Source organism: Stutzerimonas kunmingensis, from assembly GCF_021432085.1.
Taxonomy (GTDB): domain Bacteria; phylum Pseudomonadota; class Gammaproteobacteria; order Pseudomonadales; family Pseudomonadaceae; genus Stutzerimonas.
In genome coordinates, this window is record NZ_CP090366.1 from 4,205,880 (window position 1) to 4,261,657 (window position 55,778).

At 65.2% G+C, this 55,778-nt stretch carries 57 protein-coding genes and 1 pseudogene (2 of these 58 cut by a window edge); 24 read left to right on the plus strand and 34 right to left on the minus strand.

All coding sequences use genetic code 11. The features are described 5' to 3' along the window. The 6 genes from LW136_RS20065 to glcD all read right to left on the minus strand — a co-directional run. Positions 1-715 carry the start of an L-lactate permease gene (locus LW136_RS20065; protein ID WP_041015220.1) on the minus strand. Its footprint begins 989 nt before the window's first position, so 715 of the gene's 1,704 nt are visible here — the first part of the coding sequence; it begins with the start codon at positions 713-715; the stop codon falls past the left edge of the window. Between the two features lie 215 nt (positions 716-930). After that, the gene (locus tag LW136_RS20070) at positions 931-3,111 is read right to left on the minus strand and encodes a malate synthase G (protein WP_234173847.1); all 2,181 of its coding nucleotides are present in this window, start codon (positions 3,109-3,111) and stop codon (positions 931-933) included. A 20-nt stretch (positions 3,112-3,131) separates the two neighbouring features. Then, positions 3,132-3,536 carry a heme-binding protein gene (locus LW136_RS20075; RefSeq protein WP_003283314.1) on the minus strand — a complete coding sequence of 135 codons (405 nt, stop codon included), beginning with the start codon at positions 3,534-3,536 and terminating at the stop codon, positions 3,132-3,134. Between the two features lie 73 nt (positions 3,537-3,609). Then, entirely contained in the window at positions 3,610-4,827 is a 1,218-nt protein-coding gene (glcF, locus tag LW136_RS20080) for a glycolate oxidase subunit GlcF (RefSeq protein WP_234173848.1), read from the minus strand. Positions 4,828-4,833: 6 nt separating this feature from the next. Further along, positions 4,834-5,895, minus strand: coding sequence for a glycolate oxidase subunit GlcE (glcE, locus tag LW136_RS20085; RefSeq protein WP_234173850.1), 1,062 nt, complete (start codon positions 5,893-5,895; stop codon positions 4,834-4,836). Beyond that, the gene (glcD, locus tag LW136_RS20090; RefSeq protein ID WP_234173851.1) at positions 5,895-7,394 is read right to left on the minus strand and encodes a glycolate oxidase subunit GlcD; all 1,500 of its coding nucleotides are present in this window, start codon (positions 7,392-7,394) and stop codon (positions 5,895-5,897) included. The genes glcE and glcD overlap by 1 nt, the downstream gene beginning before the upstream one ends. 237 nt (positions 7,395-7,631) lie before the next feature. Here glcD and glcC point away from each other — a divergent pair, with 237 nt between their 5' ends. From glcC to LW136_RS20125, 7 genes are all read left to right on the plus strand, one after another. Further along, entirely contained in the window at positions 7,632-8,405 is a 774-nt protein-coding gene (gene glcC, locus LW136_RS20095; protein ID WP_041015224.1) for a transcriptional regulator GlcC, read from the plus strand. 114 nt (positions 8,406-8,519) lie between these two features. Beyond that, positions 8,520-9,059 (plus strand): chorismate--pyruvate lyase family protein, encoded by a 540-nt coding sequence (locus LW136_RS20100; protein WP_234173856.1) that lies wholly within the window; start codon positions 8,520-8,522, stop codon positions 9,057-9,059. Positions 9,060-9,102: 43 nt separating this feature from the next. Continuing rightward, positions 9,103-9,996 carry a 4-hydroxybenzoate octaprenyltransferase gene (gene ubiA / locus LW136_RS20105; protein ID WP_090521878.1) on the plus strand — a complete coding sequence of 298 codons (894 nt, stop codon included), beginning with the start codon at positions 9,103-9,105 and terminating at the stop codon, positions 9,994-9,996. 120 nt (positions 9,997-10,116) lie between these two features. Then, positions 10,117-10,806: a phosphate regulon transcriptional regulator PhoB gene (gene phoB / locus LW136_RS20110; protein WP_003283304.1), complete on the plus strand. Its 690-nt coding sequence runs from the start codon at positions 10,117-10,119 to the stop codon at positions 10,804-10,806. Between the two features lie 68 nt (positions 10,807-10,874). Continuing rightward, positions 10,875-12,176 (plus strand): phosphate regulon sensor histidine kinase PhoR, encoded by a 1,302-nt coding sequence (phoR, locus tag LW136_RS20115; protein WP_014821831.1) that lies wholly within the window; start codon positions 10,875-10,877, stop codon positions 12,174-12,176. A 98-nt stretch (positions 12,177-12,274) separates the two neighbouring features. After that, on the plus strand, positions 12,275-13,618 hold the full coding sequence (locus LW136_RS20120) for a hemolysin family protein (RefSeq protein WP_023444552.1): 1,344 nt from the start codon (positions 12,275-12,277) through the stop codon (positions 13,616-13,618). 191 nt (positions 13,619-13,809) lie between these two features. Next, positions 13,810-14,571, plus strand: coding sequence for an outer membrane beta-barrel protein (locus tag LW136_RS20125; protein WP_042927857.1), 762 nt, complete (start codon positions 13,810-13,812; stop codon positions 14,569-14,571). Positions 14,572-14,623: 52 nt separating this feature from the next. On the opposite strand, the gene LW136_RS20130 is transcribed toward LW136_RS20125, so the two are convergent. Both LW136_RS20130 and LW136_RS20135 read right to left on the minus strand, forming a co-directional pair. Further along, entirely contained in the window at positions 14,624-15,520 is an 897-nt protein-coding gene (locus tag LW136_RS20130) for a peptidoglycan DD-metalloendopeptidase family protein (protein WP_014821834.1), read from the minus strand. 144 nt (positions 15,521-15,664) lie between these two features. After that, positions 15,665-16,573, minus strand: coding sequence for a response regulator (locus LW136_RS20135; RefSeq protein ID WP_044314422.1), 909 nt, complete (start codon positions 16,571-16,573; stop codon positions 15,665-15,667). Positions 16,574-16,752: 179 nt separating this feature from the next. Between LW136_RS20135 and LW136_RS20140 the strand changes: the two genes are divergently transcribed. From LW136_RS20140 to LW136_RS20165, 6 genes are all read left to right on the plus strand, one after another. Continuing rightward, positions 16,753-17,565 carry a universal stress protein gene (locus LW136_RS20140; protein ID WP_023444548.1) on the plus strand — a complete coding sequence of 271 codons (813 nt, stop codon included), beginning with the start codon at positions 16,753-16,755 and terminating at the stop codon, positions 17,563-17,565. Positions 17,566-17,959: 394 nt separating this feature from the next. Continuing rightward, complete coding sequence (locus LW136_RS20145) at positions 17,960-19,165, plus strand: ABC transporter substrate-binding protein (RefSeq protein ID WP_044314421.1); 1,206 nt, start codon at positions 17,960-17,962, stop codon at positions 19,163-19,165. A 2-nt stretch (positions 19,166-19,167) separates the two neighbouring features. Beyond that, a complete protein-coding gene (locus LW136_RS20150) occupies positions 19,168-19,974 on the plus strand; it encodes an ABC transporter ATP-binding protein (protein WP_044314420.1) in 807 nt (268 codons plus the stop codon). Further along, positions 19,967-20,671, plus strand: a complete 705-nt coding sequence (locus LW136_RS20155; protein WP_044314419.1) for an ABC transporter ATP-binding protein — start codon at positions 19,967-19,969, stop codon at positions 20,669-20,671. The genes LW136_RS20150 and LW136_RS20155 overlap by 8 nt, the downstream gene beginning before the upstream one ends. Further along, positions 20,671-21,558 carry a branched-chain amino acid ABC transporter permease gene (locus LW136_RS20160; RefSeq protein WP_013981555.1) on the plus strand — a complete coding sequence of 296 codons (888 nt, stop codon included), beginning with the start codon at positions 20,671-20,673 and terminating at the stop codon, positions 21,556-21,558. The genes LW136_RS20155 and LW136_RS20160 overlap by 1 nt, the downstream gene beginning before the upstream one ends. Further along, on the plus strand, positions 21,558-22,544 hold the full coding sequence (locus tag LW136_RS20165) for a branched-chain amino acid ABC transporter permease (RefSeq protein WP_044314418.1): 987 nt from the start codon (positions 21,558-21,560) through the stop codon (positions 22,542-22,544). Before LW136_RS20160 ends, LW136_RS20165 begins: the two co-directional genes overlap by 1 nt. 5 nt (positions 22,545-22,549) lie before the next feature. On the opposite strand, the gene LW136_RS20170 is transcribed toward LW136_RS20165, so the two are convergent. The 4 genes from LW136_RS20170 to LW136_RS20185 form a co-directional block, all read right to left on the minus strand. Beyond that, positions 22,550-23,323 carry a ParA family protein gene (locus LW136_RS20170; protein ID WP_044314417.1) on the minus strand — a complete coding sequence of 258 codons (774 nt, stop codon included), beginning with the start codon at positions 23,321-23,323 and terminating at the stop codon, positions 22,550-22,552. 88 nt (positions 23,324-23,411) lie between these two features. Further along, positions 23,412-24,206 carry a thymidylate synthase gene (locus tag LW136_RS20175; RefSeq protein ID WP_044314416.1) on the minus strand — a complete coding sequence of 265 codons (795 nt, stop codon included), beginning with the start codon at positions 24,204-24,206 and terminating at the stop codon, positions 23,412-23,414. Between the two features lie 105 nt (positions 24,207-24,311). Beyond that, complete coding sequence (gene lgt, locus LW136_RS20180) at positions 24,312-25,112, minus strand: prolipoprotein diacylglyceryl transferase (protein ID WP_044314415.1); 801 nt, start codon at positions 25,110-25,112, stop codon at positions 24,312-24,314. A 10-nt stretch (positions 25,113-25,122) separates the two neighbouring features. Beyond that, positions 25,123-25,905 carry a sulfite exporter TauE/SafE family protein gene (locus LW136_RS20185; RefSeq protein ID WP_014821844.1) on the minus strand — a complete coding sequence of 261 codons (783 nt, stop codon included), beginning with the start codon at positions 25,903-25,905 and terminating at the stop codon, positions 25,123-25,125. Positions 25,906-26,051: 146 nt separating this feature from the next. Here LW136_RS20185 and LW136_RS20190 point away from each other — a divergent pair, with 146 nt between their 5' ends. Continuing rightward, positions 26,052-26,807 carry an NRDE family protein gene (locus LW136_RS20190; protein WP_041015238.1) on the plus strand — a complete coding sequence of 252 codons (756 nt, stop codon included), beginning with the start codon at positions 26,052-26,054 and terminating at the stop codon, positions 26,805-26,807. Between the two features lie 19 nt (positions 26,808-26,826). Here LW136_RS20190 and ptsP read toward each other — a convergent pair whose 3' ends face one another. Beyond that, positions 26,827-29,100 carry a phosphoenolpyruvate--protein phosphotransferase gene (gene ptsP / locus LW136_RS20195; RefSeq protein ID WP_014821846.1) on the minus strand — a complete coding sequence of 758 codons (2,274 nt, stop codon included), beginning with the start codon at positions 29,098-29,100 and terminating at the stop codon, positions 26,827-26,829. A gap of 24 nt (positions 29,101-29,124) precedes the next feature. Then, entirely contained in the window at positions 29,125-29,604 is a 480-nt protein-coding gene (locus tag LW136_RS20200) for an RNA pyrophosphohydrolase (RefSeq protein ID WP_015278517.1), read from the minus strand. A 183-nt stretch (positions 29,605-29,787) separates the two neighbouring features. On the opposite strand from LW136_RS20200, the gene LW136_RS20205 reads away from it, so the two are divergent. Further along, positions 29,788-30,441: a histidinol-phosphatase gene (locus LW136_RS20205; RefSeq protein WP_234173858.1), complete on the plus strand. Its 654-nt coding sequence runs from the start codon at positions 29,788-29,790 to the stop codon at positions 30,439-30,441. 33 nt (positions 30,442-30,474) lie between these two features. On the opposite strand, the gene LW136_RS20210 is transcribed toward LW136_RS20205, so the two are convergent. Further along, positions 30,475-30,903, minus strand: coding sequence for a DUF2269 family protein (locus LW136_RS20210; RefSeq protein ID WP_234173859.1), 429 nt, complete (start codon positions 30,901-30,903; stop codon positions 30,475-30,477). Between the two features lie 20 nt (positions 30,904-30,923). Next, positions 30,924-32,438 (minus strand): threonine ammonia-lyase, biosynthetic, encoded by a 1,515-nt coding sequence (gene ilvA / locus LW136_RS20215; RefSeq protein WP_023444536.1) that lies wholly within the window; start codon positions 32,436-32,438, stop codon positions 30,924-30,926. 158 nt (positions 32,439-32,596) lie between these two features. Here ilvA and rpiA point away from each other — a divergent pair, with 158 nt between their 5' ends. Further along, entirely contained in the window at positions 32,597-33,268 is a 672-nt protein-coding gene (rpiA, locus tag LW136_RS20220; RefSeq protein ID WP_044315508.1) for a ribose-5-phosphate isomerase RpiA, read from the plus strand. A 100-nt stretch (positions 33,269-33,368) separates the two neighbouring features. Beyond that, on the plus strand, positions 33,369-33,716 hold the full coding sequence (locus tag LW136_RS20225) for a YegP family protein (protein WP_234173860.1): 348 nt from the start codon (positions 33,369-33,371) through the stop codon (positions 33,714-33,716). Between the two features lie 35 nt (positions 33,717-33,751). Here LW136_RS20225 and LW136_RS20230 read toward each other — a convergent pair whose 3' ends face one another. The 4 genes from LW136_RS20230 to LW136_RS20245 all read right to left on the minus strand — a co-directional run bounded on the left by LW136_RS20230 (position 33,752) and on the right by LW136_RS20245 (position 37,804). Continuing rightward, positions 33,752-34,648 (minus strand): SdiA-regulated domain-containing protein, encoded by an 897-nt coding sequence (locus tag LW136_RS20230; protein ID WP_234173861.1) that lies wholly within the window; start codon positions 34,646-34,648, stop codon positions 33,752-33,754. A 77-nt stretch (positions 34,649-34,725) separates the two neighbouring features. Then, positions 34,726-35,622 carry an SdiA-regulated domain-containing protein gene (locus LW136_RS20235; protein ID WP_234173862.1) on the minus strand — a complete coding sequence of 299 codons (897 nt, stop codon included), beginning with the start codon at positions 35,620-35,622 and terminating at the stop codon, positions 34,726-34,728. Between the two features lie 93 nt (positions 35,623-35,715). Continuing rightward, positions 35,716-36,381, minus strand: coding sequence for a fumarylacetoacetate hydrolase family protein (locus LW136_RS20240; protein WP_041015243.1), 666 nt, complete (start codon positions 36,379-36,381; stop codon positions 35,716-35,718). A 28-nt stretch (positions 36,382-36,409) separates the two neighbouring features. Further along, complete coding sequence (locus tag LW136_RS20245) at positions 36,410-37,804, minus strand: FAD-binding oxidoreductase (protein WP_125861110.1); 1,395 nt, start codon at positions 37,802-37,804, stop codon at positions 36,410-36,412. Positions 37,805-38,003: 199 nt separating this feature from the next. Between LW136_RS20245 and serA the strand changes: the two genes are divergently transcribed. Continuing rightward, the gene (gene serA / locus LW136_RS20250; protein WP_014821857.1) at positions 38,004-39,233 is read left to right on the plus strand and encodes a phosphoglycerate dehydrogenase; all 1,230 of its coding nucleotides are present in this window, start codon (positions 38,004-38,006) and stop codon (positions 39,231-39,233) included. 82 nt (positions 39,234-39,315) lie between these two features. Here serA and LW136_RS20255 read toward each other — a convergent pair whose 3' ends face one another. The 4 genes from LW136_RS20255 to LW136_RS20270 all read right to left on the minus strand — a co-directional run bounded on the left by LW136_RS20255 (position 39,316) and on the right by LW136_RS20270 (position 43,051). Then, a complete protein-coding gene (locus LW136_RS20255) occupies positions 39,316-39,609 on the minus strand; it encodes a hypothetical protein (protein ID WP_234173863.1) in 294 nt (97 codons plus the stop codon). 151 nt (positions 39,610-39,760) lie between these two features. Beyond that, complete coding sequence (locus LW136_RS20260) at positions 39,761-40,075, minus strand: hypothetical protein (protein WP_090521838.1); 315 nt, start codon at positions 40,073-40,075, stop codon at positions 39,761-39,763. A 116-nt stretch (positions 40,076-40,191) separates the two neighbouring features. Next, on the minus strand, positions 40,192-41,265 hold the full coding sequence (locus tag LW136_RS20265) for an AI-2E family transporter (protein ID WP_234173869.1): 1,074 nt from the start codon (positions 41,263-41,265) through the stop codon (positions 40,192-40,194). A gap of 70 nt (positions 41,266-41,335) precedes the next feature. Further along, entirely contained in the window at positions 41,336-43,051 is a 1,716-nt protein-coding gene (locus LW136_RS20270) for an OPT family oligopeptide transporter (protein ID WP_234173870.1), read from the minus strand. Positions 43,052-43,313: 262 nt separating this feature from the next. On the opposite strand from LW136_RS20270, the gene LW136_RS20275 reads away from it, so the two are divergent. From LW136_RS20275 to LW136_RS20295, 5 genes are all read left to right on the plus strand, one after another. Beyond that, on the plus strand, positions 43,314-43,898 hold the full coding sequence (locus tag LW136_RS20275) for a helix-turn-helix transcriptional regulator (protein WP_041015247.1): 585 nt from the start codon (positions 43,314-43,316) through the stop codon (positions 43,896-43,898). A 198-nt stretch (positions 43,899-44,096) separates the two neighbouring features. Further along, complete coding sequence (locus tag LW136_RS20280) at positions 44,097-44,579, plus strand: curli production assembly protein CsgB (protein WP_125896656.1); 483 nt, start codon at positions 44,097-44,099, stop codon at positions 44,577-44,579. Positions 44,580-44,594: 15 nt separating this feature from the next. Next, the gene (locus LW136_RS20285) at positions 44,595-45,476 is read left to right on the plus strand and encodes a hypothetical protein (protein ID WP_234173872.1); all 882 of its coding nucleotides are present in this window, start codon (positions 44,595-44,597) and stop codon (positions 45,474-45,476) included. A 47-nt stretch (positions 45,477-45,523) separates the two neighbouring features. Then, complete coding sequence (locus LW136_RS20290; protein ID WP_234173874.1) at positions 45,524-45,919, plus strand: hypothetical protein; 396 nt, start codon at positions 45,524-45,526, stop codon at positions 45,917-45,919. A 151-nt stretch (positions 45,920-46,070) separates the two neighbouring features. Continuing rightward, the gene (locus LW136_RS20295; RefSeq protein WP_221104187.1) at positions 46,071-46,514 is read left to right on the plus strand and encodes a ketosteroid isomerase-related protein; all 444 of its coding nucleotides are present in this window, start codon (positions 46,071-46,073) and stop codon (positions 46,512-46,514) included. A 9-nt stretch (positions 46,515-46,523) separates the two neighbouring features. Here the strand turns inward: LW136_RS20295 and LW136_RS20300 are convergent, their stop codons facing one another. The 10 genes and pseudogenes from LW136_RS20300 to LW136_RS20345 form a co-directional block, all read right to left on the minus strand. Beyond that, the gene (locus LW136_RS20300) at positions 46,524-48,173 is read right to left on the minus strand and encodes a complex I subunit 5 family protein (protein ID WP_234173875.1); all 1,650 of its coding nucleotides are present in this window, start codon (positions 48,171-48,173) and stop codon (positions 46,524-46,526) included. Then, a pseudogene (locus LW136_RS20305) lies at positions 48,170-49,663 on the minus strand (complex I subunit 5 family protein). Before LW136_RS20305 ends, LW136_RS20300 begins: the two are co-directional and overlap by 4 nt. Next, on the minus strand, positions 49,660-51,084 hold the full coding sequence (locus LW136_RS20310; protein WP_234173877.1) for a complex I subunit 5 family protein: 1,425 nt from the start codon (positions 51,082-51,084) through the stop codon (positions 49,660-49,662). The pseudogene LW136_RS20305 and the gene LW136_RS20310 overlap by 4 nt, the downstream one beginning before the upstream one ends. Then, a complete protein-coding gene (locus LW136_RS20315) occupies positions 51,081-51,362 on the minus strand; it encodes an NADH-quinone oxidoreductase subunit K (RefSeq protein ID WP_234173879.1) in 282 nt (93 codons plus the stop codon). The genes LW136_RS20310 and LW136_RS20315 overlap by 4 nt, the downstream gene beginning before the upstream one ends. Next, on the minus strand, positions 51,359-52,267 hold the full coding sequence (locus tag LW136_RS20320; RefSeq protein WP_023444517.1) for a hydrogenase subunit MbhD domain-containing protein: 909 nt from the start codon (positions 52,265-52,267) through the stop codon (positions 51,359-51,361). The genes LW136_RS20315 and LW136_RS20320 overlap by 4 nt, the downstream gene beginning before the upstream one ends. After that, a complete protein-coding gene (locus LW136_RS20325; RefSeq protein ID WP_014821872.1) occupies positions 52,260-52,553 on the minus strand; it encodes a cation:proton antiporter in 294 nt (97 codons plus the stop codon). The genes LW136_RS20320 and LW136_RS20325 overlap by 8 nt, the downstream gene beginning before the upstream one ends. Beyond that, the gene (locus tag LW136_RS20330; RefSeq protein ID WP_044314691.1) at positions 52,546-52,797 is read right to left on the minus strand and encodes a monovalent cation/H+ antiporter complex subunit F; all 252 of its coding nucleotides are present in this window, start codon (positions 52,795-52,797) and stop codon (positions 52,546-52,548) included. Before LW136_RS20330 ends, LW136_RS20325 begins: the two co-directional genes overlap by 8 nt. After that, positions 52,797-53,288 carry a Na+/H+ antiporter subunit E gene (locus tag LW136_RS20335; protein WP_234173881.1) on the minus strand — a complete coding sequence of 164 codons (492 nt, stop codon included), beginning with the start codon at positions 53,286-53,288 and terminating at the stop codon, positions 52,797-52,799. The genes LW136_RS20330 and LW136_RS20335 overlap by 1 nt, the downstream gene beginning before the upstream one ends. 159 nt (positions 53,289-53,447) lie before the next feature. Next, a complete protein-coding gene (locus tag LW136_RS20340) occupies positions 53,448-54,101 on the minus strand; it encodes a dienelactone hydrolase family protein (RefSeq protein WP_234173882.1) in 654 nt (217 codons plus the stop codon). Next, positions 54,098-54,766: a phosphoribosyltransferase gene (locus tag LW136_RS20345; protein WP_234173884.1), complete on the minus strand. Its 669-nt coding sequence runs from the start codon at positions 54,764-54,766 to the stop codon at positions 54,098-54,100. Before LW136_RS20345 ends, LW136_RS20340 begins: the two co-directional genes overlap by 4 nt. Positions 54,767-55,026: 260 nt before the next feature. On the opposite strand from LW136_RS20345, the gene LW136_RS20350 reads away from it, so the two are divergent. Beyond that, positions 55,027-55,778 carry the 5' portion of an ABC transporter substrate-binding protein gene (locus LW136_RS20350; protein ID WP_234173885.1) on the plus strand. The gene runs 334 nt beyond the window's last position, so the window shows 752 of its 1,086 coding nt (coding positions 1-752); its start codon is at positions 55,027-55,029; its stop codon lies off the right edge, out of view.

Here is a 55,778-nt window from a genome sequence, read left to right on the forward strand (position 1 = left end):
CGAACGGCGCAATCGCCAGACCTTCGGTCCAGGATTTGTTGCGACCGAAGTAGCGGGTCATGATGCTGACCATGATCAGCGGCATGAGAATCCCGCACAGCGCATGGATGATCGCGACGCGCGAGAAGATCAGGTGGAAGAACACCTCCCAGTTACTGCCCACCGCTGCCAGCTGCTCGCTGATGCCGGTCTTGTCCAGGCCCGCACCGACGCCGACCAGAATCGGCGTGCCCACCGCGCCGAAGGATACCGGCGTGGACTGCACCATCATCCCCATGACCACTGCCGCCAGCGCCGGGAAGCCCAGCGCGACCATCAGCGGCGCCGCCACCGCGGCCGGGGTACCGAAGCCCGAGGCCCCCTCGATGAAGCAGCCGAACAGCCAGGCGACGATCAGCACCTGTACCCGACGGTCAGGGCTGACGTTGGAGAAGCCGCGCCGAATCGAACTGATTCCCCCGGAGTGTTTCAACGTGTTGAGCAGCAGAATCGCACCGAAGATGATCCAGAGGATCGCCGCGGTAAGGATCAGGCCCTGCAAGGTCGAGGCAATGACCCGGTTGAGGGTCATGTCCCAGGCCAGCAGACCGATCAGCGCAGTGAGGACGAATACCAGCGGCATGGCGTACTTGGCCGGCCAGCGAAAGCCGATCAGCAGCACACCCGCCAGCACCAGCGGCACGAAGGCCAGGATGGACAGTAGTGTTTGACTCATTTGTTGGGTCCCTGTGTTTTTGTTGTGAACCGCTTCTAATGTGTCCGGGCGTGCCCGGTGCTTCGCATGAAACGCCCCCACGCGGTGCGTCTCGCGGTGCCGAGGCCGTAACCTCGACGCCAATGCTCGAAAGCCCCGGACGCCGTGGGGCGTCTGGGGCTGTTTCCCAGCACCGCGTGCGCCAAGCCTCTGGCAGCACGCGGCCTCCTAGCCGGTCAGGCCTGGCTTGCCTTGTAACGCTGGCGCCAGGCATGCAGCAGCGGCTCGGTGTAGCCGGCCGGCTGCTCGCGCCCCTTGAACACCAGATCACAGGCCGCCTGGAAGGCCGCCGACTGAGTGTAGTCGGCGGACATGGCGCGATAGAGCGGATCACCGGCATTCTGCTGGTCGACCACCTTGGCCATACGTTCCAGGGTTTCCTGCACCTGCTCGCGAGTCACCACGCCATGGTGCAGCCAATTGGCCACGTGCTGGCTGGAGATACGCAGGGTGGCGCGATCTTCCATCAGGCCGACGTTGTGGATGTCCGGCACCTTGGAACAGCCGACGCCCTGCTCGACCCAGCGCACCACGTAGCCGAGGATGCCCTGGCAGTTGTTGTCCAGCTCCTGCTGCTTCTCCTCGGCGCTCCACTTGTCCTCGGCGACCACCGGGATGGTCAGCAGATCGTTGAGCAGCTGCTCGCGCTCGGCGGCCAGATCGACCTTTTCCAGCTCGCTCTGCACGGCCTGCACATTCACCTGGTGGTAATGCAGCGCGTGCAGGGTGGCGCCGGTCGGCGACGGTACCCAGGCGGTGTTGGCGCCGGATTTCGGATGGCCGATTTTCTGCTCGAGCATGGCCGCCATCAGGTCCGGCATGGCCCACATGCCCTTGCCGATCTGCGCCTTGCCGCGCAGGCCGCAGGCCAGGCCGACCAGCACGTTGTTGCGCTCGTAGGACTGGATCCATGGGGTGGATTTCATGTCGCCCTTGCGCAGCACCGGGCCGGCTTCCATGCAGGTGTGCATCTCGTCGCCGGTACGGTCGAGGAAGCCGGTATTGATGAAGGCCACGCGGTGCTTGGCCGCCGCGATGCAGGCCTTGAGGTTGGCGCTGGTACGGCGCTCCTCGTCCATGATGCCCATTTTCAGGGTATAGCGCGGCACACCGATCAGGTCCTCGACTCGACCGAACAGCTCGTCGGCGAAGGCGACTTCCTTCGGCCCGTGCATCTTCGGCTTGACGATGTAGACGCTGCCGGTGCGCGAGTTGCCCTTGCGCTTGAGGTCATGCTTGGCGATCAGGCTGGTGAGCACGCCGTCCATGATGCCTTCCGGGATCTCGCGGCCGTCTTCCAACAGGATCGCCGGGTTGGTCATCAGGTGACCGACATTGCGGATGAACAACAGCGAGCGACCGTGCAGCTTCAGCTCACCACCATTGGGCGCGCTGTATTCGCGGTCCGGGTTCAGGCGGCGGACGAAGCTCGAGCCACCCTTGGCCACTTCTTCGCTGAGGGTGCCCTGGGCGATACCCAGCCAGTTGCGATAGGCCAGCACCTTGTCTTCGGCGTCAACTGCGGCGACCGAGTCTTCGCAATCGAGGATGGTGGAAACCGCGGACTCGACCAACAGGTCCTTCACGCCGGCGGGATCAGTCTGGCCGATCGGGCTGTTCGGGTCGATCTGGATTTCGACGTGCAGGCCGTTGTTCTTCAGCAGCACGGCCTTCGGCTCGACCGCTTCACCCTGGAAGCCGACGAACTTCTCCGGCTGCTTGAGCCCGGTGACGCTGCCGTTCTCCAGGGTGACCTTCAGCTGACCGTCCTGCACGCGGTAGGCGGTGGCGTCGGCATGGCTGCCCTGCGCCAGCGGCGCGGCCTGATCGAGGAAATTGCGCGCGTAGGCAATGACCTTGGCGCCACGGACTTCGTTGTAGCCCGGCCCCTTCTGCGCACCGCCCTCTTCGGAGATGGCGTCGGTGCCGTAGAGCGCGTCATACAGCGAGCCCCAGCGGGCGTTGGCGGCGTTCAGCGCATAGCGGGCGTTCATGATCGGCACCACCAGCTGCGGACCGGCCTGGGTGGCGATCTCGCTGTCAACGTTGGCGGTTTCGATCTTCACCTCGCCCGGCACCGGCAGCAGGTAGCCGATGGATTCAAGGAAGGCACGGTAGGCGGCCATGTCTTTGATCGGGCCTGGGTTGGCCTTGAGCCAGCTGTCCAGCTCGACCTGCATACGGTCACGTTCGGCGAGCAGCTCACGGTTCTTCGGCGCCAGGTCGTGGACCAGGGCGTCCAGGCCCTGCCAGAAGGCGGCGGCTTCGATACCGGTGCCCGGCAGGACTTCGTCTTCGATGAAACGCTGCAGATTGGCCGCGACTTGCAGGCGGCCCAGGGTTACACGCTCGGTCATCAGTCGTTCTCCTTGTCTGTTCAGTTGGCCAGGGCAGCAACGCCGGCCTTGGCGATCTGGGCATCCTGCGCGGCGGTCACGCCGGAGACGCCGACCGAGCCGATCACCTGGCCGTCGACGACCAGCGGCACGCCGCCTTCCAGCGAGCAGACCACCGGCGCGGAGAGGAAGGCGCTGCGGCCGCCGTTGACCATGTCTTCATAGCCCTTGGTTTCGCGACGGCCGAGGGCCGAGCTGCGGGCCTTCTCGGTGGCGATGTAGGAGGCGATCGGCGCACAGCCGTCCAGACGCTCAAGCGCCAGCGGATGGCCGCCGTCGTCGGCGACGACGATGGTCACGGCCCAGCCGTTGGCCTGCGCTTCGGCACGGGCGGCGGCGAGGATGGTGGCGACTTCGGTCTGGCTCAGTACGGCTTTGCTTTTCATCTCGATTCTCCTGTCTTCGTGTTTCGGTTGTTCGCTGGCCGCCCTGGCGGGGCGACCGAACCATGAGGCGTTGCTACTGCATCGATTCCTCGACCACTTCGATCCAGTGCTTGACCGGCGTGCGACCGGCACCGTCGAGGTGGGTCTGGCAGCCGATGTTGGCGGTGACGATCACTTCCGGCTTGCCGCTCTCCAGCGCGTTGAGCTTGTTGTCGCGCAGCTGGTGGGAAATCTCCGGCTGGGTGATCGAGTAGCTGCCGGCCGAGCCGCAGCACAGGTGCGCATCCGGCACCGCAGTGAGCTGGTAGCCCAGACGGGTGAGCACGTCTTCGACCGCGCCGCCGAGCTTCTGTGCGTGCTGCAGGGTGCATGGGCAATGGAAGGCCATGCGCTTGTCGGCGCGCACATTGAGCTTTTCCAGCTCGGCGCTGCGCAGCACCTCGACCAGATCCTTGGCCAGCTCGCTGACCCGCGCGGCCTTGGCGGCGTAGGCCGGGTCATCCTTGAGCAGATGACCGTATTCCTTGACGAAGGCACCGCAGCCGCTGGCGGTCTGCACGATGGCTTCGGCACCGGCTTCGATGGCCGGCCACCAGGCGTCGATGTTGCGCCGTGCACGATCAAGGCCGGCATCCTGGGCATTGAGGTGGTAGTCCACCGCGCCACAGCAGCCGGCCTCGCGCGCCGGACTGACGCTTATGCCGAGCCGGTCGAGTACCCGCGCGGCGGCGGCGTTGGTGCTCGGCGACAGGCTCGGTTGCACGCAGCCTTCGAGCATCAGCACGCGACGGCTGTGCATCACCTGAGGGCGCGGCTTGGCCGGGCGGATCTCGCGCGGCAGATGATCCTTGAGCGAGGCCGGCATCAGCGGCTTCAGCGCGTTGCCTGCGCCCAGCAGTGCCTTGAACAGGCCGGGACGCGGGATCACTGTGCGCAGGCCGCCGCGCACCAGGCGCTCGCCCAGCGGGCGCTGCACCTGCTGCTCGATGAAATCGCGGCCGATGTCCAGCAGGTTGTGGTACTTCACCCCGGACGGGCAGGTGGTTTCGCAGTTGCGGCAGGTCAGGCAGCGGTCCAGGTGCAGCTGGGTGCTCTCGGTCACCTCGCCGCCTTCGAACATCTGCTTCATCAGGTAGATGCGCCCGCGCGGGCCGTCCAGCTCGTCGCCCAGCAGCTGGTACGTCGGGCACGTGGCATTGCAGAAGCCGCAATGCACGCACGAGCGCAGGATGCTTTCGGCTTCTTCGGCGCGCGGCAGCTTTTTCGCCGCTTCGCTCAGATTGGTTTGCATACGTCGTCAGACCTCGGAATACATGCGGCCGGGGTTGAAGATCCCCTGCGGATCCAGCGCGGCCTTGAGCTGGCGGTGATAGCGCAGCAGCGGTGCCGACAGCGGCTGGAACGGATTGGTCGTGGCACCTGCGGTAAAGCAGGTGGCATGGCCGCCGACCTCGATGGCGATGCCGCGGATGGTCACCGCGTCGGCATCGGACTTCAGCCAGCGCTGGGCACCGGCCCAGTCCAACAGCTGATCGCCGGGCAGACCCAACGCCGGCGTATTGTTCGGCAGCGACAGGCGCCACAGCGGGCGCGGGTCGGCAAAGAACGCCAGGCGCTGCTCGCGCAGCTCGTTCCAGTAGCCGGGGTCGAGATCCTCGCCACCGATGCGCTCGCGCGCCGCACCAACAGAGCCTTCGCCGCCTTCCAGACGCAGGTGCAGCGCCTGGCCATCATGGCTGGCGGCGCTGATCGGGATCGGTTGCTGGCCCCACTCGGCGAGCTTCATCAGCGCGCGGTCGAGGTCGATTTCCAGACGCAGGCTGGTGCACAGGCGTGGCTTGGGCAGGACCTTGAGCGAGACTTCGGTGAGTACGCCGAGGCAACCGAAGCTGCCGGCCATCAGGCGCGACAGGTCGTAGCCGGCGACGTTCTTCATCACCTCGCCACCGAAACGCAGGTGCTTGCCCTGGCCGGTGATGACCCGCGAGCCGAGCACGAAATCGCGCACCGAACCGCTCCACGGGCGACGCGGGCCGGACAGCCCGGCGGCGATCATGCCGCCGACGGTGGTGCCCTCGCCGAAGTGGGGCGGCTCGCAAGGCAGCATCTGCCCAGCTTCATCCAGCGCGGTTTCCAGCTCCGTCAGCGGCGTGCCGGCGCGAACGGTGACCACCAGTTCGGTAGGGTCATAGCTGACGATGCCGCGGTGCTCGCGGGTATCAAGCAGTACACCGTCGGCCTGCCGCCCGAGAAAGCTCTTGCTGCCGCTGCCCTGAATGCGCAGCGGCGTGTTGGCGGCGAGCGCCTGGTTGACCTGCTCCAGCAACTGCGCGCTGGCGTCGTTGGCGATTACGGACATCAGAAACGCTCCAGTTCGGGGAAAGGCAGCTGGCCGTTGTGGATGTGCATGCGGCCGAATTCGGCGCAGCGATGCAGGGTCGGAATGTTCTTGCCGGGGTTGAGCAGGCCACGCGGGTCGAAGGCCGCCTTCACCGCGTGGAACAGCGTCAGCTCGTCGGCGTTGAACTGCGAGCACATCTGATTGATCTTCTCGCGGCCGACGCCGTGTTCGCCGGTAATGCTGCCACCCACCTTCACGCAGAGTTCGAGGATCTTGCCGCCCAGGTCTTCGGCGCGCTCCAGCTCACCGGGCTGGTTGGCATCGAAGAGGATCAGCGGGTGCATGTTGCCGTCGCCGGCATGGAACACGTTGGCCACGCGCAGGCCGAACTGCTCGGACAGATCAGAAATACCCTTGAGCACACCCGGCAGCTCGCGCCGCGGAATGGTGCCGTCCATGCAGTAGTAGTCCGGCGAGATGCGCCCGACCGCCGGGAAGGCGTTCTTGCGCCCGGCCCAGAAACGCACGCGCTCGGCTTCGTCTTTGGCCAGGCGCACTTCGGTGGCACCGGCCAGCTTCAGCACTTCGCTGACTCGCGCGCAGTCGTCGTGAACGTCTGCTTCAACGCCGTCGAGTTCGCAGAGCAGAATCGCCTCGGCATCCACCGGATAACCGGCGTGGATGAAGTCTTCGGCAGCGCGGATCGACAGGTTGTCCATCATTTCCAGGCCACCGGGGATGATGCCGGCGGCGATGATGTCGCCGACCGCACGACCGGCCTTCTCCACCGAGTCGAAGGCAGCGAGCAGCACCTTGGCCACCTGCGGCTTGGGCAGCAGCTTGACCGTCACCTCGGTGACGATGCCGAGCATGCCTTCGGAGCCGGTGAACAGCGCCAGCAGGTCGAAGCCCGGCGAATCCAGTGCGTCGGAGCCGAGCGTCATGCGCTCGCCTTCGACGGTGAGGATGTCCACCTTGAGCAGGTTGTGCACGGTCAGGCCGTACTTCAGGCAGTGCACGCCGCCGGCGTTCTCCGCGACGTTACCGCCAATCGAACAGGCGATCTGCGACGAAGGGTCCGGCGCGTAGTACAGCTCATAGGGTGCGGCAGCCTGGGAAATCGCCAGGTTGCGCACGCCGGGCTGAACGCGGGCGAAGCGCCCAGCCGGGTCGACTTCGAGAATCTTGTTGAAACGCGCCATGACCAGCAGGATGCCCTGCTCCAGTGGCAGCGCGCCGCCAGACAGGCCGGTACCGGCGCCACGGGCAACCACCGGCACGCCGCGCTGATGGCAGAGCTTGAGCAGCGTCTCGACCTGCTCAATGCGCTCGGGCAGCACCACCAGCAGCGGCGTGGTGCGGTAGGCGGAAAGCCCGTCGCACTCGTAGGGCTTGAGGTCCTCGCTGCGGTGGAGGATGTCCAGATCGGGCAACTGCGCCTGCAGCTCGGCCAGCAGGGCGGCCTTGTCGACCTTGGGCAACGCACCATCGACGCGTTCGTCGTAGAGAATGTTCATGGCAGGTTCCGGTTCTCGTGGGTTGCAGCCAGCGCGAACGACTGCGGTGGAATGACGCATCTTTAACGTCGAAGATGGTCCCCAGTCCATGACCTAGACAACTGGTCCTACCAGTTTTTTGTAGTCGCCCGATGAAAGGCACTACCGAATAGTCCTCCAGACGGCGCTGTTACTGGTATTCAGGCATTCAGGGTAAACTCCCGCCAAACTGGTCCTACCAGTGGGAGAACGAAGAACATGCAGAACGAAAACCACAATGACCGTCGTCAAGTCGCCGATGTCGTCGCCGAGCGTATCGAACGGCTGATCGTCGACGGTGTATTGAAGGTCGGCCAGGCGCTGCCATCGGAACGCCGCCTGTGCGAGAAGCTGGGCATTTCCCGCTCGGCGTTGCGCGAGGGCCTGCGCGTATTGCGTGGACGCGGCATCATCGAGACGTCCCAGGGCCGTGGCTCTTTCGTCGCCGAACTGTCCGGCAACCACGATGCCAGCCCGCTGATGCACCTGTTCAACTCGCAACCGCGCACGCTCTACGACCTGCTGGAAGTACGCGCGCTGCTGGAAAGCGAGTCGGCGCGGCTGGCCGCCCTGCGCGGCACCGATGCGGATTTCGTGCTGCTCGGCCGCCGTTACGAGGAAATGCTCGCCGCCCACGCCAGCGAGGACGGCGCCGACCCCCGCGAGCACGCCCGCCTCGACCACGCGTTTCATCTGGCGATCTGCGAGGCCTCGCACAACCCGGTGCTGGTGCACACGCTGCAGTCGCTGACCGACCTGATGCTCAGCACGGTTTTCGCCTCGGTGAACAACCTCTACCACCGACCGGCGCAGAAGAGGCAGATCGACCGCCAGCACTCGCGTCTCTATCACGCGGTGATCGAGCGTCTGCCGGAACAGGCCCAGCGCGCCGCGCGCGACCATATCCACGGCATTCGCGACAATCTCAAGGAGATCGAGCAGGAAGAGCAGCGCCTGGTGCGCGCCACCATGCGCCTTGAAGGCTGGACCTGAGGCGTATGTAGCGTTTACCGAGCGCGGCTACAGCCCTGGCCGGAGAGCCGCACCCGTGCCGCGCCCAAGTCGCATGCTAGACTCGCCGCTCTTTTCCGCTAGCTCTGACGCACCGTGTCCGAAATTCATGACTGGCTAAGTGCCGACTGCCTCCCCTCCCCCCTCGATCCCGCCCTGCACGACTGGCTCTACGTCGACAAGGGCTCGCTCACCCGCCGCCTGACCGAGCTGGCCGATGGCGCCTTCAGCGTGACGCCGCTACACGAAGCCTGGCAGCCCCTGCGCGCCGACGAGTGCGCCGCGCTCGGCGTTCCGGCCGACAGCGAGGGCTGGGTGCGTGAAGTCTATCTGTGCGGTCATGGCCAGCCCTGGGTGTTCGCCCGCAGCGTCGCCGCGCGAGCGCAGCTGGAGGACTCCGGCCTCGACCTGCAGCGCCTGGGCAATCGTTCCCTGGGTGAGCTGTTGTTCAGCGATCCGGCCTTTGCCCGCGGCACGCTCGAGGCCTGTCATTACCCCGCGCGCTGGCTACCGGATGCGTGCCGTGTCGACGGCCTCTGGGCGCGGCGCTCGTGCTTCCGCCAGAATCGGCTCGGCGTGCTGGTCGCCGAGGTGTTCCTCCCCGAGCTGTGGCAGGCCGCCGCCGTCATGCCCTGAGCGCGCCGCTCTGCATGCCCCCTTCCGCCAAGGAGAGCCGTTGATGTATCTGAAACTGCTGCAATCGTGCAATCGCCTGCACCCGCGCGCCTGGGACTTCATCCAGCTGATGCGCCTGGACCGGCCCATCGGCACCTATCTGCTGTTATGGCCGACGCTATGGGCGCTGTGGATCGCTGCCGAAGGCGTGCCCAGCGCGAAGAATCTGTTCATCTTCGTCACCGGCGTGATCCTGATGCGCGCCGCCGGCTGCGTGGTCAACGACTTCGCCGACCGCAACTTCGATGGCCACGTGCAACGCACCCAGGCGCGCCCCATGGCCACCGGCAAGATCAGCTCGCGCGAGGCCTGGACGCTGTTCGCCGTGCTGGTGGGCCTGAGCTTCGGCCTGGTGCTGCTGACCAACGCGACCACCGTCTACCTGTCCTTCGGCGCCCTGGCGCTGGCCGCCTGCTACCCGTTCATGAAGCGCTACACCTTCTATCCGCAGGTGGTGCTCGGCGCGGCCTTCTCCTGGGGCATGCCGATGGCCTTCACCGCGGAGACCGGCAGCCTGCCGCCCGAGGCCTGGCTGTTGTTCATCGCCAACCTGCTGTGGACGGTGGCCTACGACACCTACTACGCCATGGCCGACCGCGAGGACGACCTGAAGATTGGCATCAAGTCCACCGCCATCCTCTTCGGCGAAGCGGACCGCGTCATCATCGTCACCCTGCAGGGCCTGGCGCTGTTCTGCCTGCTCCTTGCCGGCGTGCGCTTCGAGCTGGGCCAGTGGTTCCACCTCGGGCTGGTGGTCGCCGCCGGCTGCTTCGCCTGGGAGTTCTGGAAAACCCAATCGCGCAAACCGCAGATCTGCTTCAAGGCGTTCCTGCACAACCACTGGGCAGGACTGGCGATCCTGGCGGGCATCGTGCTGGACTACGCCACCAAGGCTTAAGCCCAGGCGTGCCGGGCTAGAGCGCCGGAGCACGGCAGCCTGCTGCCGTCTGCCTGTCACATGGCTGCAATAATTCCGTTATCTAATGCCGGACGACAAGAACAGACCCGAGGCTTGACCATGAACGGCAAGAGCATACTGATCGTCGATGACGAGGCGCCGATCCGGGAGATGATCGTCGTCGCCCTGGAAATGGCCGGCTATGACTGTCTCGAAGCAGAGAACACCCAGCAGGCCCACGCGCTGATCATCGACCGCAAGCCGGACCTGATCCTGCTCGACTGGATGCTGCCCGGCACTTCGGGCATCGAGCTGGCGCGCCGCCTCAAGCGCGACGAGCTGACCGCCGACACGCCGATCATCATGCTCACCGCCAAGGGTGAAGAGGACAACAAGATCCAGGGCCTGGAAGTCGGCGCCGACGACTACATCACCAAGCCCTTCTCGCCGCGCGAGCTGGTAGCCCGCCTGAAGGCCGTGCTGCGCCGTGCGACGCCAGTGGACAGCGAATCGCCGATCGAGATCGGCGGCCTGCTGCTCGACCCGGTCAGCCACCGCGTCACCATCGACGGCAAACCGGCCGAGATGGGCCCCACCGAATACCGCCTGCTGCAGTTCTTTATGACCCACCAGGAACGCGCCTACACCCGCAGCCAGCTGCTCGATCAGGTCTGGGGCGGCAATGTCTATGTAGAAGAGCGCACCGTCGATGTGCATATCCGCCGGCTGCGCAAGGCGCTCGGCGAAGCCTACGAGAACCTGGTGCAGACGGTACGCGGCACCGGTTATCGTTTCTCCAGCAAAAGCTGAGCACGCCGGGTGAGCATGCGTCCCGGCGTCTTCCACCCCATCATCGCCACCTTTCTGGAGTGCATCGGTTGAATCAGGACTGGCAAGGAGCCCTCGTGCGTCGCCTGCTGCTTCTGCTGGGCGGCTGCCTGCTGCTGGGACTGCTGACCGGCGAATATGCCTGGGCGCTGGTCCTTGGCCTGACCGGCTACCTGATCTGGACCCTGCGCCAGCTGCTGCGCCTTCAGCGCTGGCTGCGGCGTGCCGACCCGGACGAAGCACCGCCGGATTCGGCCGGCATCTGGGGCGATATCTTCGACAGCCTCTACCAGCTGCAGCGCCGCGACCTGCGCCTGCGCGGCGAACTGCAAGGCATCATCGATCGCGCCCAGGGCTCTACCGCGGCACTCAAGGACGCGGTGATCATGCTCGACAGCGATGGCAATCTGGAATGGTGGAACCCCGCCGCCAACCGCCTGCTGGGGCTGAAGAAGCCGCAGGACGCCGGCCACCCGATCGGCAACCTAGTGCGTCATCCGGCGTTCAAGGAGTACTTCGACGGCGGCAACTATGACCAGCCGCTGGAGCTGGCCTCGCCCGTCGATGACCGCATTCGCCTGCAGTTCAACATCACTCGCTACGGCAACCGCGAGCACCTGCTGCTGGTCCGCGACGTCACCCGCCTGCACCAGCTGGAGCAGATGCGCAAAGACTTCGTCGCCAACGTATCCCACGAGCTGCGCACGCCGCTCACCGTCATCGCCGGCTATCTGGAGACGCTGCTGGAAAACGCCGACGCGGTGAACCCGCGCTGGCTCCGGGCGCTGCAGCAGATGAATCAGCAGGCCGGGCGCATGCAGCACTTGCTCAACGACCTGCTCCTGCTGGCTCGTCTGGAAACCAGCAGTCGCCCGACCGACAACCAGCCGGTGGCGGTGGGCCTGCTGCTGCAATCGATCGTCAGCGATGCCCGCGCACTATCTGGCAGCCGCGGCCACCTGATCAGCCTCGATGCCGACCCGGCGCTGCTGCTCAAGGGCAGCGAGACGGAGCTGCGCAGCGCCTTCTCCAACCTGGTGTTCAATGCAGTGAAGTACACACCCGATGGTGGCAGCGTGCATGTGCGCTGGTGGAGTGACGAGGTGGGCGCGCACCTGAGTGTCGAGGACAGCGGTATCGGCATCGAGCAGAAGCACCTGCCACGCCTGACCGAGCGTTTCTACCGCGTCGACTCCAGCCGTGCCAGCAGCACCGGCGGCACGGGACTGGGGCTTGCCATCGTCAAGCACGTGCTGCTGCGCCACCAGGGCCGCCTGGATATCAGCAGTACACCTGGCCGAGGCAGCCGCTTCTCCTGCCACTTCCAGAACAGCCAGGTGTCCGAACGCTGACCCGCTGCCTGCGCGAGCCGGAAAAATCCCGGCTCATCGCTTGAAAAGCCGGCCCGCCGCCGCCATCCTGTCGCGATCATTGGCTACCCGACCCCTTCATGGACCCCTCCCCCAGTTACGCCGCCTCGTCCTATTTCGCCGATTTCGGTCTGATTCTCTTTGCCCTGTTCCTCGTGCTGCTCAACGGCTTCTTCGTTGCCGCCGAGTTCGCCATGGTCAAGCTGCGCTCCACCAAGGTGGAAGCGATCGCCAGCCGGCACGGCTGGCGCGGGCACATCCTGCGCACCGTTCACGCTCAGCTCGACGCCTACCTTTCGGCCTGCCAGCTGGGCATCACCCTGGCTTCGCTCGGCCTCGGCTGGGTCGGCGAGCCGGCTTTCGCGCACCTGCTCGAACCGCTGTTGGCCAGCATCGGCATCCAGTCCCAGGCGCTGGTGCACGGCATCGCTTTCTTCACCGCCTTCTTCATCATTTCCTACCTGCATATCGTGGTTGGTGAGCTGGCGCCGAAGTCCTGGGCGATCCGCAAGCCGGAGCTGCTATCGCTGTGGACGGCCGTTCCGCTGTACCTGTTCTACTGGCTGATGTACCCGGCCATCTACCTGCTCAATGCCAGTGCCAACGCCATTCTGCGCATTGCCGGCCAGGGCGAGCCGGGGGCGCACCACGATCATCACTACAGCCGCGACGAGCTCAAGCTGATCCTGCATTCCAACCGCGCCCGCGACCCCGGCAACCAGCAGATCCAGGTGCTGGCCTCGGCGGTGGAAATGAGCGAGCTGGAAGTCGTCGACTGGGCCAACTCCCGCGAGGATCTGCTGCAACTCGAGCACGATGCGCCGCTGAGCGAGGTCCTCGAGGTCATTCGCCGCCACAAGTACAGCCGCTACCCGGTCTACGACAACCAGCAGGGCGAGTACGTCGGCTTGCTGCACATCAAGGATCTGCTGCTGGCGCTGGCCGCCGATGATCACCTGCCCGAGCACTTCTGCCTGAACGAGCTGCTGCGCCCACTGGAGCGGGTGTCCAAGCACATGCCGTTGGCCAGCCTGCTCGAGCAGTTTCGTCAGGGAGGGGCGCATTTCGTACTGGTCGAGGAAGGCGACCACAAGGTGATTGGCTTCCTGACCATGGAAGACGTGCTCGAAGTGCTGGTTGGCGACATCCAGGACGAACATCGCAAGACCGAACGCGGCGTGCTTGCCTACCAGCCCGGCAAGCTGCTGGTCCGCGGCGACACCCCGCTGTTCAAGCTGGAGCGCCTGCTGGAGATCGATCTCGATCACGTCGAGGCCGAAACCCTTGCCGGTCTGGTTTACGAGACGCTGAAACGTGTCCCCGATGAAGACGAAGTGCTCCAGGTCGATGGCCTGCAGATAGTCATCAAGAAGATGCGCGGACCGAAGATCGTCTTGGCCAAGGTTCTTCGTTTTCCGGGATAGATCGCCCGCCATTGCTGGCCAACCATAGTTACCTTTTCGTTTACATACCGCTCGCTAATCCTTGATTTACAAGTATTAACGACCGCCCATCGTGATACGCAGAATTATTTTCAGACAGCGCCAGTCCACGCCATAGGCGGCTCGCTTGAGCCGCCACCGATTTCTTATCGAATGACGATGGAGCTTCCCGCATGCGCATCAATGGTTTGACTACCACAACCGCCTTGGCCCTGTGCCTGGCAGCCACCTCTCAGGCTTTCGCTCAATCGGCCACCGGCCCGATCTCCACGTTCGGCGTCATTGGCTCGCACAATCAGTACAAGCTGACCGTGAACGACGAAAGCGACAAGGAGCGCCTCAACCAGGGCGGGCTGTACTACAACTTCGGCAACAAGATGACCGGACAGGAAGGCTTCATCTACCAGGCCGGAATCGAAGGTCAGTACCGTGAAAAAGACGATGTGGAATATCTATCCGCTCGCGCCGATCTCGACCTGGGCCTGCGCGCAGCCCTGAGTACCAACAACTATGTCGACCTGATTGTCGGCGGCGGCTACGACTGGGGACGCATCGAGCAGGATGACGTACGCGTCGGCATCTTCGAGGAAGACGTCAAGCTGACCACCCGCTCGCCATTCGCCAAGGCAGGTATCGGCTACAACTACCTGACGCCCGACTACACCGTGCGCCTTGAAGTGGGCGCCCGCTATTCCATTGAAGCGGACAGCAAGCTGAAGGTTGGCGGCGAAAGCGACACCGTCGACCTCAAGGACAAGGTCAACCCCTACGGTGAGCTGAGCGTGCTGTGGAACAAGGGCATCAACAACATGCCAATCAGCACCAGCCTGTACTACACCCAGACCCGCTACGAGATCGACAGTGACAGCGAGTTCGCCGAAAACAGCAAACTCAAGCAGGAACAGGTCGGTTTGAAGGTCGGCCTGGCGTTCTGAGTCGCTGAAGTTGCCGGCCTGTCATGAACGGACCGGTGAGCGGCCAGCGCGGCTACTCACCCCCCACGGCGAAGTTCGGCAGGCTGTTGACCGGCTGCGAGAAGTCGAAGGGAATCGACTCGATCGCCAGGCCGACGTTGCGCTGCACCACGAAGTGCAGGTGCGGCCCGGTGCTGTTGCCGGTGTTGCCGGAGCGGGCAATACGTGTACCGCTCTCGACTCGCTGGCCCTCGCGCACGGCCACCGAGCCCTTCATCAGGTGCAGGTAGACGCCCATGGTGCCGTCGTCATGCATGATGCGCACGAAATTGCCGGCCGGGTTGTTGCCCCGCCCGCTCTGCTCGTTCTCGATCTTCACCACCATGCCGCCGCGCGCGGCGACGATGGGCGTGCCTTCGGGCATGGCGATGTCGACCGCGTAGCGACCCTTGGGCGTGAAATGGCTGTACTGGCCGTTGGCGCCCTGGGTCAGGCGGAACGGACCGCCGCGCCATGGCAGCGGATACTTGTAAGGTTTGGGCAGCAGGCGCGGATCGCCCAGGGCATGGCGAAGCTTGGGCGTGTACTTGAGTGGCTTGCTGGCATCGCGCGGGGCCAGGGTGGCCAGACGAATCTGACTGCGCGGCGGCAATACCCAGCGAATCGGCTTGGCCGGTGCCCCGACGGCATTGACGACGTTTTCCAGCTTCAGCTCGATATCGACCGGCGCGAACAGGTCGTTACGCACCAGCAGCGTCTCGCCTGCCGCGTGCTTGCGGGTTTCCAGTTTGACCTGGGTGTCGAGCTTTTCCACCATGCGGTCACTGAAGACGAAAACCTGCGCGCCAGGCGCAGCCTGGTCGCTGTAGGTCACGACCCCATTGGCGTCGGTGTATTTGTAGATGGTCAGGGCCAGCGCCGGCGTAGCCAGCAGCGGCAGCCCGAGCAACAAAAGAATGCGCCCCAGCATAACGGCAGTTTCTAGTGGTTATAGTGTTGGAGCGGGAAGACTAGCAGTGCCGGCGGACCTGTGCGAGCCACCGACCGTCGGGGTGTGATGCTCGTCAGTTTGTCTGCGCGGCCAGGCGCCGAACGGTCGCCTGGCCGGGTCGAATCAGGCGCCTGGGACGAAGTGCCGCTGCGCGGTACCACGGGCGATCAGGCGCGACAGGTAGTCCATCTTCTGCGGATCGCGATCAACGAAGCGGAACGACAGCTGCAGCCACTCGCTGTCGGGCTTGGGTTCGAACGCGGCGACGGCATGCAGGTAGCCATTGAGACGGGCGACCTCACCGCCCTCGCCCTGCTCGAGATCGAGCACGGCGCTTTCCAGCACCTGCGGCAACTGCTCGCCGCGTTTGACCACCAGCAGCGCTTCCTTGAGGCTCAGCGCCTTGATCACGCAGGCGACACTGCCGTTGGCCAGGCGCAACTGGCCCTGCCCGCGACCGGACGCGGCACCGGCTGGTGCGCTGGCAGGCGCTGCACTGGGCTGAATCAGCGGCGAGGCCTTGGCTTCGGCGGCCGGAGCGGCGGGTCGTACCACCTCGGCCTTGCCGCCCGTCAGCGCGGCCAGCGAGTCGTTGGCCATGCCGGTCGCCAGAGTTCGCGTCGGCGCGCTGGCGGCCAGGGCATCCAGCTTGCCGGCGCGGCCGAGGGCCTTGCGTACCTTGCTGGTGAGCTGTTCGTTGGAAAACGGCTTGCCGATGAAATCCGAAACGCCGGCCTGAATGGCCTGTACCACGTTCTCCTTGTCGCCACGGCTGGTGACCATGATGAACGGCGTGATCTTCAGCGCATCCTGCGTGCGGCACCAGGTCAGCAGCTCCAGACCTGACATCTCCGGCATTTCCCAATCACAGAGGATCAGGTCGAAGCGCTCACGGCTGAGTATTTGCTGGGCCTTGCGCCCGTTGACCGCATCCTCGATGCGAATGCCGGGAAAGTGACTACGGAGCGCCTTCTTCACCAGATCCCTGATAAAGGGCGCGTCATCCACCACCAGCACACTGACCTTGCTCATCCTTAACTCCTGCTCGAATGCCGGCAAGCATAGCCGCAGGATCGGATCGACAAAAGCACGAGTGGCCATTGCCCGTGAAGTTGTTGCGCCCGATCAACCCAGCGACGCGGGTCACGGGCGGGACATGCCCCCGCGGCCACGGCATACTTGCGCCTTTCGCCAGCTTCGCGAGGCCGCCCATGCTTCAGCACAATCGGGTTCAGCACATTCTTGTCGCCCACGATCTCAGCCCGGACGCCGATCTCGCGCTGCAACGTGCCGCCGGCCTGGCGCGCCAGACCGGTGCTCGCATCAGCCTGCTTTACGTACTCGACGAGCGCGACGCCGGGAGCGACGAACAGCAGGCACGCGCACTCCTGCAGCAACGCCTGCAGGAGAACGGGCTGGGTCAGCTCGAACCCTGGATTCGCCGCGGGCAGCCGGTGGAGGAGATCCTCACCCAGGCCGAGGGGCTGGAGGCCGATCTGCTGGTGCTGGGCCGCCATCACAAGGGGTCGAGCCAGGGATTCGCCGGCACCACGCTGGAGCGCGTCATGCTGGAAAGCCGGGCGCCGCTGTTGCTGGCTATCACCCCGGCGGAGGCCCCGTATCATCGCGCCGTGGCTGCGCTGGATTTCTCCCGCTGCGCCACGCGCGCCATGCACTGCGCTTGGGAGTTGCTGGGCGAAGGTGCCGAACTGCACGCTCTGCACATCGACGAGATGGCCGAAGTACACGGCCCCGATTACGAAGGTCTGTCGCTGCAGCAGGAGCTGTTCGACCAGCTGATCGAAGATATCCAGCCGCAGCTGCCGGATACCGGCGCGCTGCTGAGCTACAGCCTGCATCAGGGCGAGCGCAACAATTGTATGGACGAGGCGCTGCGCGACCTGCAACCGCAGCTGCTGGCCCTTGGCAGTCACAGCCGCGGTGAACTGAGCAGCGCTCTGCTTGGCAGCCTCGCCCGGCAGTTTATCGACAACCCGCCCTGCGACATCCTGATCGCGCGCTGAAGCGCATCTCTGCCCGCCTGCGCCCGACGGCTCGGGTGCATGCGGGCACAGCATCACTGATCGGCACGCCACCATCAGGTTGCGTCCTTGCAAACCCCTGCTACGTTTAGAGCCAGAACAACAATAAGAAGAAGACGCCCATGAGCCTCGCTTCGACTCGTTTCTGGTCCCGCTTTCCAGCTCCCATCTCTGCGACTTTCCACGACGACGTGATGCCCCGCGCACGAGTGCGTTCGCCGTGCGTGCATCAATGCCTGGCCGCTGCATTCAGCCCGCCGGCGATCCACGGCATTGCGCGCCTGACCGTCTGCCCAGCTTTCCCCTAACCCGCCCATACGGACCGCTTCGCATGGGGCGAACCCGTATGCCGAGCAAACCGTGCAAGGAGATACGCATGAAGCTTTCAGCAATCGCAGCGGCAACCCTGACGGCAGTGGTCGCCGTACCCGCCTCGGCCGAGATTTCCGACGGCAAGGTGAAGATCGGCATCCTCAACGACCAGTCCGGCGTGTATGCCGATTTCGGCGGCAAGTGGTCGTTCGAGGCAGCGAAGATGGCTGCAGAGGACTTTGGCGGCAAGGTACTCGACGCGCCCATCGAGATCGTCACCGCCGATCACCAGAACAAGCCGGACATCGCCTCCAACATCTCGCGGCAGTGGTACGACCGCGAGCAGGTCGACTCGATCATGGAGCTGACCACGTCCTCGGTGGCGCTGGCGGTACAGGGCATTTCCAAGAGCAAGAAGAAGATTAACCTGGTGACCGGCGCCGCCACCACGGAGCTGACCGGCAAGCAGTGCTCACCCTATGGCTTCCACTGGGCCTATGACACCCATGCGCTGGCGGTCGGCACTGGCGGCGCACTGGTTTCCCAGGGTGGCGACAGCTGGTATTTCCTCACCGCCGACTACGCCTTCGGCTACTCGCTGGAAGAGCAGACTGGCAAGTTCGTCAAATCCAAGGGCGGCGAAATCAAGGGCGCGGTACGCCATCCGCTGGCGAGCACCGATTACTCGTCGTTCCTCTTGCAGGCGCAATCCTCCGGCGCCAAGGTCATCGGCCTGGCCAACGCTGGCCTGGACACCGCCAACAGCATCAAGCAGGCCGCCGAGTTCGGCATCGTCGCCGGCGGCCAGCGCCTCGCCGCGCTGCTCTTTACCCTCGCCGAAGTGCACGGCCTGGGCCTCGACGCCGCCCAGGGCCTGACCCTGACCGAAAGTTTCTACTGGGACCGCGACGACAAATCCCGCGAGTTCGGCGAACGCTTCTTCAAGCGCACCGGCCGTATGCCGAACATGGTCCACGCCGGCACCTACTCCGGCGTCATGCAGTACCTCAAGGCGATCGAGAAGGCCGGCACCGACGCCACCGAGCCGGTCGCCAAGGCGATGCACGAGATGCCGGTGGACGACGTTTTCGCGCGCAACGCCAAGGTAGGCGCCAATGGCCGACTGATCAGCGACGTCTACCTGATGGAAGTGAAAAAGCCTGAGGAAAGCAAGCGCGCCTGGGACTACTACAAGGTGCTGGCCACGGTGCCGGGCGACGAGGCCTACATCAAGCCGGCCGATAGCGGCTGTGAACTGGTCGGGCAGTGAGCATGGCTGCAGCGCAAAGCCTAAACGCCGGCGGACCGACCGCCGGCACAGCCACGGACGCGCCGGTCATGCTCTCGGCGCGAGGTCTACGCAAGGAGTTCGGCGGCTTCGTCGCCGTCAACAACGTCGACCTGGACGTGCGCCATGCACAGATGCACGCCCTGATCGGCCCCAATGGCGCCGGCAAGACCACAGTGTTCAACCTGCTGACCAAGTTCCTGCAGCCCACCAGCGGAACCATCCGCCTGCTCGACCAGGACATCACCCGCACCGACCCGGCCAAGGTGGCGCGCATGGGGCTGGTTCGCTCGTTCCAGATCTCGGCGGTATTCCCGCACCTTAGCGTGCTGGACAACGTGCGCGTTGCCCTGCAGCGGCCGGGCGGGCTGGCCACGCAGTTCTGGCTGCCGATGCGCTCGCTCAACCGCCTCAACGAGCGCGCCATGCAGCTGATCGAGTCGGTCGGCCTGGCCGACAAGCGCAACGAGCTGGCGGCTGATCTCTCCTACGGTCGCAAACGCGTACTGGAGATCGCCACCACCCTGGCGCTGGAGCCCAAGGTACTGCTGCTGGACGAACCCATGGCCGGCATGGGCCACGAAGACGTGCACGTGGTGGCCGAGATCATCCGCGAGGTGGCCACCCAGCGCGCGGTGCTGATGGTCGAGCACAACCTTAAGGTGGTCGCTGACCTCTGCCATCAGGTGACCGTGCTGCAGCGCGGCGAAATCCTTACTTCCGGCGACTACCGCACGGTCAGCCAGGACGAGCGCGTGCGCGTGGCCTACATGGGGACCGACGATGACTGAACCCTTGCTCAGCGTGCGCGACCTCAACGCCTGGTATGGCGAAAGCCATGCCCTGCACGGCATCGACCTCGACGTGCACCAGGGCGAGACGGTGACCCTGCTCGGCCGCAACGGCGTCGGCAAGACCACCGCGCTACGCTCGATCGTCGGCATCATCCGCAAGCGCAGCGGCAGCATCCGCTTCGACGGCAAGGACATGCTGCGCGTACCGCTGCACCGCACCGCTCGCCACGGCATCGGTTATGTACCGGAAGAACGCGGCATCTTTTCCACACTGACGGTGGAGGAGAACCTCACCCTGCCGCCGGTGATCGCCAAGGGCGGCATGACCCTGGCCGAGATCTACCAGCTGTTCCCCAACCTCGAGGAACGCCGCAAGAGCCCCGGCACCAAGCTATCCGGTGGTGAGCAGCAGATGCTGGCGATGGCGCGCATCCTGCGCACCGGCGCCAAGCTGCTGCTGCTCGACGAACCCACCGAAGGCCTGGCGCCGGTGATCATCCAGCGCATCGGCGAGGTGCTGCAGACACTTAAGCAGCGCGGCATGACCATCCTGCTGGTGGAACAGAACTTCCGCTTCGCCAGCAAGGTGGCCGACCGCTTCTATGTAGTCGATCACGGCAAGGTCATCGATTCGTTCGACGTCGCCGATCTGCCCGGCCGCATGACCATGCTCAACGAAGCCCTGGGGGTCTGATGACGACGATTTTCGATGTGCCGATCCAGGCGTTCCTCGGCCAGCTCTTGATCGGCCTGATCAACGGCTCGTTCTACGCCATGCTCAGCCTGGGCCTGGCGATCATCTTCGGCATGCTGAAGATCATCAACTTCGCCCACGGCGCGCAATACATGATCGGCGCCTTCGCCGGCTATCTGCTGCTGGCGACCCTCGGCATCGGCTACTGGCCGGCGCTGATCCTCGCGCCGATCATCGTCGGCCTGTGCAGCGCGGTGATCGAGCGCCTCGCGCTATCGCGGCTATACAACCTCGACCACCTCTACAGCCTGCTCTTCACCTTCGGCCTGGCGCTCGCCCTGGAAGGCGCGTTTCGCTACTTCTATGGCTCCTCCGGGCAGCCCTACGCCGTGCCGAAAGAACTGGCCGGTGGCTACAACCTGGGCTTCATGTTCCTCCCCAAGTACCGCGCCTGGGTCGTGCTGGCCTCCCTGGTGATCTGCATCGCCAGCTGGCTGCTGATTGAGAAGACCAAGCTCGGCGCCTACCTGCGTGCCGCCACGGAAAACCCGACGCTGGTGCGCACCTTCGGCATCAACGTGCCGCTGCTGCTGACCTTCACCTACGGCATGGGCGCAGCGCTGGCCGGCCTGGCCGGCATGCTCGCCGCGCCGATCTACCAGGTCAGCCCGCTGATGGGCTCGAACCTGATCATCGTGGTGTTCGCGGTGGTGGTGGTCGGCGGCATGGGCTCGATTCTCGGCGCCATCATCACCGGCTACATGCTCGGCATCCTCGAGGGGCTGACCAAGGTGTTCTATCCGGAGGCTTCCAACATCGTGATCTTCGTGATCATGGCGATCGTACTGCTGGTGCGCCCGGCCGGCCTGATGGGGAGGGACGCCTGATGAACAGCCAGGTGAACGTCACGCCGACCACCAAACGCCCGCTGCTGCGCCTGGAGACCGTGCTGATCCTGATCGGCGTGGTCGCGCTGGCGCTGGCACCGTTCTACTTCTACCCGATCTTCCTGATGAAGGTGCTGTGCTTCGCCCTCTTCGCCTGCGCCTTCAACCTGCTGCTCGGCTACACCGGCATCCTCTCCTTCGGCCACGCGGCGTTCTTTGGCGGTGCGGCGTATTTCACCGCCCACGCGGTCAAGGAGTGGGGATTACCGCCGGAGCTGGGCATTCTCATCGGCGTTGCCGGCGCGGCGTTTCTCGGGTTGATCATCGGCTTTCTGGCGATCCGCCGGCAGGGCATCTACTCGACGATGATCACCCTGGCGCTGTCGCAGATGTTCTTTTTCTTCTGCCTGCAGGCACCCTTCACCCACGGTGAAGACGGCATTCAGAACGTTCCACGTGGGCACCTGCTCGGCTTCATCGATCTGCAGGAGCCGCTGTACATGTACTTCTTCGTGCTGTCGGTGTTCCTCGCCGGGATGCTGCTGATCTGGCGCGTGATCAACTCGCCGTACGGCATGATCCTGCGCTCGATCCGCGAGAACGAGAACCGCGCCATTTCCCTGGGCTATTCGGTGTCGCGCTACAAGCTCGGCGCCTTCGTCATGTCCGCCGCGCTGGCCGGGCTGGCTGGCGGGCTGAAGGCACTGGTGTTCCAGTTCGCCACGCTGACCGATGTCAGCTGGCAGATGTCCGGGGAGGTGGTGCTGATGACCTTGCTCGGCGGCATTGGCACGCTGGTCGGCCCGGTTTTTGGCGCGGCGCTGGTGACCACGCTGGGCAATTACTTCGCCACATCGGAGCTACCGGTGACGCTGGTCACCGGCATCATCTTCATGGTCTGCGTACTGGTGTTCCGGCGCGGGATGATCGGCGAACTCTATGCCTCGCGGCTGGGCAAGAAGCTGGAGCGGCGTGCCGAGGACTGACGTTCTCAGCCGGCGGACTCGAGCAGCTCGTGCAGTTCGACGAACTGCTGGCTCAGCTTGTGCCGCGGGTCCAGGTAAACCAGCGGCGTGCAGGCCTGGTGCGACTCGCGCATCTTCACCGAACTCATCAGGTAGACCGGTAGCACCGGAAGACCCTCGCTCAGCAGTTCATCGATCATTTGCTGCGGCAGCGCGGCACGCGGCTGGAACTGATTGACCACGATGCCCTCGACCTCGAGCGTATCGTTGTGGTCTTCCTTCATCTCCTCGATCTCGTCGAGCAGGCTGTACAGCGCCTGGCGGGAAAAGCTGTCGCAGTCGAAGGGGATCAGGCAGCGATCAGCTGCGATAAGCGCAGAGACCGTATAAAAATTCAGCGCCGGCGGGGTGTCGAGGTAAATCCGGTCATAGTCCTCGGCAAGACCGTCGAGCAATTTTCGCAGCTTGTTGATCTTGTGCTTGGCCTCCAGCTTGGGCTGCAGGTCGGCCAGCTCTGCCGTCGCGCTGATCAAATGCAGATTGTCGAAGGCCGTTTCTAGAATGGGCGGGCGCGCCTTCTTGCCAGCGGTACCGCCGGCGAGAATCTGCTTGAAGAAATCGGCGATGCCGGTGGGAATGTCATCGCCGGTCAGCCCGGTCAGGTAATGCGTGGAGTTTGCCTGGGCGTCCAGATCCACCAGCAGCGTGCGGTAGCCTTGCGATGCACTGACCGCTGCCAGGTTGCAGGCGATGCTCGACTTGCCGACACCGCCCTTCTGATTGAACACGACCCTGCGCATGACTTGCCTCCCAAAATGTACCTGAGCGGTCGAGTCTATACGGCAAATGTGTCGCTCAGGTTATCCGCAACGGCAAACCCGACCAAAGTCAGACGGCAACGGGTGCCTTGATGTGCGGATGCGCTTCGTAGCCAACCAGCTCGAAGTCCTCGAAGCGGAAGGCGAACAGGTCCTTCACGTCCGGATTGAGCTTCATGGTCGGCAGCGGCAACGGCTCGCGGGTCAGCTGCAGGTCGGCCTGCTCCAGGTGATTGGCGTACAGGTGACAGTCGCCGCCGCTCCAGATGAACTCCCCCGGTTGCAGGTCGCAGACCTGCGCCACCATCAGCGTCAGCAGCGCATAGCTTGCGATGTTGAACGGCACGCCGAGGAAAATATCCGCCGAGCGCTGGTACAGCTGGCAGCTGAGCTTGCCGTCGGCGACGTAGAACTGGAACAGCGCGTGGCACGGCGGCAACGCCATCTGCTCGACCAGCGCCGGGTTCCAGGCCGAAACGATCAGGCGGCGCGAATCCGGATTCTTCTTGATCATCGCCAGCAGATTGGCGATCTGATCGATCGATTCACCGTTTGGCGCCGGCCACGAGCGCCACTGGTAGCCGTACACCGGCCCCAGCTCACCATTCTCGTCGGCCCACTCATCCCAGATGCGCACGCCATTCTCTTTCAGGTACTTGATGTTGGTGTCGCCCTGAAGGAACCACAGCAGCTCGTGGATGATGGACTTGAGGTGGCACTTCTTGGTGGTGACCAGCGGAAAGCCTTCGGCCAGATCGAAACGCATCTGATGGCCGAACACGCTGTAGGTGCCAGTGCCGGTACGGTCGCTCTTGAAGGTGCCGTGTTCGCGCACGTGGCGCATCAGGTCGAGGTACTGTTTCATCGATTGACTCGAAGCAGGCGCCGAAGCGCGGTGAAAAGGCTGCGCGAATAGTAAAAGGCCTGCGCCCCGCTTGTCGCCCTTATGGCGACAGGCAGGGCAACGGAATCAGGCCGGAGCCCGGCCGGCGGCGCGGCGATAGGCCCAGGCGATCATCCCGGCGCCGAGCAGCACCATTGGCACGCAGAGCAGCTGGCCCATGGTCAGCCAGCCGAACGCCAGGTAGCCCAGCTGTGCATCCGGCACACGGACGAACTCGACGATGAAGCGGAAGATGCCGTAGCACACCGCGAACAGTCCGGAGACCGCCATGGTCGGCCGCGGCTTGCGCGAATAGAACCAGAGGATCAGGAACAGCGCGACGCCCTCCAGGGCGAACTGATAGAGCTGCGACGGGTGCCGCGCCAGTTGCTGCGGGTCGGTCGGGAAGACCATCGCCCAGGGCACATCGGTGGCCTTGCCCCACAGCTCGGCGTTGATGAAGTTGCCGATTCGTCCGGCGCCCAGACCGATCGGCACGAACGGCGCGATGAAGTCCATCAGCTCGAAGAAGCTCTTGCCGTTGCGCCGGGCGAAGATCCAGCTGCACAGCAGCACGCCGATCAGGCCGCCGTGGAAGGACATGCCGCCCTTCCACACCTGCAGGATCAGGCTCGGCTGGTTGATGTAGGCGGCCAGGTCATAGAACAGCACATAACCCAGACGGCCACCGACGATCACCCCCATGGCCACCCAGAACACCAGGTCGGAGAGCTTGTCCTTCGGCCACTCGGGTGCGAAGCGCTGCACCCGCAGCGAAGCCAGCCACCAGGCGCCGCCGATGCCGATCAGGTACATCAGGCCGTACCAGTGAATCTGCAAGGGGCCGATGGCGACGGCCACCGGATCGATCTGCGGATAGGGCAGCATCCGTTACTCCTCAAACCAGAAAATTGATGCCGACGCTCAGCAGCAGTAGAGCGAACAGCCGTTTCAGAACCTTGGCCGACAGACGATGCGCCAGTTTCGCACCCAGTCTGGCGAAAAACATGCTGGTTGCCGCGATGCCGAGCATGGCCGGCAGATAGACGAAACCCAGACTCCAGTCGGGCAGTTGCGTCTCGTGCCAGCCGACCACCATGAAACTCAGCGCCCCGGCGATGGCGATCGGCAGGCCGCACGCCGCGGACGTCGCCACCGCCTGCTGCATCGGCACGCTGCGCCAGGTCAGATAGGGCACAGACAGCGAGCCGCCGCCGATGCCGAAAATCGCCGACGCCCAGCCGATCACCACGCCCACCAGCGACAGCTCGGGCCGTCCCGGCGCCTGGCCGGTGGCCTTGGGCCGCAGGTCGAACCCCATTTGCACCGCCATTGCCAGGGCGAACACACCGATGATCTTCTGCAGCATCGGCCCCTGGATCGCCGCGGCAGTCAGGCTGCCCAGGGCGGCGCCAAGGAGGATGCCAAAGGTCATCCACAGCACCATCGGCCAGCGCACCGCACCCTTGCGGTGATGGGTGAGAATGGAATTGACCGAGGTGAAGACGATGGTAGCCAAGGACGTACCGACGGCCAGATGGGTGAGGATTTCCTGAGAAAATCCCTGGGCGCTGAAACTGAATACCAGCACCGGCACGATGATCAGCCCGCCGCCCACGCCGAACAGCCCGGCCAGCACACCAGCGAAGCCGCCCAGCAGCAGATACAGCAGAAACTCCATGCGCCCCGTCCCGGCGAAACAAAGCGGCATGTTAGCGGAAAATGCGCCCGCCCCGCGCGCCGACGTTGAGCGTGAAAAACCCGGCGGTGGCTCATACGCCGGCCGCGCCTGTACTCTTGGCGGTCCGGACATAGTTTGGCTTTCCCATGTGCCTGATCGTTTTCGCCTGGCGCCCCGGCCACACCCAACCGCTGGTGGTAGCCGCCAACCGCGACGAGTTCCACGCCCGCCCGAGCCTGCCGCTGGGGCACTGGGAGGATGCACCCTGGATCGTCGGCGGGCGCGACCTGCAGGCAGGCGGCACCTGGATGGGCGTCACCACCGGCGGACGCTTCGCCGCACTGACCAACATTCGCACACCCGGCCAGGTGATCGGCCCACGTTCGCGCGGCGAGCTGCCGGAACAGTACCTGCGCGGAAACTTGCCGCCGGCCGACTACCTCGCCGAGCTGGCCGGCCGCCGCGCCGACTACGCCGGCTTCAACCTGCTGGTCGGCGATCGGCAGGCACTCTGGCACCTGAACTCACACCGCGGTGAGGCGACGGAGTTGCAGCCCGGAATCTACGGTCTGTCCAACGCCGGCCTCGACACGCCCTGGCCCAAGCTGAGAAAAGCCCGCGCAGCACTGGCGACCAACCTCGACCCGGCGACTCCCGAGAACCTGCTCGCCCTGCTGGCGGACCCAAGCCCAGCGGCCGAGCATGAACTGCCGCAGACCGGCGTGCCGCTGGAATGGGAAAGGCGGCTGTCGAGCATCTTCATCGCCAGTCCGGAGTACGGCACGCGCGCCAGCACAGCGCTGATCCGTCATGCCGACGGAGCGCTGGACATCCTGGAGCGTAGTTTCGGCCCGGACGGCCCAGTGGGCGAGGTGCGCTACCGCCACCCGCCAACGAGCTGATTGGCGAGCGGCGGATTGCTCAGACGGCGGCGGACGGGTTGATCAGCTTGCTCAGGCCGAGGTTGCGCAAGGTCAGCTGGACCGTGCTGTGGATGACCTGCGGGCTGTCCAGCAGCATGACCCGCGCCAGCAGCTGCTGAGCCGTATCCATGCTGATCTGACGCAGCAGCCATTTCACCTTGGGCAGGTTGGTAGCGTTCATCGACAGGCTGTCGAAGCCCATCGCCAGCAACAGCATGGCCGCCGCCGGGTCGCCCGCCATCTCGCCGCAGATGCTCACCGGCTTGCCCTCGCCATGGGCTTCCTTGACCACACGCTGCAGCGCTTCGAGCACCGCCGGATGCAGATAGTCGTAGAGATCGGCGACCCGCGGATTATTGCGATCCACCGCCAGCAGGTACTGCGTGAGGTCGTTCGAGCCGACCGAGATGAAGTCCACCATGCGCGCCAGTTCGCGCGTCAGGTAGACCGCCGCCGGCACTTCGATCATGACGCCGACCGGCGGCATGATCACGTCCAGCCCCTCGTCGCGCACCTCGCACCAGGCACGGTGAATCAGATGCAGCGCCTCTTCCAGTTCGCGGATGCCGGAAATCATCGGCAAGAGGATGCGCAGGTTGTTCAGCCCGGCGCTGGCCTTGAGCATGGCGCGGGTCTGCAGCAGGAAGATCTCGGGGTGGTCGAGGGTGACGCGGATACCGCGCCAGCCGAGGAACGGGTTTTCTTCCTTGATCGGGAAGTACGGCAGGCACTTGTCGCCGCCGATGTCGAGGCTGCGCATGGTTACCGGCAGCGGATGGAAGGCTTCCAGCTGCTCGCGGTAGATCGCCATCTGCTCCTTCTCGCTTGGGAAGCGCTCCTTGATCATGAACGGCACTTCGGTGCGATACAGGCCGACGCCCTCGGCGCCGCGCTCCTGCGCGCGCACCACATCGGCGAGCAGGCCGGTATTCACCCACAGCGGAATGCGATGACCGTCGGTGGTCTCGCACGGCAGCTCGCGCAGCACGTCGAGCCCGGCGGAGAGCTGGCGCTCCTGCTCGGCCAGCACTTCATACTGCTCGCGCAGGACCTTGCCCGGATTGGTGATGATCTCGCCGCGATAGCCGTCGATGATCAGCTCGATGCCGTCGACCTTGGAATAAGGCAGGTCGACCGCGCCCATCACCGTCGGAATGCCCATGGCACGGGCGAGAATGGCGACGTGGGAGTTGCTCGAGCCGAGCACCGAAACCATGCCCACCAGCTTGCCCTCTGGCACCTCGCCGAGCATCGCCGGCGAGAGCTCCTCACTGACCAGAATGGTCTTGTCGGGATAGGTCAGCGTCTGCTGACGCGCCTCCTGCAGGTAGGAAAGCAGGCGCCGGCCGATGTCTTTGACGTCCGATGCTCGCTCGCGCAGGTAGGCGTCGTCCATCATCTCGAAGCGCCGCACGTGCTCGCTGACCACCTGGCGCAGCGCGCCCTGCGCCCACTGGCCGGTACGGATGACCTTGGTCACTTCGCCGCCCAGGGCGGAGTCGTCGAGCATCATCAGGTACACATCGAACAGCGCGCGCTCTTCCTTGCGCATCTGCGTGGCGAGCTTTTCCGAGAGAGTGCGCATGTCGGCGCGCACGGCCTCCAGCGCAGCTTCGAAGAGCGTCAGCTCGGCATCGATGTTGTCGATGTTCTTGTCCGGCACCACATCCAGATCAGCCGGCGGCAGCACCACCACGGCGGTTCCGACGCCGGCGCCTGGCGCGCCCGGAATGCCGATGAAGCGGGTTTCCTGGATGCCCTTGCCTTGCCGGCCAAGCCCGCGGATCGAACCGGTCGCCTCGGCATGGGCGATAACACCGGCAAGCTGCGCGCTCATGGTGACGAGGAACGCTTCTTCACCTTCGTCGAACTGGCGGCGTTCCTTCTGCTGGATAACCAGTACGCCCATCACCCGACGGTGGTGGATGATCGGCGCACCGAGAAAGGAGGCATAGCGTTCCTCGCCGGTTTCGGCGAAGTAGCGATAGCGTGGGTGTTCGGAGGCGTGTTCGAGGTTGAGCGGCTCTTCGCGGGTGCCGACCAGGCCGACCAGGCCTTCGTTGGGCGCCATGCTGACCTTGCCGATGGCGCGCTTGTTGAGGCCTTCGGTGGCCATCAGGACGAAGCGTTCGGTTTCCGGATCGAGCAGATAGACCGAGCAGACCTGGCTACCCATGGCCTCCCTGACTCTCAGCACGATGATGCCCAACGCCGCCTTGAGGTCCTTGGCGGCATTCACTTCCTGGACAATCTTGCGCAGCGTGCCGAGCATGCTCAGAGGCTTTCTCCCCGAATCTCAGTCCCGCACCGGTAAACGCGGTGCGAGTTCTTTAAGTGCGCGACGATAGACCTCGCGCTTGAAGGTGACCACCTGTCCCAGCGGATACCAGTAGCTGACCCAGCGCCAGCCATCGAACTCCGGTTTGCCGGTCAGGTCCATGCGTACACGCTCTTCGGCACTGGTCAGGCGCAGCAGGAACCACTTCTGTTTCTGTCCGATGCACAGCGGCTGGCTATGGGTACGCACCAGGCGTTGCGGCAGACGATAGCGCAACCAGCCACGGGTGCAGGCGAGGATCTTCACATCCTGCTCTTCCAGGCCGACTTCTTCGTTGAGTTCGCGAAACAGGGCTTCTTCCGGCGTTTCACGGGCGTTGATCCCGCCTTGCGGGAACTGCCAGGCATCCTGATTGATCCGCCTGGCCCACAGCACCTGACCGACATCGTTGGTCAGGATGATGCCGACGTTCGGGCGAAAACCATCGGAGTCGATCACGGCATACAACCTCGCAGACGCATGTCGCGGCATTGTTCCACAAAACCGCGATAAGCCGAAAGCACGGCAAGCCGCCGTTCGGCACGTACCCGCGCGCTCGGCGAGGGGCCGCCCGAGGCTGCGCGCAAGACGCTGCAACCGGTATGCTTGGGGCTGCCCTGACCATCATCGAGGAAAACATCCGTGCGCCTGGCTCTATTCGATCTCGACAACACCCTGCTGGCCGGTGACAGCGACCACGCCTGGGGCGAATACCTCTGCCAGCGCGGCATCGTCGATCCGACCCAGTACAAGGCGCGCAACGACGCCTTCTATCAGGATTACCTGGCCGGCGATCTCGACGTGCACGCCTATCAGAATTTCTGCCAGGAACTGCTCGGCCGCAGCGAGATGGCGCAGCTGCAGCAGTGGCACGACGAATTCATGCAGGATTTCATCGAGCCCATCGTGCTGAGCAAGGGCGAGGCCCTGCTACGCCAGCATCTGGAGGCGGGCGACAAGGTAGTGATCATCACCGCCACCAATCGCTTCATCACCGGGCCGATCGCTGCACGCCTGGGCGTCGATACCCTGCTGGCGACGGAATGCGAAATGCGCGACGGGCGCTACACCGGCCGTCTGACCGACATCCCCTGCTTCCAGGAAGGCAAGGTCCAGCGCATCGAGCGCTGGCTGGCGGAAACCGAGCAGACTCTCGAAGACGCCTATTTCTACAGCGACTCACGCAACGACCTGCCGCTGCTGCAGCGCGTCCCTCACCCAGTGGCGGTGGACCCGGACCCGGTGCTGCGCGACTTCGCCACCGAACGTGGCTGGCAGATCATCTCGCTGCGCTGAACCAGCGCAGCAGTCATGCCCGAGCCGGTCGAATCAGACCGGCTTGGCGCCCATCAGGGCGGTGATGGCAATCAGCACGACCAGCACCAGCACAGCATAGATGCCGGCGTTGCGCGCTGCGGTGGCGTTGCCCGGCGCCTGCCAGGCGGCAAGACGCCCGGCCAGCAGCAGGACCAGCGGGATCAGCACGAGGAACAGCACGGAGCTGGCCAGCAACCAGAACTGGCCCAACGGCCATCCGGCCAGATGCGTCAGCCACCAGCCGGTCACCGGCAGCGAAAGGCCGATCACGGCCAGCAGCGGCAGGGACAGTCGGCGGGTGCGCTGCAGCTTGCGTTGCAGCACGGCCTGATCGCCACCGCGGCCGGCCTTCCACAGCATCAGCAGATGCACAATGACACCCAGCAACAACAGCACCGCCGTCGCGCCATGAATGATTCTGAGGGTGAGGTAGTGCTCCATTTGCCTTCCTTTAGGTTCGCTTAGCCGAGAAACAGCTTGTAGGCCGGATTCTCGCTCTCATCCCAATAGCGGTAGCCGATCTTGTCCAACGCCGCCGGCAGCAGATGGCGCTCATCGGCGGGCACCTGCAGCCCCGCTACCACTCGGCCATCAGCCGCGCCGTGGTTACGGTAGTGAAACATCGAGATGTTCCAGCGCCCGCCGAGCTTGTTGAGAAAGTTGAACAGCGCGCCGGGACGCTCGGGAAACTCGAAGCGCAGCACCATCTCGTTGCTGACGCCGGCGGCGTGGCCACCGACCATGTGCCGCGTGTGCAGCTTGGCGAGCTCGTTATCCGTGAGGTCGAGCACCGGAAAGCCCTTGTCGCGCAGCCCCTGCACGAGCGCCGCACGCGGGTCGTTCTCCGGGTGCGTCTGCACGCCGACGAAGATGTGCGCCTCGCGGTCGGTGTGGAAACGGTAGTTGAACTCGGTGATCTGGCGTTTGCCGATCGCCTCGCAGAAGGCCTTGAAGCTGCCCGGCTGCTCGGGGATGGTGACGGCGATGATCGCCTCGCGCTTCTCGCCCAGCTCGGCGCGCTCGGCGACGTGGCGCAGGCGGTCGAAATTGACGTTGGCGCCGGAGTCGATGCCCACCAGCACTTGGCCGCTGATGCCTTCGCGCTCGACGTATTTCTTGATCCCGGCCACCGCCAGCGCACCTGCCGGCTCGGTGATCGAGCGGGTATCGTCGTAGATATCCTTGATCGCCGCGCAGATCTCGTCGGTACTGACGGTGATCACTTCGTCGACATGATCCTTGCAGAGCTCGAAGGTGTGCTGACCGATCTGCGCCACCGCCACGCCGTCGGCGAACAGCCCGACCTGCTCCAGCACCACGCGCTCGCCGGCGGCCATTGCGGCCTGCAGACAATTGGAGTCGTCCGGCTCGACACCGATCACCTTGGTCTCTGGATAGAGATATTTCACGTAGGCGGCGATGCCCGCCACCAGGCCGCCGCCGCCCACCGGAACGAAGATCGCGTCGATCGGCCCCTGATGCTGACGGAGGATCTCCATCGCCACGGTACCCTGCCCGGCGATCACATCGGGATCGTCATAGGGGTGGATATAGACGTAGCCCTTCTCTTCCACCAGCTTCAGCGAATAGGCCAGCGCCTCGGGGAAGGCATCACCGTGCAGCACCACCTTGCCGCCGCGGGCGCGTACGCCCTGCACCTTCAGCTCCGGCGTGGTGCGTGGCATGACGATGGTGGCCTTGATACCCAACTGCTTGGCCGCCAGCGCAACGCCTTGGGCGTGATTGCCCGCCGATGCCGTGACCACGCCACGCGCCAGTTCCTCGGCCGACAGCTGCGCCAGCTTGTTGTAGGCGCCGCGAACCTTGAAGGAGAACACCGGCTGCAGATCCTCGCGCTTGAGCAGAATCTGGTTGCCGATTCGCTCGGAAAGCTGGCGGGCGGGCTGCAGCGGGGTTTCGATGGCGACGTCGTAGACGCGGGAAGTGAGGATCTTCTTGACGTAATGTTCGAGCATTCTGGCTGTCTTGGCAGGCATTGCGAGGGAACGAGGAGTCTACCCCCCGCACGCCCCCGGCGACCACCGGCAATCCACCACGGCTTCGGCATGACAAGACCCGCCGCCGGCAGAGGGCTATAATCCGAGCCTTCGTCTTTCCCGCCCGGATTCCCGCCATGACCCAGGATCAGCTCAAGCAGGCCGTCGCCCAGGCCGCCGTCGACCATATCGTCCCGCACCTCAGCGATCGCAGCATCATTGGCGTCGGCACTGGCTCCACCGCCAACTTCTTCATCGACCTGCTGGCCAAGCACAAGGGCTTCTTCGACGGCGCCGTGGCCAGCTCCGAAGTCACCGCCGAGCGCCTGAAGCAGCACGGCATCCCGGTCTACGACCTGAACTCGGTGAGCGAACTGGAGTTCTATGTCGACGGCGCCGACGAGGCGAACAAGCACCTGGAGCTGATCAAGGGCGGTGGCGCCGCCCTGACCCGCGAGAAGATCGTCGCCGCGGTAGCCAAGACCTTCATCTGCATCGCCGACGGCAGCAAGCTGGTCGAGCAGCTGGGCGCCTTCCCGCTGCCGGTGGAAGTCATCCCGATGGCGCGCAGTCATGTCGCCCGCGAGCTGGTAAAACTCGGCGGCGACCCGGTCTACCGCGACGGCGTGGTCACCGACAACGGCAACGTCATCCTCGACGTGCACAACCTGATGATCGGCTTCGCGCCGGAACTGGAAGGCAAGATCAACGACATCGTCGGCGTGGTCTGCAACGGCCTGTTCGCCATGCGCCCGGCGGATCTGCTGCTGCTCGGCACCAAGGACGGCGTGCAGACACTCAAGCGCTGATCCTTTCGGGCGAAGCGCAACGGCGCGACGCCCAACTGGCGTCTACGCTTTAGCGTGCGCTGCGACGAGTCCGCCGCAGCTCACCACAGGAGGTGTCGCCATGTCCGGCAAATTCCAGTTAAAGAAATCCAGCAACGGTCAGTTCCATTTCAATCTCCTGGCCAGCAACGGCCAGGTTGTACTGTCCAGCGAGCAATACAAGGCCCATGCCTCGGCGCTCAACGGCATCGATTCGGTACGCAAGAACGCGGTGCGTGAAGGTGCGTTCGAGGTCAAGGAGTCGAGCAACGGCAAGTACTTTTTCGTGCTCAAGGCAACCAACGGGCAGGTCATCGGCCAGAGTCAGATGTACGCCAGCCTGCACAGTGCCGAGCAGGGTTGCGACTCGGTACTACGCCACGCACCAAATGCAGCCCTGCAGGACGAAAGCGCCTCGTCGGCCGCCTGACTGCCTTCAAAGCCGGTGATCGAGGCGGTAACCGGTCACCTGGCCTGTTTGCTGAAGGCGTAGAACAGGTTCGGCTCGCTGACCACATAAAGCGTGCCATCCGGCCCCATCGCGATGCCTTCCGCCTGCGGCACATCCTGCTCCAGCCCATGCTTGCCGGCATCCAGCGCCAGACTGCTGAGCGGCTGCCCGCTGCCATCCAGCTCGACCACCAGCCGCGACTCATCCGACAGCGCCAACAGATGCCCGCTCCGCTCATCGAACTGCAGGCTGGACAGGTCGCGCACGAACAGCCGCGCCTGATGTTCATTGATATGCACGGCAGGTGCTTCGGCGACATAGGGAAAGCCGGCGATCTCGTAGATCCTGACCGGATTGCGCTCCTTGGCGACGAACAGGCGCCCGCCGGCCGTATCGTACGCAAGGCCCTCGAAGCCCTTGTTGCCGTTACGGTCGATGCCCAGCGAGAGCTGCGACGCCTGCGCGGCATCGATGACAGTTGTCTGCTCGTCGAGCTCGACACGGAACAGACGCTGCCGGCGCTCGTCGCTGATCACATACACGCCTGCAGAGATGTACTCGATAGCCTCAGGATCGCTGAAGCCGACCAGCCGGATCGCGCGCAGCAGATCGCCCTCCAGGCTGAGTTCGAGCAGATGCGGGTTGCCATTGGTGACGGCGATCAGACTGTTGCGATCGGGATCGAAGGTCAACGCCGAGAGATCGTCATCAATGCCACGGACCACCTTGCCCTGGATCGTCACATGGTAATCCGGCAGCCACAATGAGGCGTCCGCCGCCGGTTCGCCGCGATGCCACTGGTTGAGATGGAACCAGCCACGCTCGAACAACCGGTAATGAACGCCGGCGGCAAGCACCAGCAGCAGGGCCACGGTCAGCAACCCCGCCAAGATCCTTTTCAACGCAGGCATAAGGCCCACTTTCACCTGGATTGGGGCAGCGATTGTCTTCAGTCAGGCTTACACCAAACTTAACGGCGGCCCAGGTCTCAGTGCCTGCGGCTGAATACGTAGAAGCGGTTGGGCTCGCCGACTACATAGATGTTGCCTTCGCCATCCATCGCCACACCTTCGGCCTGCTCGATCCCATGCACCAACCCGTTGAGTCCGCCGAACAGGCTGATGAAGCTGCGCGGCTTGCCCTGCAGGTCCAGCTCCACCAGCAGCCGCGACTCGTCGGAAAGCATCAGCGTGTGGCCGCTGCGCGGGTCGATGGCGACGGATGATATGTCACGAACCAGCAGCCGCTGTTTCGGCACGGCCTGCAGCGCCCCGGCGGCGCCGTCCTCGCCGGGGAATGGCAACTCGAACAGGCCCTGCGGGTCGCGCTCCTTGGCCAGCAGCAGACGCTGCGTGCGCGGGTTCCAGGCCAGTCCCTCGAAGCCTTTGTTGCCGGCATCGGCAAAGCCCAGGTCATAGCTGGCCAGATCATCGAGATCGAGGCTTTCCACGCCGGGCTCCAGACGGAACACCGCCACCAGCCGACGGCGCTCATCAACGATCGCTAGGCGGCCGTCACCCAGGGCCTCCACCGCCTCGGGATCGGCGAAACCGGTCAGCGCGACGCGCCGCAGCACGACGCCGGACGGAGTGAACTCGACCAGCTGTTCGCCGGTTACGGTGAACAACGTGCCGGTCAGGGGATTCCAGGTGAGCCCCGAGGTTTCCTCGTCTTCCAGGCCGGCCAGGGTGGTTTCCAGGGTCAGCTCGTAATCCGGCAGCCAGATGCTGGCTGCGCGCTGTTCGGAGCTGACCGAACGCTCGCCCCAGTACAGCTGCAGCTGATCGTCCCAGTGCAGCAGGCGCGTGGCGACGAGCAGCGCTATAAAAAGCAACAGCAGGATGGCGGCGACGATCAGACGCCAGCGGGAATAACGAACGGGCATGAACAGCGTTCCGGCGGAAGGTCCCGGATTACAACACGAGAGCGGTTCGCAAAGAAGCAGCAGACGCGGCGGGCTTGCCCCGCCGCGTGCAGGTCAGATCACGCGGCTTTCGAAACGCGACAGCCCGACCAGCTCCAGCACCAGCTGGTCGCCCTGCTTGAGCGGGCCGACGCCGGCCGGCGTGCCGGTCAGCACCACATCACCCGGCTGCAAGCTGAAATGCCCGGCAATGTGCTGCAGCAGCGGCAGGATGGCATTGAGCATCTGGCTGCTGTTGCCGTCCTGGCGGACTTCGCCGTTGATGGTCAGGCGGATGCCGATGTCGCCCAGATCCTCCACCGCATCGCCCGGCACGAACGGCGCCAGCACGCAGGCGCCGTCGAAGCTCTTGGCGATTTCCCACGGATGGCCCTTTTCCTTGAGCCTGGCCTGCACGTCGCGCAAGGTCAGGTCCAGCGCCGGGGCGAAGCCGGAAATGGCATCGCGCACCTCTTCTTCGTTCGGCTTGCGCGACAGCGGCTTGCCGATCAGCACGGCGATTTCCGCTTCGTAATGCACGGCGCCGCGATCGCTCGGGATGCTGAAGCCGTCGTCCAGCGGCACCGTGCAGCTGCCGGCCTTGATGAACAGCAGCGGCTCGGTCGGCACCGGGTTGTTCAGTTCCTTGGCGTGCTCGGCATAGTTGCGGCCGATGCAGACCACCTTACCCAGCGGATAGTGGATCGGCGTGCCATCGGTGTAGTGGTGCTGGTAGCTCATCGAAGACTCCTGGTAATCCGTGGGCCGTTCAGGCCGCGAAAATCTTGCCCGGGTTCATGATCCCGTTGGGGTCGAACACCGCCTTGACTGCCTTCATGTACTCGATTTCCGCCGGCGAACGGCTGTATTCGAGATAGTCGCGCTTGGTCATGCCGACGCCGTGTTCGGCGGAGATCGAGCCGTTGTACTTCTGTACGGTTTCGAACACCCACTTGTTCACCGTGGCGCACTTGCCGAAGAACTCGTCCTTGTCCATCGCATCGGGCTTGAGGATGTTCAGGTGCAGGTTGCCGTCGCCGATGTGGCCGAACCAGACGATCTCGAAGTCCGGGTAGTGCTCGCCGACGATGGCGTCGATCTCCTTGAGGAAGGCCGGCACCTTGGCGATGGTCACCGAGATGTCGTTCTTGTACGGCGTCCAGTGACTGATGGTCTCGGAGATGTATTCACGCAGCTTCCACAGGTTCTGCAGCTGCTGCTCGCTCTGGCTCATCACGCCATCGAGCACCCAACCCTGCTCGACGCAATGCTCGAAGGTCGCCAGCGCCTGATCGGCGCGCTCCTCGGTGGTGGCCTCGAATTCCAGCAGCGCGTAGAACGGGCAGTCGGTTTCGAACGGCGCCGGCACGTCACCACGGCCGAGCACCTTGGCCAGCGCCTTGTCGGAGAAGAACTCGAAGGCGGTCAGATCCAGCTTGTCCTGGAAGGCATGCAGCACCGGCATGATCGAATCGAAATCCGGGGTGCCCAGCACCAGCGCAGTGAGGTTGGTCGGCTGGCGCTCGAGGCGCATGGTGGCCTCGACCACGAAGCCCAGCGTGCCCTCGGCGCCGATGAACAGCTGGCGCAGGTCGTAGCCGGTGGCGTTCTTGATCAGGTCCTTGTTCAGTTCGAGCAGGTCGCCCTTGCCGGTCACCACCTTCATGCCAGCGACCCAGTTGCGGGTCATGCCGTAGCGAATCACCTTGATGCCACCGGCGTTGGTGCCGATGTTGCCGCCAATCTGGCTGGAGCCTGCGGAGGCGAAGTCCACCGGGTAGTACAGGCCCTTGTCCTCGGCGAACTGCTGCAGCTGCGCAGTGACCACGCCGGGCTGGCAGACGGCGGTGCGATCCATCTCGTTGAATTCGAGAATCTGGTTCATGTAGTCGAACGACACCACCACCTCGCCATTGGCCGCCACGGCCGCAGCGGAAAGCCCGGTGCGACCGCCCGAAGGCACCAGCGCGACCTTGCGCTCGTTGGCCCAGCGCACAATGGCCTGGACCTGCTCGATGCTCTTGGGAAAGACGATGGCCGAGGGCGCCGGGGCGAAATGCTTGGTCCAGTCCTTGCCGTAGGCATTCAGCGAATCGGCGTCGGTCAGCACTTTGCCGGGCTCGACCAGGGTTTTCAGCTCATCGATCAGGGCGGGGTCGGTCATCACGGGAACTCTCATACGATTCATGGTCACCCTGAGCACGCTTCAGCGCAGGGGTGGGGGTGTTTCGCGGGGCTCGTATGCTAGCATACGCACCCCTTTGAAACGTGCCTCGGCAGACTCCCGACACCGCTAATGACGGGTCGGCCAGCCTTCGCTGGACACTTCAGTCCTATCCTTCGGCCTTAAGGTTTTAATGCAGATGAGCCAGACCTCTCTCGACAAGAGCAAGATCAAGTTTCTTCTTCTCGAAGGCGTGCACCAGAACGCCGTCGACACCCTCAAGGCGGCCGGCTACACCAACATCGAGTACCTCAAGGGCGCGCTGTCCACCGAGGAGCTGAAGGAGAAGATCGCCGACGCCCATTTCATCGGCATCCGCTCGCGCACCCAGCTCACCGAGGAAGTCTTCGAGGCCGCCAAGAAGCTGATCGCCGTCGGCTGTTTCTGCATCGGCACCAACCAGGTCGACCTGAACGCTGCCCGCGAACGCGGCATCGCGGTGTTCAACGCGCCCTACTCCAACACCCGCTCGGTGGCTGAACTGGTGCTGGCCGAAGCCATTCTGCTGCTACGCGGCATTCCGGAGAAAAACGCCTCTTGCCACCGCGGCGGCTGGATCAAGTCGGCGGCCAACTCCTTCGAAATCCGCGGTAAGAAACTCGGCATCATCGGCTACGGCTCCATCGGCACCCAGCTCTCCGTGCTGGCCGAAGCGCTGGGCATGCAGGTCTATTTCTACGACGTAGTGACCAAGCTGCCGCTGGGCAACGCCAACCAGATCGGCTCGCTGTACGAGCTGCTTGGCATGTGCGACATCGTTTCCCTGCACGTACCTGAGCTGCCGTCCACCCAGTGGATGATTGGCGAGAAGGAAATCCGCGCCATGAAGAAGGGCGCCATCCTGATCAACGCCGCGCGCGGCACCGTGGTCGAGTTGGATCACCTGGCCGCCGCGATCAAGGACGAGCACCTGATCGGCGCCGCCATCGACGTGTTCCCGGTCGAGCCGAAGTCCAACGACGAGGAATTCGAAAGCCCGCTGCGTGGCCTGGATCGAGTGATCCTGACCCCGCACATCGGCGGTTCGACCGCCGAAGCGCAGGCCAACATCGGCCTGGAAGTCGCCGAGAAGCTGGTCAAGTACAGCGACAACGGCACCTCGGTGTCCTCGGTCAACTTCCCGGAAGTCGCCCTGCCGTCGCACCCGGGCAAGCACCGCCTGCTGCACATCCACCAGAACATTCCGGGTGTGATGAGCGAGATCAACAAGGTCTTCGCCGACAACGGCATCAACATCTGCGGCCAGTTCCTGCAGACCAACGAGAAGGTCGGTTACGTCGTCATCGACGTGGACAAGGAGTACTCCGACCTGGCGCTGGAGAAGCTGCAGCACGTCAACGGCACCATCCGCAGCCGCGTGCTGTTCTGATTCGCTGACGCGGTGCATTGAAAGGGAGGCTTCGGCCTCCCTTTTTCGTTCATGCGCACTGTCTAAACCCGAGCACTCTCCGCTAGCTGCGCAGCACCCGATTACCCGCAGCATCGACATCCGCCCCTGGCTGCTCGTCACGCGGCTCGGTCGTCGGCGGCACATCGGTCTCGATCGGTGCCTGGCGCGGCTGCAGCAGCGGTGCTTCGATCTGTTCCATCTCGTCCGATTGCTGACCCGAGTGCGGCCGCGGCTCGCGGCTGTCCAGCGGGTGCTGACGGGCCTTTTCCGGATTGGTCGGCCCGGTAGTCTCGCCCAGGGCGGTCGACGCACCCGCCAGCGACACCAGCAGAATGCTCAAACGCAGCATGCCCATCGCGCACCTCCCGATCATTGCTCTTGCAGGTTCGGCACGCTAGCGCCGGCAAGGTTTCCGCACAGCGGTCAGCACCAGCCGAGCGGTCAGCTTGAACGCAGAACGGCCCGGCAAGCTGAGCCTGCCGGGCCGTTCAGGTGCAACCGATGGATCAATAGGCGCCGCGTTCGCCGCCCTCGCCGCCTGTACCGGTCGTGCCCTGCTTACCAGCCGCACCATCGCCGCCGGTACCGTGATCGCTACCGTGTGTGGTCGCCGGGCGCTCAGTCTCGTCCGGCATCTTGCCGGTATCGGAGGTCGAATCCATTCCGTTGCCCGTGCCGCCCATGGTTCCAGGCTGCTCGGTACTGTGCCCCTTCGAATCACGGTGGCCGGTATCGGCGCCGGTGCCGGTATTGCCGGCAGCGAATGCCGCGCTGGAAAGCAGTCCCGCCAGGGTGAGTGCCGCAATCTTGTGCATGTTCATGATGACTCCTGCATATTTTCAGGGGGTTCATGTAATCCGGCAGCGGGACGGGTCAGGGGTTTCGTCGTCAGCATTTACAAAACGTGACAGCCCTGTAGAACGCCCGGCCAGAGCGGCTAGGCACTAGGACCGTCGGTCGCCTGCGGCCGATCGCCGAGCAGATCCTCAACGTAGAGCATGCGCACCAGCACCATGCCGACAGCTGCCAGTGGCGTCGCCAGCAGCAGACCCAGGGTACCGGCCAGCAGGCCGAACAGAAGTTGCACGGCGATGGTCAGCGCCGGCGGAACCGAGACGATGCGCTGCTGCATCCACGGCGTGAACACATAACTTTCCAAGGCCTGGATGAACAGATAGAGCGCGGCGACGTAGAGCACCGTGCGCCCGCCCTCCAGCGATGCCAGCAGGAGCGCCGGTATCACCGCCAGCACCGGACCGATATTGGGAATGAACGACAGCAACCCGGCGATCAGGCCGAGGACCAGCGCCAGCTCGATGCCCAGCAACCACAGACCGAGCGTGGTCAGCACGCCGATCAGCAGCATTTCCAGCAGCTTGGCCAGCAGCCAGGCCCGCAACGTCGAGCCGCTTTCGTCGAGCACCTCCGCTGCGCGCGGTCGATAGCCCAGCGGAATCAGCTTCAGCAGCCCGCGCACGTATATCTGCGGGTTGATGGCGAGGCAGATGCCGATGGCGAAGGCGATGGCGAAGCTGCTCAGCGCACCGACGATCGAGCCCATCACCTTGGTCACCACGCTGAACGCGCTAGAGCCGTCGGGCAGAGAGTCCTCCAGGCGTTCGCGCTGCTGCAGCACTTCATTCGCCCAGGGCAACTGTTCGGCACGCTCACGCAGGCGCTCCACGGCCTCGGGCAGCGAATCGGAGAGCGCATCGGCCTGTTCGGCGATGCTCGGCGCGACCAGCCAGCCGCCGCCGCCCAGGCCGAGCAGCAAGAGCACGAAGAACACCGCTATGGACAGCTTGTAGGACAGCGCCGTCTTGCTGCAGAGCCAGCGGCTCACGCCGTGGATCAGCACACCGAAAAGAATCGAGGCGAACAGCAGCAGGATGAAATCGAACGCCAGCCAGGCGACGATGCTCATCAGCACCACGACGGCCAGCACCGCGGTCTGCACAATCGTGCGATTGGCGACCGTCTTGGCATCGTTCTGCGGTGTCGACGTGGACATGATGCTCCCCCTCGTGAGTACAAGAGGTACGACAGACCGCGCCGCGCATTAATTCAGCTGTTACCGCCAATCAGCGCAGCAGCTGCCAGAGCGAGGCGCCGACGCCAGCCATGCTCTCGCCGGCCACCAAGCCGGCCGCGGCGACGATCACGAAGCGCTCGCCGAGGCTGCGCCAGCGTGACGCGAAGGCCCAGGCGAGCACGGCACCGAAGGTCATCATCAGCGAAATCGACGCCGGAATGATGAATGCCAGGCCGAGCGCCGCGGAGCTCGGCAACCAGCGCAGCCGGCGTTCGGGCAGCAGCCCTTCCAGCGTCCCGAGCAGCACCCCGCAGAGCGCACCAGCGAGCATTGCCCAGCGAATGTCGGCAGCGAGCGCGCCCAGGCCGCCGGTCAAGGCTTCGGCCACTGCTTTCCAGGTGGCAACCGCCGGAGCCGGCCATTCGGGTGTGATCAGCATGCTCTGTGGATCGGGAATCAGCAGCTGATAGGCCAGTACGCCGACCACGCTGCCGAGCAGAATGCCGAAGCACTGCGCCAGCGCCTGACGCCCCGGCGCAGCGCCGATGGCATGCCCGACCTTGAAGTCGTTGAGCAGATCGGTGCACTGCCCCGCCGCGCCACCGGCGGTGTTGGCGCTCATCAGATTGACCGGCACCTGGCCCGGGGCGAACACGCCGAAGCTCAGCTGCGACAGCTGGCCGATGGCGCCGATCGGTGGAATCCCGGTCGCGCCGACCACCCGTGCGGCAACCATCGCCAGCAGCAGCGCCAGCGGAATCGACAGCGCCGCCAGCCAGGGATCGATGCCGAACAGGCTGACCTGCAGCGCCAGCACCAGTCCTACCGACAGCGCAAAACCGGCCGCTGGCCAGCCGTGCGCGCGCCGCAGCACCGGCCGCCGGCGTGTCGTTGGCGAGCGTGAGCGCAGCAGGCGCAGGCCCAGCGAGGTCAGCGTCGCGCAGACCATCAGGCTCACGCCCGGCCACAACAGCCATTCGATCAGCGCGGCGAACTGCGGCCCCTGGGCTGCGGCCGGCAAGCGCACCAGTCCCTCGGCCAGCAGCCAGGGCGCGATCAGGCCCCAGGCCAGTACGGCGCCGAGCAGCAGCGACAGGCCGACGCGCAACCCGATGATGCCGCCGAAGCCGAGCAACAGCAGCGAGGGTTCGAAGCTGAACGTCACGCGCTCAAGCTGCGCCGAAGGTGCCCAGCGCGGCAGCGTCCAGAAAAAGGTATCGACCAGTTTGCTCCCGGCGGCCAGCACGGCGGCACCGCCCAGTACCCAGAGCCGGCGCCCGGCTTCGGCGCCATGACTGTAGATCTGCTGCAACGTCGCCAGGGTCGCCATGCCCTCGGGAAAGCGCAGCCCCGACTCGACGATCAGCGAGGGTCGCAGGTACCAGGCCACCCAGACCCCGAGAAAGCTCACCGAGAACACCCAGGCCATCAGCGGCAGGCTGTCCAGCTGCTGACCGGTGAGCAGGGTATAGGCGGGAATCGGTGCCACCAGCCCGCCGGAGATGATCGAGGCGCAGGACGAGGCGGTGGTCTGGTTGATGTTGCTTTCCAGCAGCGACCAGCGCGGGCGGCCGAACGCGACGGCAATGCTCTGCCAGAACGCGAAGCCAATCAGCAGCGCGATGATCGACATATTGAACGACCAGCCGATCTTGAGGCCCGAGTAGACATTCGACGGTGCCAGCAGCGCACCCAGCAGCAGACCGGTGAGCAAGGCACGCAGGGTCAGTTCACGAGACGAAACGGCAGAGGTGGTCGCGATCATTCCCCTACCTTAGCAGCCGCCCGGTGCAAAAACGCGCGCTCTTTCCGATGCCTCGCGTTCGACCTGGCAGAGTTGTGCACGTGCTGGCTGGATAATGCCCGTTCGCCATCTCTCGGCTGAACTTCGCTGCAAGGTGCTGGTCGTTTAGTAACTTTTTAATCAATCACGCCCGACTGACTAGGTACCGAACATGGACGCGGAGCTTACACGGGACACATCCTCCCCAACAGTCACGCTGTTAACCGGCAATGAACTGCTTGGGTTGTTCTTTCGCCACTTTCTAGGCGAACAGGCGCAAGTCGAAGTTGCGCTGACCGGACTGCAATCACCGGACAATCGCGGAGCCGACCTGTTTCTGGTCGACGCCGGCCATAGCGAAGCCGAACAGATATCCAGCCTGATCGACCAGCTCGACGAGCACACACCGGTGGCGCTGGTGAATATCGTCCCCGAGCAGGCCGAGCAGCTGGTCGAAAGACACCCTGTGATTCGCGGGGTGTTCTACAGCCACGCCACCCGCGAGCACCTGCTCGAGGGCATCCGCGTGCTGCTCAAGGGTGGCGACTGGCTGCCACGGGTCCTCACCGAGAGGCTGCTGGGCCAGTGGCGGCGCATGCGCCAGCTCGCTGAAACCAAGTCCAGCCTGACGCTGCGCGAGCGCGAGATCCTGAGCCTCGCCGGCAAGGGGCTGTCGAATGCGGAAATCGCCGAGCAGCTGTGCCTCAGCCCGCACACGATCAAGAGTCATATCCACAATCTGCTGCGCAAGATCGGCGCCTCCAATCGGGCCGAGGCGGCGTACCTGCTGCGTAGTCATCTCGACTGGGACAAGTCCTGTAGCGCTTGAGTAGCGTCCCGCAGCGACGGGCGGCCTAACGGAACGGACGTCACTGAGACGCTCTGGCACGGTGCGAAAGCGTCACGCCCGTGCCAGGCATTAATCCCGAGCGAATTGCTCGTGCTACGTCTTTTACATCATCCGATGGATGTTCAAGGGTGTCCGCCGCGTTCAAGAATCGCGACCACTGTCATCCGGTACACGCCAATGGCCCGTTACGCCCTGCCCCGCGCCACATCACTGTCTGCCCTGGTTGCCTGCTTGGCCTGCGCGCCGCTAATGGCCGCCGACCTGATGGACAACGGCGATCTTTCACCCCTTGGCACCACCGCCACCCAGCTTGCGGTTCAGCTGACCGACGCCAAGGCCGCCTACATCCAGCAGCTGGGCCAGGGCAATCTCGCCGAGCTGACTCAGAACGGCCAGGCGTTGAGCGCGCAGATGCTGCAGCAGGGCGGCGACCAGGAAGCCTTCATTCTGCAGCACGGCGATAACCTGATGGCGGTCATCGAGCAGGTCGGCCAGGGCAACTACGCCGAAATCCGCCAGACCGGCAGCGACAACCAGGCCAGCATTAGCCAGTACGGCGCCTATAACGATGCCCGCATCGAGCAGACCGGCCAGGGCCTGCGCAGCGCAGTGACGCAATACGGCGTCGGCCAGCAGATCAATATCGTGCAGGGTCGCTAGCGATCAGGAGAGTTCATGTTCAAGCCTACGGCAATTGCCACCCTGCTCACTCTCGCCGCTACTCAGGCCGTGGCGCAGAACAGCATCGAACTGGAGCAGGTCGGCACGAACAACGTCGCCGAGCTGCAACAGACCGGCCTGGTCGAGTCCAGCACCATGGATGTCAGCCAGATCGGCAACCTCAACACCGCCAGCATCACGCAGATCGGCGAGGCCTACTTCAAGGTCGCCAACCTGCAGCAGATCGGTAACGCCAACGTCGCCACCATCGAACAGACCGGACGTACCAGCACGGTCGATGCCAGAAGCATCGGCAACGGCAACCAGATCACCGGCAGCCAGACCGCCTTCGTCACCGCACAGATCGAGCAGCGCGGCGACGACAACGTGCTGACCTTCGACCAGCAGGGCTACTTCGAAGGGTCGCGGATGAACGTGTCCCAGGACGGCCTGGGCAACCTGGCCGACATTTACCAGGGCGACGGCAATCGCATGAACATCGCCCAGGCCGGTACCTACAACATCGCCGAGATTCAGCAGAACGACTACCACAACGAACTCGACTTCACTCAGAGCGGCGACAGCAACCGGCTCACGGTCGACCAGAACGGCTTCGGCGGCCGCATCAGTGGCTCGTCGACCGGCAGCGGTAACAGCGTCGACATCGCCCAGAGCTTCATGTCCAACCAGGCCACGGTGACCCAGAACGGCAACGACAACCTGGCGAGCATCGAACAGGGCAACTACGGTCATCAGGCCACCATCACCCAACTGGGCAGCGCCAACGAGGCGATGATCCGCCAGAGCCTGCCGGCCAATGACTTCACTCGCCTGCCCGGCGCCGCGACGATCCACCAGAGCGGCACCGGCAACAGCGCCACCATCGTCCAGCAGTAGCGCAACCACCCTCCAGCCACGGACCGGCTTCAACGGAAACAGAACGGATGCTGACCATGACCCTCACCACCTGGCTGCTCGCAGCCACCCCCGCCCCTGCCGATGCACCGGTAGCCGTCAGTTTCGAGCTGCAACCGGCCGAGCAAAGCCGGCTTTCGCTCGCCCTGTGCTTCAAGGGCAGCGGGCAGCAGGTCCGCTTTCGTCTGAAGGTGCGCTCCAGTGGCAGGGCCGGCAATGCCCAGACCGCGCAGAGCGGCACGCTGATCGCCACCCCGACGCAGCAATGCCCGCTGAACAACCGCCTCGGCATCGCTGACGACACCCGTGTCGAGGCCGAGCTGCAGTGGTGGATCGACGATGCCGAGCAGCAGCCGATCCTGCGCAGCTACCCGGACGACGACGCCGATGTGGACGACGAAAGCGAGCCGGAACAGATCGCGTGAAGGCCGAAAGCGGACCGACGGCGCACCAGGTGGCGCTCGTTCAGCGCAGGTTCAGCTGGGGTTCAGCCCGACTGACCGAACGGCACTCCCGCACGGCTCTGGCCGCTGCTAGAGTTCGCTGCCGAGCTATCTGCAGCCCATTGGAGGGCGCATGTCACTGGATGACCGCAAGAAACTCGTCCGTCAGCACATCGACCTGACCTGGAACCGCGGGCGCCTGGCGCTGGCCGAGCACCTGCACAGCAAGGATTTTCTCTACAAGAGCTCCTTCATCGGCCGGCCGCTCGCCAGCGCCGAGTTTCTCGACATGGTCCGGCAGATCCGCCACGCCATGCCGGAACTGGAAGTGGTGGTCGAGGAATGCATCGCCGAAGGCAACCGGGTGGTCACCTGGAGCACGCTGATCGGCACCATCGAGCAGCCGGCGTTCGGCTATCCGCCCAGCGACAAGGTGCTCAGCATTTCTGCCATGGCCTTCTGGACCATCACCCCAACCCAGCAGGTGCAGGAAATCTGCACCATGTTCGACATGGAAAGCTTTCGCGCCCAGCTGGGCCTGGATACCCGGCCCTACGCCGAAAAAGCCCTGCCCTGATCCGATCGCTCACCACAGCCAGCCCAGCCACAACAGCGCCACCAGCAGCCAGGCACTTAGGGTCAGGGCGCCGCGTTCCCACTGCCGATTCCAGCGTCGTTCGCGCGCCCGCCAGCGGGTCCGCTCGAGCTGCATTCCGGGTACGGGCAGTGGCGGCTGGCGCAGCAGGCGGGTGAGGTACAGCGACGCCCACATTGCCGGATTGGGCAACTGCGCCAGCCGCGACGGCACCCTCCAGCCACGGCGCAGCGCCAGCAGCGTCAGACCCAGAGCTGCCAGCAGCGGCCAGAGTGCCGCCCACAGGCCCGCGGGATACACCCCAGCCAGCAGCGCTTCGCGCATGGTCGGCCAGAACCAGGGCACGGATAGCGACGCGATGCTGAGCAGCGCCCACGGCAACCACTGGCCGAGTGGCGCGCGGGCGCGGACGTGCTGCTGATCGCGCCACATCAGCCAGAGCGCGCGCCAGAGCAGCAACGCGGTGGCGAAGCTGGCCAGGGTCAGCCAGGGCAACCAGGCGACGAAGGCGCTTTCATGCCAGGCCTCCTTCAGCAGGTACTTCATTGCCGCGCCGCTGGTGAACGGCGCGCCCATGATCGCCAGCGCCGGCAGCATCAGCAGCACCCAGCCCAGACGCGACAGCCGCCCTTCGTGGACCATCCCGGCGGCGAGGAACAGCGCGCCCTTGGCCAGCCCGTGATGCACGCCGAACAGCACCAGCACCGTCAGCAGCGCCGCAGAGGGCGCCTCCAGGCTCCAGGCCAGCGCCAGGATCATCAGCATCCAGCCCATCTGGCTCACCGAGGACCAGGCCAGCACTGCCTTGGACTTGGCCGCGCATAGCCCCAGCGCAGCCGCATAGAGCGCGCCGAACAGGCCGGCGATCAGCAGCGGCGTGCTCCAGGCCGCCAGCGTCGGATCGCTCTCCGGCAGGCAGCGCCAGATGCCGAGAATGCCGGCCTTGAGCATCGCCCCGGAGAGTACCGCGCTGGCCGGCGCCGGTGCCTGCGGATGGGCCAGCGGCAGCCAGACGTGCAGCGGCCAGAACCCAGCCTTCAGGCCGAGCCCGAGCACCAGCAGGGCCAGGGTCAGGTGGTCGATCGGCTGCGCCTGCCAGGTGGCGAAGTCGAAGGCCTGTTCGGTGCTGTGACTGCGCAGCAACAGCCCGGCGAGCAGCAGCATCTCGCCGCAGATCGCCAGTTGCAGATAGAGGCGTCCGGCCCGCCGCGGGCCCGGTCCACCGCGCTGCACGATCAACCCATAGGCCGCGAGGCTCATGGCGCTGAAGCCAAGGTAGAAGCTCAATGCGTCGGTGGCGATGATCAGCAGCAGATTGCCGGCCAGCGCCAGTTGCCAGAATGCCCAGAAGCGCAGCCGCTTCCGATCGGTGGCCAGGCTGCTGTTGGCAAAGGTCGCCGCGCAACTCCAAAGCACGGCAGTAAAGCCCAGCCAAGTGCGGGTCAGCATATCGCTGGCACCCCAGCGCACACCCTCCCAGAGCCACGGCAACTCCAACGCTGGCGGCGGTTGCAGCGCTGCCAGCAGCGCCGGCGCACAGGCTAGCCACAGCCACGGCAGGCTGCGTTCGCGCAGCCACAACAGCAGGACGCCGCCGAGCAGCGGTGCGAAGGGCACCAGCAACCAGAGCCAGGCGTTCATATGGCGAACTCCCGCTCGACGATCAACTGGCTCCAGCCCAGCGGGCTGAGCGCGGTGGCCGCCAGCAGGCCGACCAGCAGCGACAGCAGCGCCGTGAGCAGCGGCGGCAGCAACAGCATCCAATGAGTTTCGAAACGCTCATCGGCCCAGCGGTTCTGGTGCCAGTCCGCCGGCTCAGCGAACCAGCCCCGCCACAGCAGCGGCAGGAAGTAGGCGGCATTCATCAGCGCCGAAACGAGCAACACCAGCAGCACCCAGTCCTGACCGACTTCCAGCGCGCCGAGACCGAGCGTCCATTTGCTGATGAAGCCGGCAATCGGCGGAATGCCGATCATGCCCAGCGCCCCGATGGAAAACGCCGTCATGGTCCAGGGCATGCGCCGGCCGACGCCGTCCATCTCGCGGATGCGATGAATGCCCAGGGTCTCGGCGAAATTGCCCGCGCAATAGAACAGCGTGACCTTCATCAGCCCCTGATGGACCAGATGCACCAGGCCGCCCACCGCCGCGATCGGCCCGAGCAGCGCGACGCCAAGCGTCACGTAGGACACCTGGCTGATGGTCGAGTAGGCCAAGCGCTTCTTCAGCTCCTGCTGCTGCAAGGCGCGCAGCGAGCCGTAGAGGATGGTCGCCGCCGCCAACCAGAGCAGCGGCGTGGTGAGATCCAGTTGCGTCAGCGCCTCGGCGCCGAAGACGTCGTAGACCACCCGCACGATGCCGAAGGCCCCGGCCTTCACTACCGCCACCGCGTGCAGCAGCGCACTGACTGGTGCCGGGGCGACCATCGCCTGCGGCAGCCAGCCGTGCAGCGGGATCAGCGCCGCCTTCACGCCAAGGCCGAGAATCAGCAGGGCGAAGGCCATGCGCAGCCCGAGGTCATGCTCGCCGACTACGTCCAGCAGGTAGCCGGCCGCCTGGAAATCCGGCGTGCCGGCCAGGCTGTGCAGCAAGGCCACGCCCATCAGCACCAGCGACCCTCCACCGACGGTGTAGGCCAGATAGACGCGCCCCGCGGCGAGCGACTCCGGCGTGCCGCGATGCACCACCAACGGAAAGGTGGCCAGGGTCAACAGTTCGTAGAACAGCAGGAAGCTGACCAGATTGCCCGCCAGAGCCAGGCCCACCGTGGCGCTGACGCAGAGGCTGAAGTAGCCGAAGAAGCGCGAGCGCAGCGGCGAGTTTCCAGGTAGCCGATGGCATAGATCGTCGTCACCGCCCACAGCAGCGATGACAGCGCGACGAACAGCAAGGCCAGCGCATCGGCCTGCAGTACCAGCGGCACGCCCGGCAACAGTGGCACGCTGAAGCGGTACTCGCTGCCCTGGCTGACGCCATAGAGCATGGCCGACCAGCACCAGCTTGAGCGTCACGCCGAGCAGGTTGAGGGTCACACGCAGGCGCTGCTGGTCCTCGCGCAGACCGAAGATCACCAGGCCCGGCAGCAGCGAGCTGAGCACGATGCCCAGTGGCAGAAACGCATGCCAGCTCATCGCCCGAGCCCTCCCAGCCAGAGCAACAGGGGCTCGCTGATAAGCGCCAGCCCCCAGACCAGCAGCGCCGGCAGCAACGCCAGCCACTGCGCCAGACGGTCGGCATGAATGCTCGGTGGATTCGGCCGGGCACGGTCGAATCCATGGGCGACGACGCGAAACACGTAGGCCGCCGACATCAGCGTGCCGAGCAATGCGCCCAAGGCCCAGGGCCAGTGCTGCGGCCGTTCGAACAGCGGCTGCAACAACAGCCACTTGGCCAGGAACCCGCCACTGGGCGGCAAGCCAATCAGGCTGCCGCCGGCCACGGCGAACGCCGCCAGGGCGATCGGCACGTTCTGACTCGCGCCTTTCATGCCGCTCACCCGTTTGCTGCCGAGAATGCTCTGCAATTCGCCGGCCGCGAGGAACATCGAAACCTTGGCCAACCCGTGGGCCAGCACGAACAGCCACAGGGCCGCATGCAGGCGCGGTTCGTCCAGATGCAGCAACAGCCCCAGTGCCAGCAGCGCGTAGCCCAGCTGGGCGACCGTCGAGTAGGCCACCAGCGTCTTCAGTCGCGGCGCGCGCAGCGCCGACCAGCCGCCGCCGACCAGCGCCAGCACACCGGCGGCGCCGAACAGCAGGCCGGCGTCGCGGCCGAATTCAGCCGGGGCAATCTCGCTCCAGATCAGCCAGAGGATGTACAGCGGCCCCTTGACCACCAGCGCCGAGAGCAGCGCGCTGACCGCAGTCGGTGCCGCGGCGTGGGCCGGCGGCAACCACAGGTGCAGCGGCCACAGCGCGGCCTTGAGCATCAGCCCGAGAGTCATCAGCAGCAGCGCCAGATGGGTAACGCCATCAGCTTCGGTCAGTTGCGCCAGCACGGCCAGGTCGAGCACGCCGTAGCGCCCGTAGATCAGCGCCACACCGAGCAGGTAGGCCAGCGAGCCGGCCAGCGACAGCAGCAGGTAATTCAGCGACGGCTTCCAGGCCTTGCGGCCGGCCAGCGACACCAGCGCCACCGCGACCAGGCTGAGCAACTCCAGCGTCACGTAGAGGTTGAACAGGTCTGCCGACAGCCACAGCGCGGCCAGTGCCGCGTGCAGCAGGCAGGACAATGGCCAGTAATCCTGAGTCCCGGCGGCATGTGCGATGCGCGCCGCGTACAGCGCCACCAGCAGGTGCAATCCGGCAGTGAACACCAGCAGCAGCGTGGCCAGCGGGGTCAGGCGGAAACGGATCGCCAGCCCCGCCTCCCAGCCACCGACCAGCAGGCTTCGCTCGCCATGATCGAGCACCACCTGCAGCGCCATGATCGCCGCCAGGAGCGCGCCCAGGCTAAGCGCGATCACCCAGCGGCCGCTGCGCGCCGGGCGCAGCAGGATCAGCAGCAAGGCACCGGCCAGCGGCAGCAGCAGGCTGACCAGGGCGGCGTTCATCGCTCTTGACCCTTCGAGGTGGCCAGCGCACTGCTCAGGCGCAACGCCAGGGCGGTCGCACTCACCGCCACCACCAGCCCGGTGACCACCAGCGCCACCAGCAGCGGATCGCCCGGATCATGACGCGCCGCCAGGGCGATCATCACCAGAAACACGCCGCTGCCCATCAGATTGATGGCGATGATCCGCCGCAGCGCATGGCGCAATGTGAGCAACCCGTGCAGGCCGAGCAGCCAGAGGGCGAAGCCGACGGCGATCCAGAACAGCGTGGCGCTCATGACTGCGGCTCCGGGTCGTCGCCGATCACCAGCAGGCTCAGGCTCGCGGCGATGGACAGCGTCGCCGCGGCCTCGATGACGACGATCAGCGGCTTGGCCCAGCCGGTCGGGTACTGCAGCCAGCCATCGCCAAACCAGGCGCAGGCTGCCGCCACCGCGACGAACAACAGCAGGCCGACCAGCACCAGCAGACGCAGCGGCCAGAAGCCCCAGCGCAACGCCGGCAACGCACCGGCCAGACGCAGCAGGACGATGCCGGAGGCCAGCAGCGCGCCGGCCTGGAAGGCACCGCCGGGCGAGGCGGCACCACGCCAGAGCACATAGCCGCCGGCCAGCACCAGCAGCGGCGCGAGGGTTCGGCCCCAGGCGCGCAGCATAGGCCAGGGCTCGCTCAGCTGCGGCTGCAGCGATCCGAGCTGCCGAGCACCGAGCAGGGCCAGCAGCAAGACGGCCAGCTCGAGCAAGGTGTCCCAGGCACGGAAGTTGAGCAGCACCGCAGTGACCGGATGCTCGACGCCGCTCTGCGCCAGCGCGGCATCGATCTGCGTCGGCACACTCGGTTGCAGTTCGGCCAGCGGCGCTAGCTGCGGCAACACCATCAACAGGAGCGGCAGCACCACCGCCACCGCGGCCAGACGCCGGCGGCGCGACAGCTGCGGCTCGCTACCGGCCCGTGGCTGACGCGCCAGCGCGGCGAACAGCAGCACACCGGTCAGCCCGGCGCCGATGGCGGCCTCGGCCAGCGCCAGATCGGCCGCGCCCAGTCGCGCCCAGACCAGCGCCAGCACCAGGCCGAAGGCGATGAACAGCAACACGCCGGCATACAGCTGGCGCACATGCAGCGCGCCACCGGCCAGACCGAGCAGCAACAGGCCGAGGACCGCGTCCAGCAGCCAGTCAGTCATCGCCGTCCTCCTCGTCGGATTGACGTGCCAGCAGCTGACAGGCGGTGGCGCCGGAGGCGAGCACCAGCAGCCAGATCAGTAGCATCTGCGCGACTTCCAGCACCCCGCCAGCGCGCAGCGAAAGGCCGGCGACCACCAGGCCGAGGCCGAGGGTGTCGGCCTTGGTCAGCGCGTGCAGGCGACTCAGGGTATCGGGAAAGCGCAGCAGACCGATGCTCCCGGCGGCGAAGAACCCCAGCCCACCGGCCAGCAGCAGCCAGCTGAAGAAGTCGAGCAGTTCACTCATGGCGGCTACGTCGCAGCAGCTGTACCAGCGCGGCGCTGATCATCGCCGCCAGCAGCGCCAGCACCAGCGCTGCATCGCGCAGTGCCGGCGCGCCCTGCCACTGCGCCAGCACCAGCAGAAGCGCCGCGCCGGTGGTGCCGAACAGCTGCACGGCAAGCAGCCGGTCGACCCGCCGCGGGCCGAGCAGTACGCGCCACAGGCCGATGATCAGGGTCAGCAGCAGAAGTGCGCAGAACACTGCCATCAAGGCCGCCCATCCACGCCCAGCAGCCGCTCCAGGCGCCGTTCCAGTTCGGCCACGGTGGCTTGCCAGGGCAGGCGCTCATCCAGCACGTGCACACGCATCTCGTCGGCATCGACTCGCGACGCCAGGGTCCCGGGCAACAGCCCGACCATCGCCGAGAGCAACAGGCGCACCCGCGGCGACTGGCTGGTGAGCGGATAGGGATGCCACGCCGGCTGCAGCGGACAGCGTGGCTGCAGCGCACGCCGCGCCACATCCCAGCCACCGAGCAGCATGTGCTTGAGAAAGAAGCCGAGAAACGCCGGCAGCGCCGCCAGGCGCATGGCCATCGGGCGCAGGCCGAGCCAGAGGCTCAGCGCGACGGCCAGGGTGATCGTCGGCACACCCAGCACCCAGCCCTGCCCGGCAGCGAACAGCGCCCAGAGTGCGGTATAGAGCAGTGACCAGAAGAGTGCGTCGGTGGCTCCGCGACGCCATGCGGCCTGTGTCATCACAACCTCCTTGGCATTCCGATCTTTGTTACAAGTCGAGGCCAAGAGTTCGCCGCTGTCCACCAAACACCGCGAAGAGCCTTGTATCAGCAGATTGCCGTTCGGCCTGGCCAGCGGCGCTGCACCGCCTGTTTCTCCCAGCTGCGGCCCGCGGCAGGCTCAGCACAGGTGTCTCAGGAACCAGTCGCCGGCCAGCCGCGCCACCTCTTCCAACGTGCCGTGCTCCTCGAACAGATGCGTCGCGCCAGGCACCATCACCAGCTGATGCACGCACTGCAGGCGTGCAGCCGCCGCTCGGTTCAGCTCCAGCACTTCGAGGTCGCCGCTGCCGACGAGGAACAGCGAGGCCGCCTTGACCCGCCCCAGCGATAGATCCGCCAGGTCGACCCGGCCGCCACGCGAAACCACCGCGGCGATGTCCGCCGGCCGCGAGGCGGCGGTGGTCAGTGCCGCGGCGGCGCCGGTGCTGCTGCCGAACAGGCCGATGCGCAGATCGTGCAAGCGCGCATCGCTGCTCAGCTGGTCGACCACGCCGCTGAGGCGCTGGCTGAGCAGCGGGATGTCGAAGCGCAGCTGCCGGGTGATCTCGTCAATGGGCTGCTCGTGCTTGGTGAGCAGATCGAAGAGCAGGGTCGCCAGCCCCATTTCGTTGAAGCAATGCGCCACGCTGCGGTTGCGCGGGCTGTGCCGGCTGCTGCCGCTGCCGTGGACGAACACCACCAGGCCGGTGGCCGCGGGCGGCAAGCACAGCTCGCCGTGCAGGCGTGCCTTGCCGAGCGTGAAGCGCATGGGTGTCGCCGCAAGCGCGGTCATGCCGCCTGCCCTCCCTTGGTCCACGCGCGCTGCAGCAGCTCCACCACCTGACGGTCGGGGGTCTGCTCGAAATGCTCGTACCAGCGGCCGATGGCATACAGGTCATGGGGTACATGCAGGCAGACGACGCGATCCGCCAATTTTTCCAGCTGCGCGATGCTCTGCGCAGCCGCCACCGGCACCGCAACGGTGATGCACGTCGCGCCCAGGTGGCGCACCGCCTGCACCGCGGCGCGCATGGTCGCGCCGGTCGCCAGCCCGTCGTCCACCAGGATCACGGCACGTCCGGCGATGAGCGGCGGCGGTCGTTCACCGCGATAGGCCTGTTCGCGCCGCTGCAGCTCGTGGGTTTCCTGGGCGATGGTGCCGTTGATCTCGGCCCTGGAGACGTGGATGTACTGCACGATGTCGTCGTTCATCACACGCACGCCGCCGCTGGCGATGGCGCCCATGGCCAGTTCGCGATTGCCCGGCGTGCCAAGCTTACGCACCACCAGAATGTCCAGCTCCAGGCCCAGCCGCTGCGCCACCTCGAACGCCACCGGTACACCGCCACGCGGCAGCGCCAGGACCAGCGCGTCGTGCCAGTCGGCTTCCTCTGCCAGGCGCTCGGCCAGCGCCTCACCTGCCTGGACTCGATCGTAAAAGGGGATCTTGAAGGTCATGGCAGGCTCCTCGGTTTGGCACGGGCTGTATTGGAGTCTGGCTCAAGAATCGAGTGCCGGTACGCCATCTGCGACGAACAACCCGTCTGGCTGACCGGCTTCGAAGGCCACCGATCGGAACGGACGTGGACAAGGTTACAAATTCATTGCCGCCGACTCTCTGACGCCATTAAAGTGCCATCACCGATTGCCGATAACTTGGGTAGACCCGTCGAATGCGCTGCCACTGCACGGCGGCCAATGCCTGGGATGGATGATCAATGACCGAGAAGAACAACAAACCAGCGCCATGGCGTATGCGCAGCACCCTGCTGATGACGGTCAGCCTGCTGTTTCCCTCGACTCCCGTGCACGCGGCCGAACACCTGACGCTGCTGACCTGGGAGGAATACCTCAGCGAAGCGGTGATCGAACGCTGGCAAGCCGAAACCGGGGTCGAGATCAGGCAGATCTACTTCGATAGCGGCGACAAGCGCGACGAAGTCCTCGCCAAGCCCGAGCATCGGATCGATATCGCCCTGACGGAGCTGATCAGCGCCTCGCGCTTTGGCGCCCGCGGCCTGCTGGAGCCGATCGACGACAAGCAGCTGCCGACGCTGCGTCATGTCCCGCAACGCTGGCGCGACAGCTGCGGGCGCTACGGCGTGCCCTACCTGTGGGGCACGCTCGGCATCGCCTATCGAAGCGATCGCCTGGAAAGCGCGCCACGATCCTGGAAGGACCTGCTGCAACCGGCTCGCGCCGACGAGCCACACATCATCATGATGGAGGATCACGAGGACATCCTCGCCAGTCCGCTGATCCTGCAGAACCATTCGATCAACACCTCGAACAACGACGAACTCAAGGCCGCCTTCGATCTGCTCATGGCCCAGTCCAGCGCCGTGCTGACCTACGAGTACGTGATCACCTCACTGCGCAGCCAGCGCTACCTCGACCAGGCCGACATGGCCCTGGCCTACAGCGGCGACCAACAGGTGCTCAACGAAGTCGAAGGGGTTGATGACGAGCC

Coding starts and splice junctions, on each gene's coding strand:
- LW136_RS20070 (WP_234173847.1), bottom strand. CDS start 3,111: ATGACCGAGCGTGTAACCCTGGGCCGCCTGCAAGTCGCGGCCAATCTG.
- LW136_RS20075 (WP_003283314.1), bottom strand. CDS start 3,536: ATGAAAAGCAAAGCCGTACTGAGCCAGACCGAAGTCGCCACCATCCTC.
- glcF (WP_234173848.1), bottom strand. CDS start 4,827: ATGCAAACCAATCTGAGCGAAGCGGCGAAAAAGCTGCCGCGCGCCGAA.
- glcE (WP_234173850.1), bottom strand. CDS start 5,895: ATGTCCGTAATCGCCAACGACGCCAGCGCGCAGTTGCTGGAGCAGGTC.
- glcD (WP_234173851.1), bottom strand. CDS start 7,394: ATGAACATTCTCTACGACGAACGCGTCGATGGTGCGTTGCCCAAGGTC.
- glcC (WP_041015224.1), top strand. CDS start 7,632: ATGCAGAACGAAAACCACAATGACCGTCGTCAAGTCGCCGATGTCGTC.
- ubiA (WP_090521878.1), top strand. CDS start 9,103: ATGTATCTGAAACTGCTGCAATCGTGCAATCGCCTGCACCCGCGCGCC.
- phoB (WP_003283304.1), top strand. CDS start 10,117: ATGAACGGCAAGAGCATACTGATCGTCGATGACGAGGCGCCGATCCGG.
- LW136_RS20120 (WP_023444552.1), top strand. CDS start 12,275: ATGGACCCCTCCCCCAGTTACGCCGCCTCGTCCTATTTCGCCGATTTC.
- LW136_RS20125 (WP_042927857.1), top strand. CDS start 13,810: ATGCGCATCAATGGTTTGACTACCACAACCGCCTTGGCCCTGTGCCTG.
- LW136_RS20130 (WP_014821834.1), bottom strand. CDS start 15,520: ATGCTGGGGCGCATTCTTTTGTTGCTCGGGCTGCCGCTGCTGGCTACG.
- LW136_RS20135 (WP_044314422.1), bottom strand. CDS start 16,573: ATGAGCAAGGTCAGTGTGCTGGTGGTGGATGACGCGCCCTTTATCAGG.
- LW136_RS20140 (WP_023444548.1), top strand. CDS start 16,753: ATGCTTCAGCACAATCGGGTTCAGCACATTCTTGTCGCCCACGATCTC.
- LW136_RS20145 (WP_044314421.1), top strand. CDS start 17,960: ATGAAGCTTTCAGCAATCGCAGCGGCAACCCTGACGGCAGTGGTCGCC.
- LW136_RS20150 (WP_044314420.1), top strand. CDS start 19,168: ATGGCTGCAGCGCAAAGCCTAAACGCCGGCGGACCGACCGCCGGCACA.
- LW136_RS20155 (WP_044314419.1), top strand. CDS start 19,967: ATGACTGAACCCTTGCTCAGCGTGCGCGACCTCAACGCCTGGTATGGC.
- LW136_RS20160 (WP_013981555.1), top strand. CDS start 20,671: ATGACGACGATTTTCGATGTGCCGATCCAGGCGTTCCTCGGCCAGCTC.
- LW136_RS20165 (WP_044314418.1), top strand. CDS start 21,558: ATGAACAGCCAGGTGAACGTCACGCCGACCACCAAACGCCCGCTGCTG.
- LW136_RS20170 (WP_044314417.1), bottom strand. CDS start 23,323: ATGCGCAGGGTCGTGTTCAATCAGAAGGGCGGTGTCGGCAAGTCGAGC.
- LW136_RS20175 (WP_044314416.1), bottom strand. CDS start 24,206: ATGAAACAGTACCTCGACCTGATGCGCCACGTGCGCGAACACGGCACC.
- lgt (WP_044314415.1), bottom strand. CDS start 25,112: ATGCTGCCCTATCCGCAGATCGATCCGGTGGCCGTCGCCATCGGCCCC.
- LW136_RS20185 (WP_014821844.1), bottom strand. CDS start 25,905: ATGGAGTTTCTGCTGTATCTGCTGCTGGGCGGCTTCGCTGGTGTGCTG.
- LW136_RS20190 (WP_041015238.1), top strand. CDS start 26,052: ATGTGCCTGATCGTTTTCGCCTGGCGCCCCGGCCACACCCAACCGCTG.
- ptsP (WP_014821846.1), bottom strand. CDS start 29,100: ATGCTCGGCACGCTGCGCAAGATTGTCCAGGAAGTGAATGCCGCCAAG.
- LW136_RS20210 (WP_234173859.1), bottom strand. CDS start 30,903: ATGGAGCACTACCTCACCCTCAGAATCATTCATGGCGCGACGGCGGTG.
- ilvA (WP_023444536.1), bottom strand. CDS start 32,438: ATGCTCGAACATTACGTCAAGAAGATCCTCACTTCCCGCGTCTACGAC.
- rpiA (WP_044315508.1), top strand. CDS start 32,597: ATGACCCAGGATCAGCTCAAGCAGGCCGTCGCCCAGGCCGCCGTCGAC.
- LW136_RS20225 (WP_234173860.1), top strand. CDS start 33,369: ATGTCCGGCAAATTCCAGTTAAAGAAATCCAGCAACGGTCAGTTCCAT.
- LW136_RS20230 (WP_234173861.1), bottom strand. CDS start 34,648: ATGCCTGCGTTGAAAAGGATCTTGGCGGGGTTGCTGACCGTGGCCCTG.
- LW136_RS20235 (WP_234173862.1), bottom strand. CDS start 35,622: ATGCCCGTTCGTTATTCCCGCTGGCGTCTGATCGTCGCCGCCATCCTG.
- LW136_RS20240 (WP_041015243.1), bottom strand. CDS start 36,381: ATGAGCTACCAGCACCACTACACCGATGGCACGCCGATCCACTATCCG.
- LW136_RS20245 (WP_125861110.1), bottom strand. CDS start 37,804: ATGACCGACCCCGCCCTGATCGATGAGCTGAAAACCCTGGTCGAGCCC.
- serA (WP_014821857.1), top strand. CDS start 38,004: ATGAGCCAGACCTCTCTCGACAAGAGCAAGATCAAGTTTCTTCTTCTC.
- LW136_RS20255 (WP_234173863.1), bottom strand. CDS start 39,609: ATGGGCATGCTGCGTTTGAGCATTCTGCTGGTGTCGCTGGCGGGTGCG.
- LW136_RS20260 (WP_090521838.1), bottom strand. CDS start 40,075: ATGAACATGCACAAGATTGCGGCACTCACCCTGGCGGGACTGCTTTCC.
- LW136_RS20265 (WP_234173869.1), bottom strand. CDS start 41,265: ATGTCCACGTCGACACCGCAGAACGATGCCAAGACGGTCGCCAATCGC.
- LW136_RS20270 (WP_234173870.1), bottom strand. CDS start 43,051: ATGATCGCGACCACCTCTGCCGTTTCGTCTCGTGAACTGACCCTGCGT.
- LW136_RS20280 (WP_125896656.1), top strand. CDS start 44,097: ATGGCCCGTTACGCCCTGCCCCGCGCCACATCACTGTCTGCCCTGGTT.
- LW136_RS20285 (WP_234173872.1), top strand. CDS start 44,595: ATGTTCAAGCCTACGGCAATTGCCACCCTGCTCACTCTCGCCGCTACT.
- LW136_RS20290 (WP_234173874.1), top strand. CDS start 45,524: ATGCTGACCATGACCCTCACCACCTGGCTGCTCGCAGCCACCCCCGCC.
- LW136_RS20295 (WP_221104187.1), top strand. CDS start 46,071: ATGTCACTGGATGACCGCAAGAAACTCGTCCGTCAGCACATCGACCTG.
- LW136_RS20300 (WP_234173875.1), bottom strand. CDS start 48,173: ATGAACGCCTGGCTCTGGTTGCTGGTGCCCTTCGCACCGCTGCTCGGC.
- LW136_RS20310 (WP_234173877.1), bottom strand. CDS start 51,084: ATGAACGCCGCCCTGGTCAGCCTGCTGCTGCCGCTGGCCGGTGCCTTG.
- LW136_RS20315 (WP_234173879.1), bottom strand. CDS start 51,362: ATGAGCGCCACGCTGTTCTGGATCGCCGTCGGCTTCGCCCTCTGGCTG.
- LW136_RS20320 (WP_023444517.1), bottom strand. CDS start 52,267: ATGACTGACTGGCTGCTGGACGCGGTCCTCGGCCTGTTGCTGCTCGGT.
- LW136_RS20325 (WP_014821872.1), bottom strand. CDS start 52,553: ATGAGTGAACTGCTCGACTTCTTCAGCTGGCTGCTGCTGGCCGGTGGG.
- LW136_RS20330 (WP_044314691.1), bottom strand. CDS start 52,797: ATGGCAGTGTTCTGCGCACTTCTGCTGCTGACCCTGATCATCGGCCTG.
- LW136_RS20335 (WP_234173881.1), bottom strand. CDS start 53,288: ATGACACAGGCCGCATGGCGTCGCGGAGCCACCGACGCACTCTTCTGG.
- LW136_RS20340 (WP_234173882.1), bottom strand. CDS start 54,101: ATGACCGCGCTTGCGGCGACACCCATGCGCTTCACGCTCGGCAAGGCA.
- LW136_RS20345 (WP_234173884.1), bottom strand. CDS start 54,766: ATGACCTTCAAGATCCCCTTTTACGATCGAGTCCAGGCAGGTGAGGCG.